The 57671-nt window shown below is 52.8% G+C and carries 52 protein-coding genes, 1 tRNA gene and 3 pseudogenes (2 of these 56 cut by a window edge); 31 read left to right on the forward strand and 25 right to left on the reverse strand.

Features of this window, described 5'->3' with window-relative positions; all coding sequences use genetic code 11:
• The 3 genes from FFT88_RS08610 to FFT88_RS08620 form a co-directional block, all read left to right on the forward strand.
• Positions 1 to 565, forward strand: partial view of a LysR family transcriptional regulator gene (locus FFT88_RS08610; protein ID WP_135404618.1) — the 3' portion only. It extends 338 nt beyond the left edge of the window; 565 of the gene's 903 nt are visible here — the last part of the coding sequence; its start codon lies off the left edge, out of view; it ends in the stop codon at positions 563 to 565.
• Between the two features lie 146 nt (positions 566 to 711).
• On the forward strand, positions 712 to 1932 hold the full coding sequence (locus tag FFT88_RS08615) for a phosphoadenosine phosphosulfate reductase (protein WP_135404619.1): 1221 nt from the start codon (positions 712 to 714) through the stop codon (positions 1930 to 1932).
• Entirely contained in the window at positions 1905 to 2534 is a 630-nt protein-coding gene (locus FFT88_RS08620) for a ParB/RepB/Spo0J family partition protein (RefSeq protein ID WP_130219409.1), read from the forward strand. The genes FFT88_RS08615 and FFT88_RS08620 overlap by 28 nt, the downstream gene beginning before the upstream one ends.
• On the opposite strand, the gene ybdL is transcribed toward FFT88_RS08620, so the two are convergent.
• On the reverse strand, positions 2535 to 3695 hold the full coding sequence (gene ybdL / locus FFT88_RS08625) for a methionine-oxo-acid transaminase (protein WP_135404620.1): 1161 nt from the start codon (positions 3693 to 3695) through the stop codon (positions 2535 to 2537).
• Positions 3696 to 3803: 108 nt separating this feature from the next.
• On the opposite strand from ybdL, the gene hcxA reads away from it, so the two are divergent.
• Positions 3804 to 4892, forward strand: coding sequence for a hydroxycarboxylate dehydrogenase HcxA (gene hcxA / locus FFT88_RS08630; protein WP_135404621.1), 1089 nt, complete (start codon positions 3804 to 3806; stop codon positions 4890 to 4892).
• Between the two features lie 9 nt (positions 4893 to 4901).
• Here the strand turns inward: hcxA and FFT88_RS08635 are convergent, their stop codons facing one another.
• The 7 genes from FFT88_RS08635 to entC all read right to left on the reverse strand — a co-directional run bounded on the left by FFT88_RS08635 (position 4902) and on the right by entC (position 12340).
• Positions 4902 to 5099: a YbdD/YjiX family protein gene (locus FFT88_RS08635; protein WP_000460431.1), complete on the reverse strand. Its 198-nt coding sequence runs from the start codon at positions 5097 to 5099 to the stop codon at positions 4902 to 4904.
• Positions 5100 to 5225: 126 nt separating this feature from the next.
• Positions 5226 to 7331 (reverse strand): pyruvate/proton symporter CstA, encoded by a 2106-nt coding sequence (gene cstA / locus FFT88_RS08640; RefSeq protein WP_001043146.1) that lies wholly within the window; start codon positions 7329 to 7331, stop codon positions 5226 to 5228.
• Between the two features lie 180 nt (positions 7332 to 7511).
• Positions 7512 to 7925, reverse strand: a complete 414-nt coding sequence (gene entH / locus FFT88_RS08645; protein ID WP_000637953.1) for a proofreading thioesterase EntH — start codon at positions 7923 to 7925, stop codon at positions 7512 to 7514.
• A 2-nt stretch (positions 7926 to 7927) separates the two neighbouring features.
• Positions 7928 to 8674, reverse strand: coding sequence for a 2,3-dihydro-2,3-dihydroxybenzoate dehydrogenase EntA (entA, locus tag FFT88_RS08650; RefSeq protein ID WP_130219403.1), 747 nt, complete (start codon positions 8672 to 8674; stop codon positions 7928 to 7930).
• Positions 8674 to 9531: an enterobactin biosynthesis bifunctional isochorismatase/aryl carrier protein EntB gene (gene entB, locus FFT88_RS08655; RefSeq protein ID WP_001007138.1), complete on the reverse strand. Its 858-nt coding sequence runs from the start codon at positions 9529 to 9531 to the stop codon at positions 8674 to 8676. The genes entA and entB overlap by 1 nt, the downstream gene beginning before the upstream one ends.
• 13 nt (positions 9532 to 9544) lie before the next feature.
• A complete protein-coding gene (gene entE, locus FFT88_RS08660) occupies positions 9545 to 11155 on the reverse strand; it encodes a (2,3-dihydroxybenzoyl)adenylate synthase EntE (RefSeq protein WP_135404622.1) in 1611 nt (536 codons plus the stop codon).
• A gap of 9 nt (positions 11156 to 11164) precedes the next feature.
• The gene (gene entC, locus FFT88_RS08665; RefSeq protein WP_000381303.1) at positions 11165 to 12340 is read right to left on the reverse strand and encodes an isochorismate synthase EntC; all 1176 of its coding nucleotides are present in this window, start codon (positions 12338 to 12340) and stop codon (positions 11165 to 11167) included.
• A 188-nt stretch (positions 12341 to 12528) separates the two neighbouring features.
• Between entC and fepB the strand changes: the two genes are divergently transcribed.
• Complete coding sequence (gene fepB, locus FFT88_RS08670) at positions 12529 to 13485, forward strand: Fe2+-enterobactin ABC transporter substrate-binding protein (protein WP_135404623.1); 957 nt, start codon at positions 12529 to 12531, stop codon at positions 13483 to 13485.
• A 3-nt stretch (positions 13486 to 13488) separates the two neighbouring features.
• On the opposite strand, the gene entS is transcribed toward fepB, so the two are convergent.
• Positions 13489 to 14739, reverse strand: coding sequence for an enterobactin transporter EntS (gene entS, locus FFT88_RS08675; RefSeq protein ID WP_135404624.1), 1251 nt, complete (start codon positions 14737 to 14739; stop codon positions 13489 to 13491).
• A 110-nt stretch (positions 14740 to 14849) separates the two neighbouring features.
• Here entS and fepD point away from each other — a divergent pair, with 110 nt between their 5' ends.
• Genes fepD through fepC form a run of 3 tightly spaced genes read left to right on the forward strand, consistent with a single transcriptional unit; the run spans position 14850 to position 17655 of the window.
• Entirely contained in the window at positions 14850 to 15854 is a 1005-nt protein-coding gene (gene fepD, locus FFT88_RS08680) for a Fe(3+)-siderophore ABC transporter permease (RefSeq protein ID WP_001298899.1), read from the forward strand.
• Positions 15851 to 16843 (forward strand): iron-enterobactin ABC transporter permease, encoded by a 993-nt coding sequence (gene fepG / locus FFT88_RS08685; RefSeq protein WP_135404625.1) that lies wholly within the window; start codon positions 15851 to 15853, stop codon positions 16841 to 16843. The genes fepD and fepG overlap by 4 nt, the downstream gene beginning before the upstream one ends.
• Entirely contained in the window at positions 16840 to 17655 is an 816-nt protein-coding gene (gene fepC / locus FFT88_RS08690; RefSeq protein WP_135404626.1) for an iron-enterobactin ABC transporter ATP-binding protein, read from the forward strand. Before fepG ends, fepC begins: the two co-directional genes overlap by 4 nt.
• Here fepC and wzz(fepE) read toward each other — a convergent pair.
• From wzz(fepE) to fes, 4 genes are all read right to left on the reverse strand, one after another.
• Entirely contained in the window at positions 17652 to 18785 is a 1134-nt protein-coding gene (gene wzz(fepE) / locus FFT88_RS08695) for an LPS O-antigen length regulator Wzz(fepE) (RefSeq protein ID WP_135404627.1), read from the reverse strand. The two genes, fepC and wzz(fepE), sit on opposite strands and share 4 nt — an antisense overlap.
• A 216-nt stretch (positions 18786 to 19001) precedes the next feature.
• Entirely contained in the window at positions 19002 to 22883 is a 3882-nt protein-coding gene (entF, locus tag FFT88_RS08700; RefSeq protein ID WP_135404628.1) for an enterobactin non-ribosomal peptide synthetase EntF, read from the reverse strand.
• Positions 22880 to 23098: an enterobactin biosynthesis protein YbdZ gene (gene ybdZ / locus FFT88_RS08705; protein ID WP_135404629.1), complete on the reverse strand. Its 219-nt coding sequence runs from the start codon at positions 23096 to 23098 to the stop codon at positions 22880 to 22882. Before ybdZ ends, entF begins: the two co-directional genes overlap by 4 nt.
• Before the next feature lie 2 nt (positions 23099 to 23100).
• Complete coding sequence (gene fes, locus FFT88_RS08710) at positions 23101 to 24303, reverse strand: enterochelin esterase (protein WP_135404630.1); 1203 nt, start codon at positions 24301 to 24303, stop codon at positions 23101 to 23103.
• Positions 24304 to 24545: 242 nt separating this feature from the next.
• Between fes and fepA the strand changes: the two genes are divergently transcribed.
• Positions 24546 to 26786, forward strand: coding sequence for a siderophore enterobactin receptor FepA (gene fepA / locus FFT88_RS08715; RefSeq protein ID WP_135404631.1), 2241 nt, complete (start codon positions 24546 to 24548; stop codon positions 26784 to 26786).
• A gap of 173 nt (positions 26787 to 26959) precedes the next feature.
• A complete protein-coding gene (gene entD, locus FFT88_RS08720; RefSeq protein ID WP_135404632.1) occupies positions 26960 to 27580 on the forward strand; it encodes an enterobactin synthase subunit EntD in 621 nt (206 codons plus the stop codon).
• Between the two features lie 121 nt (positions 27581 to 27701).
• On the opposite strand, the gene hokE (FFT88_RS08725) is transcribed toward entD, so the two are convergent.
• Positions 27702 to 27854 carry a type I toxin-antitoxin system toxin HokE gene (gene hokE, locus FFT88_RS08725; protein ID WP_000956465.1) on the reverse strand — a complete coding sequence of 51 codons (153 nt, stop codon included), beginning with the start codon at positions 27852 to 27854 and terminating at the stop codon, positions 27702 to 27704.
• Positions 27855 to 28204: 350 nt separating this feature from the next.
• On the reverse strand, positions 28205 to 28357 hold the full coding sequence (gene hokE, locus FFT88_RS25275; RefSeq protein ID WP_000956465.1) for a type I toxin-antitoxin system toxin HokE: 153 nt from the start codon (positions 28355 to 28357) through the stop codon (positions 28205 to 28207).
• Between hokE (FFT88_RS25275) and FFT88_RS25925 the strand changes: the two are divergent.
• Positions 28326 to 28575, forward strand: a pseudogene (locus FFT88_RS25925) (hypothetical protein); the annotation flags it as partial. The gene hokE (FFT88_RS25275) and the pseudogene FFT88_RS25925 overlap by 32 nt on opposite strands.
• Before the next feature lie 131 nt (positions 28576 to 28706).
• On the opposite strand, the gene hokE (FFT88_RS08735) reads toward FFT88_RS25925, so the two are convergent.
• On the reverse strand, positions 28707 to 28859 hold the full coding sequence (gene hokE / locus FFT88_RS08735; RefSeq protein WP_000956465.1) for a type I toxin-antitoxin system toxin HokE: 153 nt from the start codon (positions 28857 to 28859) through the stop codon (positions 28707 to 28709).
• On the opposite strand from hokE (FFT88_RS08735), the gene FFT88_RS25930 reads away from it, so the two are divergent.
• Positions 28828 to 29103: a hypothetical protein gene (locus tag FFT88_RS25930; protein WP_135404633.1), complete on the forward strand. Its 276-nt coding sequence runs from the start codon at positions 28828 to 28830 to the stop codon at positions 29101 to 29103. The two genes, hokE (FFT88_RS08735) and FFT88_RS25930, sit on opposite strands and share 32 nt — an antisense overlap.
• 21 nt (positions 29104 to 29124) lie before the next feature.
• On the opposite strand, the gene FFT88_RS25835 is transcribed toward FFT88_RS25930, so the two are convergent.
• Positions 29125 to 29253 carry a hypothetical protein gene (locus tag FFT88_RS25835; protein ID WP_276319954.1) on the reverse strand — a complete coding sequence of 43 codons (129 nt, stop codon included), beginning with the start codon at positions 29251 to 29253 and terminating at the stop codon, positions 29125 to 29127.
• Positions 29254 to 29311: 58 nt separating this feature from the next.
• Between FFT88_RS25835 and FFT88_RS08745 the strand changes: the two genes are divergently transcribed.
• The 5 genes from FFT88_RS08745 to ybdG all read left to right on the forward strand — a co-directional run bounded on the left by FFT88_RS08745 (position 29312) and on the right by ybdG (position 33431).
• Positions 29312 to 30430: a YbdK family carboxylate-amine ligase gene (locus FFT88_RS08745; protein ID WP_135404634.1), complete on the forward strand. Its 1119-nt coding sequence runs from the start codon at positions 29312 to 29314 to the stop codon at positions 30428 to 30430.
• A 65-nt stretch (positions 30431 to 30495) separates the two neighbouring features.
• Entirely contained in the window at positions 30496 to 30744 is a 249-nt protein-coding gene (locus FFT88_RS08750) for a DUF1158 domain-containing protein (RefSeq protein WP_000682524.1), read from the forward strand.
• Positions 30745 to 30808: 64 nt separating this feature from the next.
• Positions 30809 to 31177, forward strand: coding sequence for an MmcQ/YjbR family DNA-binding protein (locus FFT88_RS08755; RefSeq protein WP_135404635.1), 369 nt, complete (start codon positions 30809 to 30811; stop codon positions 31175 to 31177).
• 93 nt (positions 31178 to 31270) lie between these two features.
• Positions 31271 to 31924 (forward strand): oxygen-insensitive NAD(P)H nitroreductase, encoded by a 654-nt coding sequence (gene nfsB, locus FFT88_RS08760; protein WP_130223095.1) that lies wholly within the window; start codon positions 31271 to 31273, stop codon positions 31922 to 31924.
• A 259-nt stretch (positions 31925 to 32183) separates the two neighbouring features.
• A complete protein-coding gene (gene ybdG / locus FFT88_RS08765; protein ID WP_135404636.1) occupies positions 32184 to 33431 on the forward strand; it encodes a mechanosensitive ion channel YbdG in 1248 nt (415 codons plus the stop codon).
• Positions 33432 to 33527: 96 nt separating this feature from the next.
• Here the strand turns inward: ybdG and pheP are convergent, their stop codons facing one another.
• The 5 genes from pheP to cusC form a co-directional block, all read right to left on the reverse strand.
• A complete protein-coding gene (gene pheP / locus FFT88_RS08770; RefSeq protein WP_135404637.1) occupies positions 33528 to 34910 on the reverse strand; it encodes a phenylalanine transporter in 1383 nt (460 codons plus the stop codon).
• 101 nt (positions 34911 to 35011) lie between these two features.
• Positions 35012 to 38155 (reverse strand): Cu(+)/Ag(+) efflux RND transporter permease subunit CusA, encoded by a 3144-nt coding sequence (cusA, locus tag FFT88_RS08775; protein ID WP_135404638.1) that lies wholly within the window; start codon positions 38153 to 38155, stop codon positions 35012 to 35014.
• Positions 38156 to 38166: 11 nt separating this feature from the next.
• Positions 38167 to 39390, reverse strand: a complete 1224-nt coding sequence (gene cusB / locus FFT88_RS08780) for a Cu(+)/Ag(+) efflux RND transporter periplasmic adaptor subunit CusB (protein WP_135404639.1) — start codon at positions 39388 to 39390, stop codon at positions 38167 to 38169.
• 15 nt (positions 39391 to 39405) lie between these two features.
• The gene (gene cusF / locus FFT88_RS08785) at positions 39406 to 39738 is read right to left on the reverse strand and encodes a Cu(+)/Ag(+) efflux RND transporter periplasmic metallochaperone CusF (RefSeq protein ID WP_000709870.1); all 333 of its coding nucleotides are present in this window, start codon (positions 39736 to 39738) and stop codon (positions 39406 to 39408) included.
• A 23-nt stretch (positions 39739 to 39761) separates the two neighbouring features.
• Positions 39762 to 41144, reverse strand: a complete 1383-nt coding sequence (gene cusC, locus FFT88_RS08790) for a Cu(+)/Ag(+) efflux RND transporter outer membrane channel CusC (protein WP_135404640.1) — start codon at positions 41142 to 41144, stop codon at positions 39762 to 39764.
• A gap of 156 nt (positions 41145 to 41300) precedes the next feature.
• Here cusC and cusR point away from each other — a divergent pair, with 156 nt between their 5' ends.
• The 6 genes from cusR to FFT88_RS08820 all read left to right on the forward strand — a co-directional run bounded on the left by cusR (position 41301) and on the right by FFT88_RS08820 (position 50554).
• Entirely contained in the window at positions 41301 to 41984 is a 684-nt protein-coding gene (gene cusR, locus FFT88_RS08795) for a copper response regulator transcription factor CusR (RefSeq protein ID WP_000770953.1), read from the forward strand.
• Positions 41974 to 43416 carry a Cu(+)/Ag(+) sensor histidine kinase CusS gene (cusS, locus tag FFT88_RS08800; RefSeq protein ID WP_135404641.1) on the forward strand — a complete coding sequence of 481 codons (1443 nt, stop codon included), beginning with the start codon at positions 41974 to 41976 and terminating at the stop codon, positions 43414 to 43416. Before cusR ends, cusS begins: the two co-directional genes overlap by 11 nt.
• 149 nt (positions 43417 to 43565) lie before the next feature.
• On the forward strand, positions 43566 to 45803 hold the full coding sequence (gene nrfB / locus FFT88_RS08805) for a cyclic di-3',5'-guanylate-activated glycosyltransferase NrfB (RefSeq protein WP_135404642.1): 2238 nt from the start codon (positions 43566 to 43568) through the stop codon (positions 45801 to 45803).
• A complete protein-coding gene (gene nfrA / locus FFT88_RS08810; protein WP_135404643.1) occupies positions 45790 to 48762 on the forward strand; it encodes a bacteriophage adsorption protein NfrA in 2973 nt (990 codons plus the stop codon). Before nrfB ends, nfrA begins: the two co-directional genes overlap by 14 nt.
• A complete protein-coding gene (locus FFT88_RS08815; protein WP_130215581.1) occupies positions 48763 to 49653 on the forward strand; it encodes a DUF4434 family protein in 891 nt (296 codons plus the stop codon).
• A 223-nt stretch (positions 49654 to 49876) separates the two neighbouring features.
• Positions 49877 to 50554: a hypothetical protein gene (locus FFT88_RS08820; protein WP_135404644.1), complete on the forward strand. Its 678-nt coding sequence runs from the start codon at positions 49877 to 49879 to the stop codon at positions 50552 to 50554.
• Positions 50555 to 50654: 100 nt separating this feature from the next.
• Here FFT88_RS08820 and emrE read toward each other — a convergent pair whose 3' ends face one another.
• Positions 50655 to 50987, reverse strand: coding sequence for a multidrug efflux SMR transporter EmrE (emrE, locus tag FFT88_RS08825; RefSeq protein ID WP_001070440.1), 333 nt, complete (start codon positions 50985 to 50987; stop codon positions 50655 to 50657).
• 94 nt (positions 50988 to 51081) lie between these two features.
• Here emrE and FFT88_RS08830 point away from each other — a divergent pair.
• Positions 51082 to 51225: pseudogene (locus FFT88_RS08830) on the forward strand (integrase); the annotation flags it as partial.
• Between the two features lie 42 nt (positions 51226 to 51267).
• Here the strand turns inward: FFT88_RS08830 and FFT88_RS08835 are convergent.
• Positions 51268 to 51344: transfer RNA gene (locus tag FFT88_RS08835), tRNA-Arg, on the reverse strand.
• Between the two features lie 373 nt (positions 51345 to 51717).
• Here FFT88_RS08835 and folD point away from each other — a divergent pair.
• From folD to FFT88_RS08850, 3 genes and pseudogenes are all read left to right on the forward strand, one after another.
• Positions 51718 to 52583 (forward strand): annotated as a pseudogene (gene folD / locus FFT88_RS08840) (bifunctional methylenetetrahydrofolate dehydrogenase/methenyltetrahydrofolate cyclohydrolase FolD).
• A 1-nt stretch (position 52584) separates the two neighbouring features.
• The gene (ybcJ, locus tag FFT88_RS08845) at positions 52585 to 52797 is read left to right on the forward strand and encodes a ribosome-associated protein YbcJ (protein WP_000190288.1); all 213 of its coding nucleotides are present in this window, start codon (positions 52585 to 52587) and stop codon (positions 52795 to 52797) included.
• A 107-nt stretch (positions 52798 to 52904) separates the two neighbouring features.
• Complete coding sequence (locus FFT88_RS08850; protein ID WP_135404645.1) at positions 52905 to 53426, forward strand: metal-dependent hydrolase; 522 nt, start codon at positions 52905 to 52907, stop codon at positions 53424 to 53426.
• Between the two features lie 35 nt (positions 53427 to 53461).
• On the opposite strand, the gene cysS is transcribed toward FFT88_RS08850, so the two are convergent.
• Entirely contained in the window at positions 53462 to 54847 is a 1386-nt protein-coding gene (gene cysS, locus FFT88_RS08855) for a cysteine--tRNA ligase (protein WP_000912345.1), read from the reverse strand.
• A gap of 173 nt (positions 54848 to 55020) precedes the next feature.
• Between cysS and ppiB the strand changes: the two genes are divergently transcribed.
• The 4 genes from ppiB to purK form a co-directional block, all read left to right on the forward strand.
• Positions 55021 to 55515: a peptidylprolyl isomerase B gene (gene ppiB / locus FFT88_RS08860; RefSeq protein WP_059225529.1), complete on the forward strand. Its 495-nt coding sequence runs from the start codon at positions 55021 to 55023 to the stop codon at positions 55513 to 55515.
• Positions 55516 to 55517: 2 nt separating this feature from the next.
• A complete protein-coding gene (lpxH, locus tag FFT88_RS08865) occupies positions 55518 to 56240 on the forward strand; it encodes a UDP-2,3-diacylglucosamine diphosphatase (RefSeq protein ID WP_130258571.1) in 723 nt (240 codons plus the stop codon).
• A gap of 116 nt (positions 56241 to 56356) precedes the next feature.
• Complete coding sequence (gene purE / locus FFT88_RS08870; protein ID WP_001295318.1) at positions 56357 to 56866, forward strand: 5-(carboxyamino)imidazole ribonucleotide mutase; 510 nt, start codon at positions 56357 to 56359, stop codon at positions 56864 to 56866.
• A protein-coding gene (gene purK / locus FFT88_RS08875; protein ID WP_130215569.1) for a 5-(carboxyamino)imidazole ribonucleotide synthase crosses the window boundary here: on the forward strand, positions 56863 to 57671 show its 5' portion. 259 nt of this gene lie beyond the right edge of the window; only the first 809 of its 1068 coding nucleotides appear in the window; its start codon is at positions 56863 to 56865; the stop codon falls past the right edge of the window. The genes purE and purK overlap by 4 nt, the downstream gene beginning before the upstream one ends.

Below are 57671 nucleotides of genomic sequence, written 5' to 3' on the forward strand. Positions count from 1 at the left end.
CAGCCTTTTGATCAATAGTCTGCGCCAGGATGCGGTTATCGACATTGAACATCATGACATTATGATGGCCGCAGAAAGCGCCGAAGATTTACTGGCTTACCGCAAAGCGGATCTCGTAGTGACATTGGCACCAGTTATCAGTCGTTCTGTGAGCTGCATCCCTTTTCAGTCAATTCGTAATACACTCATCTGTAGTACTACCCATCCGAGAATAAATGAACGGAGCACCCATGCACAAATTCTTGATGAAGAATTTACCTTTCTGATATCTAAAATCCCTGGATTAGAAGATTTCCAGATGGAAATAGAAGCACTCATGGCAAACCGTAAAATATCGTTTCGTAGTTCCTCTCTGTTTACCATTATTAATACAATTGCAGTTACCGATTTAATTGGTATTGTGCCTTACGAATTATACCGCAGTTATCATAAAATACTTCAGCTAAAACAAATAAAACTTGAACACCCGTTGCCTTCAAACACACTTTATATGTCCTATAATAAATCATCATTAAATAACCTTGCGTTCTCACGATTCATTGATCGTTTGAATGACAATTTATAATAAACATCTATCCGTTGGCAAAATGTTTTTCAATGAAAAATTCACAATGTAAATACATAAAATAATATATCTTATTTGAATTTATTTACTTTATAATTAAAAAACTATCGCATTATCTACCTGTCAGGTTCAGAGAGCATCTTTAGATGTCTATTTATAAAATTCCTCTTCCGCTCAATATTCTGGAAGCTGCACAAGAGCGTATTACCTGGACACTCAACACCCTACCCCGCGTTTGTGTCTCATTTTCTGGCGGTAAAGATTCAGGCTTAATGCTTCATCTAACCGCGAATCTGGCCAGAAAAATGGGCAAAAAAATATACGTTCTGTTTATCGACTGGGAAGCACAGTTTTCTTTAACTATTCACTATATTCAGTCCCTACGAGAGCAGTATGCAGATGTCATTGAAGAGTTTTATTGGGTAGCGCTGCCTCTTACGACGCAAAACTCTCTTTCTCAGTATCAACCCGAATGGCAATGCTGGGAACCTGATGTTGAATGGGTACGCCAGCCTCCGGAAGATGCAATAACCGATCCTGCTTATTTCCCGTTTTACCAGTCAGGCATGACTTTTGAACATTTCGTGCGTGAATTTGCCGAATGGTTTTCGCAAAAACGTCCGGCGGCGATGATGATCGGCATCCGGGCTGACGAGTCCTATAACCGTTTCGTTGCTATCGCCAGTTCGAATAAACAGCGTTTTGCCGACGATAAACCCTGGACTACGGCTGCACCAGGCGGTCATAGCTGGTACATTTACCCCATCTACGACTGGAAAGTGGCTGATATCTGGACCTGGTATGCAAATCATCAAAGTCTCTGCAACCCTCTGTATAACCTAATGTATCAGGCAGGCGTCCCTCTGCGTCACATGCGAATTTGCGAACCTTTTGGCCCGGAGCAACGACAGGGATTATGGCTCTATCACGTTATCGAACCGGATCGCTGGGCTGCTATGTGCGCACGAGTCAGCGGTGTAAAAAGCGGCGGCATTTACGCCGGACATGACAATCATTTCTATGGGCATCGGAAAATCCTCAAGCCAGAGCATTTAGACTGGCAAGAGTATGCATTATTGCTGCTCGATAGCATGCCGAAGAAAACAGCTGAGCATTACCGCAATAAAATCGCCATTTATTTGCACTGGTATCAGAAAAAAGGCATCGAGGTTCCACAAACCCAGCAAGGGGACATTGGCACGAAAGATATCCCCTCCTGGCGGCGAATATGCAAAGTTTTACTCAATAACGATTACTGGTGCCGGGCATTATCATTTAGTCCTACGAAAGCGAAGAACTATCAGCGTTATAACGAACGGATAAAAGGAAAACGTCAGGAATGGGGGATACTATGCAACAACGATTAACGCAGGATTTAACCCAATTTCTCGCCAGCTTGCCGGAAGACGATCGCATCAAAGCGATTAATGAAATCCGCATGGCGATCCATCAGGTTAGCCCCTTTCGTGAAGAGCCCGTGGATTGCGTTCTGTGGGTTAAAAATAGCCAGCTCGTGCCGAATGATTACAACCCCAATAATGTGGCACCACCAGAGAAAAAACTGCTGCAAAAATCCATTGAAATAGATGGCTTTACGCAACCCATTGTGGTCACGCATACAGATAAAAATGCTCTGGAAATTGTTGATGGTTTTCACCGCCATGAAATAGGTAAAGGCTTATCATCGTTAAAATTACGCTTAAAAGGTTATTTACCGGTGACCTGTCTTGAAGGTACGCGTAATCAACGCATCGCTGCAACAATTCGCCACAACCGCGCTCGTGGACGCCATCAAATCACCGCCATGTCAGAAATCGTCCGTGAACTCAGCCAGTTGGGATGGGACGACAATAAAATCGGCAAAGAGCTGGGAATGGACAGCGACGAGGTGCTGCGCCTGAAACAAATTAACGGCCTGCAAGAACTGTTTGCCGACCGTCAATATTCCCGCGCCTGGACAGTTAAATAACTACAACTGGCGCAGGCGTTCAGCTGCTGCCAACAACGTCGATTCCTTCTTGGCAAAACAGAGACGAATCAGTTTATGTGGGAAGGGATCGGCGCAAAACACCGACAGCGGAATCGCCGCTACACCGTGCTCCCGCGTCAGCCACTGGCAAAACTCAACATCATCCAGGGCAGAAACCGCGCTGTAATCCACCAGCAAAAAGTATGTTCCTTCGCACGGTAAAATCTCCAGCCGGCTTTCATTTAAGGCATTCACCAGAATATCGCGCTTCTGGCGATAAAAGTCCGGTAACGCAAGATAATGCTCAGGTTCTGCACGTAGCATATCCGCAAGCGCCAGCTGTGCCGGGGTATTCACCGAAAAGGTCAGATACTGATGTACCTTGCGAATTTCGGCACTGATGGGCGCTGGCGCAACGCAATAACCCACTTTCCAGCCGGTCATATGATAGGTCTTGCCAAATGAAGAAACTGCCACCGCCCGCTCACGCAACTGCGGATGCGCCAGCACGCTGGCATGGCCCTGCTGTGAAAAGTTGATGTGCTCGTAGACTTCATCGCTAATGACAAAAATCTCGTGCCCGGCAATTGCCTGCCACAAAGCGGCGAAATCAGCCTGCTGCCAGACAGTAGCACTGGGGTTATGTGGGGTGTTGAGGATCACCAGTCGGGTGCGCTCGCTTAACAATGCGGCAAACTCCTGCCAGTTAACGCGAAAATGCGGTGGTTGCAGTGCCATACGCTTCACTATTCCCCCAGAAAGCGCGATGGCGGGGGCGTAACTGTCATAGCTGGGATCAAAACAAATCACTTCATCGCCATTGCGCACCAATGCGGTAATCGCCGCGTATAACGCCTCCGTCGCCCCTGCCGTTACGGTGATATCGCTATCGGCATCTGGTTGATAGCCATACAAACGTTCCGTTTTCTGAGCAATCGCCTCGCGCAATGCCTGCACGCCGGTCATGGGCGCGTATTGGTTTGCCCCCTGGGCAACGTGGTACGCCAGCCGCTCCTGTAAATAGCGCGGACCATCAAAATCAGGAAAGCCTTGCGACAGGTTAATCGCCTGATGTTGCTGCGCCAGCGTGCTCATCTGGGTGAAAATAGTGGTGCCAAGTTGTGGAAGTTTGCTTTGTGGAATCAGAGGGTTATTTGTCATTTTTATTGTACCTGACGAAGTTGCGTGTTGAAGGCACTATAACACGATGCTAGTATTTGGCAATCAAGACGTTTAGATGTCTAAATAAAACAATAAGGACAACACAACATGCCTCACAATCCTATCCGCGTGGTCGTCGGCCCGGCTAACTACTTTTCTCATCCTGGAAGTTTCAATCACCTGCACGATTTTTTCACTGATGAACAACTTTCTCGCGCGGTGTGGATCTACGGCGAACGCGCCATTGCTGCGGCGCAAACCAAACTTCCGCCAGCGTTTGAACTGCGGGGGGCAAAGCATATTTTGTTTCGCGGTCATTGCAGCGAAAGCGATGTACAGCAACTGGCGGCTGAGTCCGGTGACGATCGCAGCGTAGTGATTGGCGTCGGCGGCGGCGCACTGCTCGACACCGCGAAAGCCCTCGCCCGCCGTCTCGGTCTGCCGTTTGTTGCCGTTCCGACGATCGCCGCTACCTGCGCCGCCTGGACACCGCTCTCCGTCTGGTATAACGATGCCGGACAGGCGCTGCATTATGAGATTTTCGACGACGCCAATTTTATGGTGCTGGTGGAACCGGAGATTATCCTCAATGCGCCGCAACAATATCTGCTGGCGGGGATCGGTGACACGCTGGCGAAATGGTATGAAGCGGTAGTACTGGCCCCGCAACCAGAAACGTTGCCGCTAACCGTGCGTCTGGGGATTAATAACGCGCAGGCCATTCGCGACGTCTTGTTAAACAGTAGCGAGCAGGCGCTTGCCGATCAGCAAAATCAGCAGTTAACACAATCATTTTGCGATGTGGTGGATGCCATTATTGCCGGAGGCGGAATGGTCGGTGGTCTGGGCGATCGTTTTACGCGTGTGGCGGCGGCTCATGCCGTGCATAACGGTCTGACTGTCCTGCCGCAAACCGAGAAGTTTCTCCACGGCACCAAAGTCGCCTACGGAATTCTGGTGCAAAGCGCCTTGCTGGGTCAGGATGATGTGCTCGCGCAATTAACTGGAGCGTATCAGCGTTTTCATCTGCCGACTACGCTGGCGGAGCTGGAAGTGGATATCAATAATCAGGCGGAGATCGACAAAGTGATTGCCCACACCTTACGTCCGGTGGAATCCATTCATTATCTGCCAGTCACGCTGACACCAGATACGTTGCGTGCAGCGTTCAAAAAAGTGGAATCGTTTAAAGCCTGACGTACAAATTTAGCAGCAGCGCGCGCCGCCTTTTCCACCGTAGCGCGCGTCCTGCCGCTCGCGGAAAAACTCCTCGTAGGTCATCGGCGTTTGATCGGGATGGTTAACCCGCATATGTTCGACATAGTTGTCGTAATCAGGCATACCAATCATCAGCTTCGCCGCCTGACCTAAATATTTTCCGGCTTTTGCCAGTGAATCAAACATCAATACCTCCGGTAATCAGGTTGCTGAAATATTGCCGGATACGGCGCGAACGCCTTATCCGGACTGGAATTGCTGAGAGTAAGGGGAACGCTCGGCACTATACCAACATCCCCCCTCACTCTGACTTTAGTGTGCGCCTTTCGCCTGCGCCACGATCTCTTCGACATTTTCCGGCATTGGCTCATACGGCGTTTCTTTCGCCGTCGGCTTCGGCTCTTTCAACGCCGCCAGTGCTGTCTTAATCGAGAACAGCGCCAGCACCACCACAACCACCATAAAGAAGATGGTCAACCCGGCATCCAGACGGTTGTTGAACACCAGTTGCGCCAGCTGTGACTCAGTATACTGCGACGGAATATTGCCGCTGTCGATCATTGCCTGGAACTTGTTAGCAATGGCCAGGAAGCCGACTTTCGCATCCGGGCTAAACGCTTTCTGCCAGCCTGCGGTCAGGGTACAAATCAGCAGCCAGGCCGTTGGTACCAGCGCCACCCAGGCGTAACGTTGACGTTTCATTTTGAACAACACTACGGCACAGAGCATCAGCGCCATCCCTGCCAGCATCTGGTTGGCAATACCAAACAGCGGCCACAGAGTGTTAATACCGCCCAGCGGATCGACCACGCCCTGATGCAAGAAGTAGCCCCACGCCAGCACGCACAGCGCCGTTGCCAGCAGGTTAGCAGGCAGTGAATCGGTCCGTTTCAGGCCCGGAGAAACCACGCCCAGCAGATCCTGCAACATAAAGCGCGCAGCACGCGTACCTGCATCTACTGCGGTCAGAATAAACAGTGCTTCAAACAGAATGGCGAAGTGATACCAGAACGCCACATCCATCATGCCGCCCAGCGCGCCGTGCAGAATGTAGGCCATCCCCACCGCCAACGTCGGCGCACCGCCCGCACGGGAAATGATCGACTGTTCACCCACTTCGCTGGCAATCTGGTTTAGCGTATCCGGGGTAATCGCAAAGCCCCAGCTACTCACCACCTGCGCGGCAGAAGCAACCACATCCGCCGTCCCTGCCGGAGCCAGCACCGCCATCGGGCTGTTCATGGCGAAGTACACACCCGGATCGATGATACAGGCGGAAACCAGCGCCATAATCGCCACGAAGGATTCCATCAACATCCCACCGTAGCCGATAAAGCACGCCTGCCCTTCGTTCGCCAGCATCTTCGGTGTAGTGCCGGAAGAGATCAGTGCATGGAAGCCAGACACCGCGCCACAGGCGATGGTGATAAACAGGAACGGGAACAGGTTCCCGGTCCATACCGGGCCAGTGCCATCGACAAATTTAGTTAGCGCAGGCATGGTCAGCGTCGGGCGCATAATCAAAATGCCTACCGCCAGACCGACGATAGTCCCGATTTTCAGGAAGGTAGAGAGATAGTCACGCGGGGCCAGCAGCAGCCACACCGGCAGCACCGCCGCCACGAAACCGTAACCCACCAGCATCCAGGTCAGCTGCACGCCGGTAAAGTCAAAGTACGGTGCCCAGGTCGGGCTTTCTGCCACCCAGCCGCCAGAGATAATGGCAAAAATCAGGAACACCAGGCCAATCACTGACACTTCGCCAATACGCCCTGGACGCAGATAGCGCAGGTAGATCCCCATAAACAGCGCCAGCGGAATGGTGAACGCAACGGTATACGTTCCCCACGGGCTATGAGTCAGGGCTTTCACCACGATCATCGCCAGCACGGCAAGGATAATGACCATGATCATAAAGCAGGCTACCAGCGCAATCACCCCGGCGGTTGGCCCCATCTCTTCTTTGACCAGCTCACCCAGCGAGCGACCGTCACGGCGCGTAGAAACAAACAGCACCATGAAATCCTGCACCGCACCGGCAAGAACCACCCCGGCGAGCAGCCAGATCATCCCTGGCAGGTAACCCATTTGCGCCGCCAGTACCGGCCCCACCAACGGGCCTGCTCCGGCAATGGCCGCAAAATGGTGACCGAACAGCACTTTCTTGTCCGTCGGCACATAGTCCAGCCCGTCGTTATGGCGCACCGCTGGCGTCATACGCGTCGGGTCAACCGCCAGCACATTTTTGGCGATATACAGACCATAAAAACGGTAAGCGATCAGATAGATACAGACCGACGCCACCACAATCCACAGCGCGTTGATCTGTTCCCCACGATTTAAAGCAATGTATCCCAGAGCAAATGCTCCCATTACAGAGAGCACTGTCCAGACGAGGTATTTCCCTGATTTGTTCATAGTTGTTATCCGTGTGCGTGTCCATAGAGATGTTACATTTTGTTTCTATAACATCTTTGTACAATTTAACAACACAGCAACCATGTAAATCGGAGTTGAAACCAATATTTAACTTCACAATGTTAACTCGATCACTCCGTTAACCGAGTTTTCCAACAATCTCATTTAATTCTGTCGGGCTCATCCCAAAACTGCCGTACCCAGCCGACAAGTGCAGCAACGCCGCCCCTGTTCATCGAAAACGACGATTTCCCAACTCTGATTTTGCCGCCCAAGATGCAACGGCTGGCAGACGCCGCGTACCTTGCCTTCAGACACCGGGCGATGATGGGTGGCGTTAAGTTCCGTGCCCACCACACACTGTCCGTCGCGGGTCATCATAAATCCGGCCATCGATCCCAGCGTTTCCGCCAGCGCCGCCGACGCGCCGCCATGCAGCAGGCCAAACGGCTGATGAGTACGGGTATCAACCGGCATTTCGGCTTCGAGTACATCATCGCCCAGACGGGTATACACAATTCCCAGATGCGCCACCATTGTGTTATCGCTGGTGGCGTTCAGCTCGTCGAGTGTTAAATGGCGTTTCCAGATCATGCTTATGCCCCCAGCGTTGAGCCGCCATCTACCACAATATCCTGTAGCGTGATATGGCTGGCGAGGTCAGAGGCGAGGAACAAAATCGTGTTGGCGATCTCTTGTGGACGGGCGATTTTCCCCAGCGGAATGCCAAGTTTAAACTGCTCGCCAAAGCCACGAATACGCTGCTCTTCGGCGTCATCGCTCACCCACAGCGTGCGTTGCATATCGGTGTCGGTGGAGCCCGGCGAAACCACATTACAGCGCACGCCACTACCCGCAAGTTCCAGCCCGACGCTCAACGCCAGGCTTTTCAGCGCCGCTTTCGACGCACCGTAAGCACTCATGCCAATACGCGGCGTGTGTGCGGCGTCGGACGCAACAGTAACAATCGCCCCGCCCCGCTGACGGCGAAACTGGTTCATGGTCTGTTGGAACAGGTTAAACGCACCGCCGACGTTAACCGCAAAAGTCTGCTGCCAGTCCTCCTTACTGAGCTGATCGGTCGCGCCCATGCGCAAAATTCCCGCCGCATTGACCAGCACGTCCAGTCGCTCCGTTTCAGCTAACAGTCGCTGACATACCTGCGCCACCTGCGCAGCATCGGCAACATCCATCACTTCGGTCGCAAAGGGATATTGCTCCTGAGCGAACACTTGATCAAAACCTGTGACTTTCGCTCCCGCTTCAACAAACGCCAGCGCCGTAGCGTAGCCGATACCTTTCCCCGCGCCAGTTACCCAGACATTTTTACCGCTGAAATCCATTATTTCACCTCGCGGGAGAGTAGCTTCCACCAGGCGTCGATGGTCGGGTTTTTCGCCAGCATGACAAAGTCGATATCGCCATGCACTTTGCGCCAGCGCGCCGCCAGCGCCATCATCCGCACCGAATCCAGACCGTAGTCGATCAGGTTGTCGTCATCGAACGGCTCATCGGACTCGTCCAGCAACGGCAGGATCACCTCACGCAGCGCCGCTTTGCTGGCGGGGATCGGTGCTGGCAGTAATTCTTCGGTCATCACCACCCGGCCAGAACGTCCGGCCACATATTTCAGCGACATCAAATGCTCGTCACGGCTGAAATCGGCCAGCGCATCCGCCACCATAAACGGTTTAATATCGCGCATAAATGCATCGGTTGCGGTGGTCATACAGCCAATGTGGGCATATACCCCGGTAATAATCAGCTGGTTACGTCCACTCTCTTTGAGCATTTGCTCCAGCGGAGAACGATGAAACGCGCTGTAGCGCCACTTCACCAGCACCGTGTCGTCGGCATCTGGCGTCAGGCGATCCACCACCTTTTGCTGTTCCGGTGAACGGGTCAGGCCCGGCCCCCACATATCATTCAACAGCGCCCGATCTTCATCGCTCTGCTCTTTCGGCTGGGCGGTGTAATAAACCGGAATATTGTGCTGTTTGCAGTAGTCGCGCAGCGCAGCAATATTCGCGATCACCTGCTCCATCATCGGGCAGTTCTCACCCCAGAAGCTGACAAAATAGTCCTGCATATCATGGATTAACAACGCGGCACGTTGCGGTTCAAAGGCCCAGTCGACTTTATTCTGGGGAATATCGTGAGACTCCGGCAGTGCGTAAGCCTGTAATTTTGGAATAGCCATCGTGTTCTCTCCTTCAGGCTGATGCGCGTGACGCCAGCCACTGACGTAATTGTTTTTTATCGACTTTCCCGACCGCCGTCAGCGGAAGTGAATCCACACACTCCACGCGATCCGGTAATTTAAATTCGGCAATACCCTGTTCACGCAGGAAACGACGCACCTGCACCGCGCGCAGCGGCTCTTTTATCACCAGATAAGCACAGCTTTTTTCGCCCATCAGCTCATCTTCCATGCTCACCAGTGCGGCGTAGATCACCGCCGGATGGCGCAGCAGCAGGTTTTCGATCTCTTCGGCAGCGATCTTCTCGCCGCCACGGTTGATCTGATCTTTCTCGCGCCCCTGCACGGTGATGTAACCCTCTGGATCAATAGAGATCAGATCGCCGGAACAGTAAAAACCGTTGGCATCAAAGGCGCTGGCATTGTGCTGTGGGCTTTTGTAATAGCCGCGGAAGGTGTACGGACCGCGCGTCATCAGGCGTCCAACTTCCCCTTGCGGCAGTGGATTTCCTTCAGCATCAGCAACCCATACTTCATCGTCCGGACACATTGGGTAACCCTGGGTATGGATAATTTTCTCCGCGCTATCATCTAGACGGGTGTAGTTCACCAGCCCTTCCGCCATGCCAAACACCTGCTGCAACTGGCAGCCAATCTCAGCGGGAATACGCGCCGCAAGTGTGGCAGAAAGACGTGCGCCGCCGACCTGTAACAGTTTCAGCGAGGCAAGCTGCGCCCGGCTTTCGCCTTCGGCCAGTGCCTGCAACCACAGGCTGACTGCTGGCGGCACCAGCGCGGTGACGTTCACCTGATGTTTTTCAATCAATGGGAAGCAAAGCGTGGCGCTGGGATCGGCCGCCAGAACCACAGTGCCGCCAGCGAGAAATACCCCCAGCGATCCAGGCGAACTCATGGCGTAGTTATGAGCCGCCGGGATCGCGCACAGGTAGCGCGTCTGTTGTGTAAACTGACAAATCTCGACGCTACGACGCACGCTGTAGTAGTAGTCGTTATGAGTGCGCGGGATCAGTTTCGGTGTGCCGGTGGTACCGCCGGAAAGCTGGAAATAGGCCACTTCATCAGCAGGTGATGGCGTGGCAGTAAAATCCTCAGCCGGATGGTTAATCGCATCCTGCAAGTTATGCTCACCGCTGTCGTTGTGCAGTTGCACCACGCGAATTGAGGAATGTTCTGTGACGAAAGTATTGAGGAAATCATCTCCGCTAAACAGCGCATGTTGGCGATCGGCAATCAGCAATGCGGGTTCAATCTGGCTGGCATAGGCGTTCAGTTCACTACGCTGATGGCTGAACAGCGCCAGCACCGGCGCAACGCCCAGTTTCAGCAGCGCGAAAAAGGTAATGTAAAGTTCAGCGATGTTACCCAGTTGTACCAGCGCGGTTTCACCAGGTTTAATGCCCTGACGGCGCAAACTACACGCGAGGTTATCCGCCGCCTGATTCAGCTCCCGATAACTCAACTGCCGCTCGCCGTCGATAACCGCGATGCTGTCACTCGCAGCATGTCGTGTCAGAATGTCGGTCAGCGGCAAATCCTGCCAGTAGCCTTTTTCCCGATAGCGACGGGCAAACTCTTCCGGCCAGCGGGTAAATGGAATGCTCATCCTCGCTCCTTAATGCAATCCAAAAACGTTCAACATGGTAGAAAGTTTGACGCCTGTTTCGCGCCACTCACCCAACGGTGACGACGCAGGCACAATCCCCGCTCCGGCAAACAGACGCACCTGATTTTCCCGCAGCTTCGCGCAGCGGATGGTCACCACCCACTCGCCGTTACCTTCGCTGTCACACCAACCCACAATGCCGCCAAACAGTTCGCGGTCGAACGGCTCCAGTTCAGCAATAACCTGGGTCGCGGCCTGATGCGGGAAACCGCTCAGCGCGGGGGTCGGATGCAGCAGACAGGCCAGCGTCAGTGCGTTTTCTTGCGAATTCGCTTTACCTTCAAAGGGAGTTGCGAGATGCCACAGCGTCGGCGTGGTGATCAGCTGTGGAGAGGAGGGAACGTGTAACTCACTACTGCGTTCGCGCAGTACCTCTTTCATCGCCTGAGTCACCAGTTCATGTTCATGGCGATCTTTTTCTGACGCCAGCAGACGATTACCCGCTTCGCGATCGAGCACTTCATCCGGCTGACGACGCGCGGAACCGGCTAACGGAATGGAGCTAAAACGCTCGCCGTCTTTACGTAGCAGCAGTTCCGGGCTGGCCCCCAGCAGGACGCCACCATCAGCCAGCGGGACATGGAAGTTGTAACTAACCGGGTTTTGCGCAATCAACCGTTCCAGCAATACGCCACTATCAATGGCGGCGTCAGTGGTGATATCAATCAACCGTGACAACACCACTTTGTCGACCTGCGGCGTGGCGGTAAGTGCGGCAGCGCGAGCAACCATCTGTTCAAACGTGGTTTGTTCCGGAATTGCCTGACGTTCCACCACGTTCAGCGACTGGCTGCGGGTGAAACGGCGTGCGGAAGCTTGTTTTTCCTGACGGGAGAACGACTGCCAGGATTCAGGAATATACAGCGATGAAGGCTGACGTGGATCGAAGGGAATCGCCCCGACCATCACCGGATTTTTGATGCCCTGCGCTTTGGCATCGGCAAACAGCGCGGCGAGTTTTTGCTGGAAGGGACTGTCGGGCGAATCCCCGTTCACAGCCGGTTCATCGAAGCGGGCGAAACATCCTGACGTCGTAAAACTGCGGTACGGCGACATAAAGAAAAAGCGATTGGGCGCAAGTGTTGCCATGGTCTGCTGTACTTCCTCAGCCAGTGACGTATCCATATCATCCTCCACAAAATGATAAAGGCTTTAATAATGATTATCATTTATATTTTCGGTCGCTAACCTAAAAGCAAACGCGCACTATGTCAACTCTTGAGGTAACGCAATCTGCAACTCGGGGTTGCATCTGGTTGTGGTTACAATGAAAATGAGAAGCATTAACTTCATTAATAACAGGAAGCTGATTTGTGAGAATCGCCCCGCTCTACCGCAACGCCCTTCTATTAACAGGACTTTTGCTTTCAGGAATAGCCGCAGTTCAGGCCGCCGACTGGCCGCGTCAGATTACGGACAGCCGGGGCACTCATACCCTGGAAAGCCAGCCGCAGCGTATTGTTTCTACCAGCGTCACCCTGACTGGCTCACTGCTGGCGATTGATGCTCCGGTGATCGCCAGCGGCGCGACCACGCCAAATAACCGCGTCGCGGACGACCAAGGATTCTTGCGCCAGTGGAGCGATGTGGCGAAAGAACGCAAACTGCAACGACTCTATATCGGCGAACCGAGTGCAGAAGCCGTTGCCGCGCAAATGCCGGATCTGATTTTAATTAGCGCAACTGGCGGGGATTCGGCGCTGGCGCTGTATGATCAGCTTTCTACCATCGCCCCGACATTAATCATCAATTACGACGACAAAAGCTGGCAGTCGCTGCTAACGCAGCTTGGCGAAATTACCGGGCATGAGAAACAAGCGGCAGAGCGGATTGCACAGTTTGATAAGCAACTGGCAGCGGCGAAAGAGCAAATCAAATTACCGCCGCAGCCGGTCACTGCCATTGTCTATACCGCCGCTGCACACAGTGCCAATCTCTGGACGCCGGAATCAGCACAAGGGCAGATGCTGGAACAACTCGGCTTTACGTTGGCGAAGTTGCCCGCAGGCTTAAACGCCAGCCAAAGCCAGGGCAAACGCCATGACATCATTCAGCTTGGTGGAGAAAATCTGGCTGCAGGGTTAAATGGCGAGTCACTATTCCTGTTCGCCGGTGATCATAAAGACGCCGATGCTATTTATGCTAATCCGCTGCTCGCGCACCTGCCCGCAGTACAAAACAAGCAGGTTTATGCGCTGGGAACCGAGACGTTCCGCCTGGATTACTACAGCGCCATGCAAGTGCTGGAACGACTTAAGGCGCTGTTTTAAGCATTAACTGTCGGACGCTGTCACCTGCGGCGGCGTCTGGCGAAAACGCCGCAACTCCACCAGCACCAGCAACAACAACACGCCGATAATCAACAAACCAAAACCGCTCGCGCTTGCGGAAGCAACCGGTGTCATTATCGCTCCCAAACCGCCCAGCAGCGCCGCGCCTATGGCATCGCCGGTCACGTTTTGCGCCGTCCACAAACCGTTAATCCGCCCTAACATCGCTTCCGGGGTTTGCGTTTGCAGCATTGTATATTGCAGCAACGAACTAACCGCGCTCAGCCAGCCGAACAGCGCCAGACAAACCACGCCTAAAATCCACATCGGCATCAGGCCAAACAGACCAATGGCGAGGAACGATCCCAGCGTGGAGAGCAGCATCAATAACCCTGGTCGCGCGCTATGTGCCAGCTTCCCACTGGTTAACGCGCCAATAGCCGCGCCGAGCGGGATCGCCGCATAGAGAAAACCAATCTGTGCCGCCGACATCTGCCAGTTGGTAGCCAGCGCCGGATACAGTACCCGCACCGCGCTCGCCATCGTCAATAAACCACCCAGCAGCGCAATCCCTCCCACCAGCGGGCTGGCGAGCAGAAAACGAAATCCTGCCAGTAATGATTTCAACGGATGCTCACGCGGCTGCGGTGGCGGTGGCAACGCCGGAAGGCTTAACAACGGTAGCAAGGTAATAAACGTGCCCGCCGCCGCCAGCCCGTAGTTCCAGGCTACGCCTCCGGTCGCCAGCAATAAACCGCCAATCATGGGCGAAATCACCGACCCCAGACGCACGGTCAACATGGTGATCGCCCCGGCCTGCATTAAGTTTTCACGCCCTACCAGTGCAGGTGTCGCCGCCAGTAGCGCCGTAACGCCAAGCGATGCGAAAAAACCATCCCATAAACCAAGTAAATAGATTGCCAATAGAGATGGCTCCGGCAGCAGCGCGTTCAGGCACAGTCCAATGAAGCCAATGCCACAGGTGCCGCGCGCCAGCAAAATCACTTTTTTGCGCTCATAGCGATCCGCCAGCACACCGCCGACCATCAGGCCAATAAACATCGCGCCGCCGGTCAGCGTCACCGAAAGCCCCACCTGCCAGGTAGAATGCGTCATCATCTGGATCTGCACCGGCACCGCGACGCCGAGCAAACCCAGAGACACAATTGAGATAAAACGAGCGAGGAATACTGCGCGAAACGCCGGGTGCGTTTTCAACAGGCTGAGGTTAAGCAGCCAGGATTGTTTATTCATTACAATGCCTTGCCATCAAATATTTTAAATACCTATTCTTAGGCTGCACATGCTAACATATCCAAATAAGATCGATAACGATAATTAATTTCATTATCATGGAAGTTCGTATGTCTGGTTCTGTTGCCGTGACACGCGCCATTGCCGTGCCCGGATTGCTGTTATTACTGATTATCGCGACGGCATTAAGCCTGCTCATTGGGGCAAAATCACTCCCCGCTTCCGTAGTGCTGGAGGCCTTCTCCGGCACCTGTCAGAGCGCCGACTGCACCATCGTGCTCGACGCGCGACTGCCGCGCACCCTTGCCGGTTTACTGGCCGGCGGTGCGCTTGGGCTTGCCGGGGCGTTAATGCAAACCCTCACCCGAAACCCACTTGCCGACCCCGGCTTGCTTGGCGTGAACGCCGGAGCCAGCTTTGCCATTGTGCTGGGAGCTGCGCTGTTTGGTTACTCATCCGCGCAGGAACAACTGGCGATGGCCTTCGCCGGGGCGCTGGTGGCCTCGTTGATTGTTGCCTTTACCGGCAGCCAGGGCGGCGGGCAGTTAAGTCCGGTGCGTTTAACCCTGGCGGGCGTGGCGCTGGCGGCGGTGCTGGAAGGGCTGACCAGCGGCATCGCCCTGCTTAATCCTGACGTCTACGATCAACTGCGTTTCTGGCAAGCCGGTTCGCTGGATATTCGCAATCTACATACCTTAAAAGTGGTGCTGATCCCGGTGCTGATCGCCGGAGCAACTGCGCTATTACTGAGTCGCGCGCTGAACAGTTTGAGCCTCGGCAGTGACACCGCGACGGCGCTGGGCAGTCGCGTGGCGCGCACACAGTTGATTGGTCTGCTGGCGATTACCGTGCTTTGTGGTAGTGCGACGGCGGTAGTTGGCCCGATTGCCTTTATTGGCCTGATGATGCCGCATATGGCGCGTTGGCTGGTAGGTGCCGATCATCGCTGGTCGCTGCCCGTCACGCTACTCGCTACCCCTGCCCTGCTGCTGTTTGCCGATATCATCGGGCGGGTGATTGTGCCCGGCGAACTGCGCGTTTCCGTGGTCAGTGCCTTTATTGGTGCTCCGGTGCTGATCTTCCTCGTGCGACGTAAAACACGAGGTGGCGCATGATTTACGTCTCTCGCCGATTAATCATCACCTGCTTACTGCTGATTACCGCCTGCGTGGTGGCGAGTGTCTGGGGATTACGCAGCGGTGCCGTGACGCTGGAAACCTCGCAGGTATTCGCCGCGTTGATGGGCGATGCGCCGCGCAGTATGACGATGGTGGTCACCGAATGGCGTTTACCACGCGTGCTGATGGCGCTGTTGATTGGCGCGGCACTGGGCGTCAGCGGCGCGATTTTTCAGTCGCTGATGCGTAACCCGCTCGGCAGCCCTGACGTAATGGGCTTTAACACCGGGGCGTGGAGCGGCGTGCTGGTGGCGATGGTGCTGTTTGGTCAGGACCTGACGGCTATCGCGCTGGCAGCAATGATGGGCGGCATTGTCACTTCGCTGTTGGTCTGGCTGCTCGCCTGGCGTAACGGTATCGATACCTTTCGGTTGATTATCATCGGTATCGGTGTTCGTGCCATGCTGGTGGCCTTTAATACCTGGCTGTTGCTGAAAGCGTCTTTAGAAACGGCGCTAACAGCGGGTTTGTGGAATGCCGGATCGCTCAACGGCCTGACGTGGGCAAAAACCTCGCCTTCCGCACCCATCATTATATTGATGCTCATTGCCGCCGCCTTACTGGTGCGGCGAATGCGCTTGCTGGAAATGGGCGATGATACCGCGTGTGCGCTGGGCGTCAGCGTCGAACGCTCGCGTCTGTTAATGATGCTGGTGGCGGTGGTGCTTACCGCTGCGGCAACAGCGCTTGCCGGGCCGATTTCCTTTATTGCTTTAGTCGCGCCGCACATTGCCCGACGCATTAGCGGCACCGCTCGCTGGGGGCTGACCCAGGCGGCGCTGTGCGGGGCGCTGTTACTGCTGGCAGCCGATCTCTGCGCTCAGCAACTGTTTATGCCGTATCAACTTCCGGTTGGCGTCGTTACCGTCAGCCTCGGCGGTATTTACCTTATCGTCTTGTTAATTCAGGAGTCTCGCAAAAAATGACCGAATCAGTAGCCCGTTTGCGCGGCGAACAGTTAACCCTCGGATATGGCAAATATACCGTTGCGGAAAATCTGACTGTAGAAATACCTGATGGTCACTTCACGGCGATTATCGGGCCAAATGGCTGCGGTAAATCCACGTTACTGCGTACCTTAAGCCGCCTGATAACGCCTGCTCACGGGCATGTCTGGCTGGATGGCGAGCACATTCAACATTACGCCAGTAAAGAGGTTGCACGCCGGATTGGTCTGTTGGCGCAAAATGCTACCACACCGGGAGATATCACCGTGCAGGAGCTGGTAGCGCGTGGGCGTTACCCGCATCAACCGCTGTTTACCCGCTGGCGCAAAGAAGATGAAGAAGCGGTAACGAAAGCGATGCAAGCCACGGGAATAACTCATCTGGCGGATCAAAGCGTGGATACCCTTTCTGGCGGACAACGCCAGCGGGCGTGGATCGCGATGGTGCTGGCCCAGGAAACGGCAATTATGCTGCTCGACGAACCCACGACCTGGCTGGATATCAGTCATCAGATTGATTTGCTGGAGTTGTTAAGCGAGCTGAACCGCGAGAAAGGCTATACCCTGGCGGCGGTGCTGCACGATCTTAATCAGGCCTGTCGTTACGCCAGCCATTTGATTGCATTGCGGGAAGGGAAAATTGTTGCTCAGGGAGCGCCGAAGGAGATTGTCACTGCTGAATTGATCGAGCGCATTTATGGTCTGCGCTGCATGATTATTGACGATCCAGTTGCCGGAACGCCGCTCGTGGTGCCGCTCGGACGAACGGCACCTTCAACCGCGAAGATTTAAACTAAGTGGTCTGCCATCATGGCATCCTGTTTTCTGGATGCCATCGCATGGCGCAACAGCACGCCACCACAAGCCACCATACCGCCGATCAACGCGGAAAGGATCACAATAATCGCTTTGCCCGGACCGTCTTTTTTCACCGGCAAAGTCGGACGCAACTGATATTTAAACGGCGTAAAATCAACATCGTTGACATTTGCTTTTGTTAATTGCTCGACAAGATACTGACGATTACGTAATTCACCATTCAGTTCCGCAACATCGGTGACCGCTTTTTCAATTTCCAGTTTGCGTTCAATACCGTCTGCGCCGAGAGAAATAGAAAAATCAGGGTCATCTTTTACTGCCTGACCATTACTGTAAACAGGTTTTTTAATGCCTGCTGCATTAGCAATATCGAGTGAATAATTGAGACGCTGAATGTTTGCATCAAGTTGGTTTTTCGTTTTAATGCGATCCTGCGCCAGCTTTTCTTTTTCAAACTGGGTTTTGATTTCCAGTTTATTACGGACGTTTTCTATCGACTCTTTCACCACCAACGCAGAGATATAATCGATATACCCGGCCAACACTTTCTGTGCCTCTTCACTGGTGGGTGCGGTGAAACTTAGCGTCCAGGAAGTATATAACGCGGACGGCTCATTTTTCTTACTGGCGTTGTCATCAACCGCTTTCATCTTCTCGCTCAATGTGACAATAGCCCGATGCAACTCCTGTTCATCAATTTTCGCCTCTTTCAATTGGTTCATAACATACGGGGATGAACGAAGATAATCTTCCAACAAACTAATGGACTGAAACTTCTTGATAAACAGGTTAAATGCTTCTGTACGATCAATTTTGATATCCAGATCCAGTACCCGAAGGTTAGTAAATGTTTTCTCCAGATCTTGCCATTGAACAGGTTCTGCCGGCGTTACAACCGCCGCACTGGTCCATTTTTGCGGTAGGATAAATGACACCAGCAACCCGATACAGGCAAAGGCAAAAACGACAGCCATGATCTGTTTTTTTGCGTGCCATAAAACTTCGATAAGATTAAGTAAATCAATTTCATTATTACTGGCTGGCGCCAGATGATAATCGGGAAAATGCGAGTCGCTTTCCTGCTTAATATTCAGTGTTGACATACGGTATAACCTGAAAATGAGTCCAATGAGGGTAAATTTCCACGGCGCACACTTTACCAGTTGGTGAGAATTATCCGAAGCTGAACTTTGTAAATTCCACGCAGCAAACGCAATGTTTGGCGCATTTTCAGACAAACCACTCAGCAAATATTAATACAACAAATAACAAAATCCATAATTATTTATCGTAATTATGGATTTGCATTTAAGATAAAGTTATTTATTTAGAGCAGCACGAATAATTGGTCCAATTTTTTCAAATGCTATTGGAGAAATAATATCCACATGCGCGCAATCCTGGCGATAAATATCCAGCTCAGCTATCCACGGCGACCAGGCGCGTTCGGGGCTCATACTTTCCTGAAGTGTACACTCCGCAACAAACAGCGTCGCTTTGCCATCAAACGGTACGCTATGGGCGGTGGTTAACAAGCGCACAGCATCAGCGTAGTTGCCTTCAATGGTGGTAAACAACTCCGTTGAAGTACTTCCCTGCTGTGCCGCCAGGAAGGCCTCGCGTTCGCGGTTAATCTCCGCCAGCACTTCCGGATCCAGACCATTAGCTTCTTTTTCCTGCCAGTTTTGCGTTTCTGGCGGCCAGGTATCCAGCAAACCTAGAAATGCCACTTGTTCGCCACGGGTACGCAGTCGCGCCGCAATGCCCTGCGCCAGCGTCCCCCCCAGCGAATACCCCAGTAGGTAATAAGGACCGTGCGGTTGTTGTGCCAGCAACGTTGCCAGATGCGCTTCGCAGACTTCATTCAGGTTCGTCGCTGTCTGCATGGGGCCATAAGGGCGCGGCGACTGAATGCCGATAATCGACCATTGTGGATCGAGATAACGCGAGAGCACGCTAAACTGCCAGGCAAAACCGGATGCCGGATGGAAACAAAACAGCGTCGGGCCATTACCTTCACGCAACGGCAGAATGGTTTCGAATCCCATGCGCCGGGAGCTGTCTTCTTCACCATCAATAATCGTTGCCAGTTTGGCGACGGTTGACGCGACCATCACCTGCCCCGGCGTCACCTGACGAGCAAACTGTCGACTTAACTGCGCTGCCAGTTTCATTGCCAGTAGCGAATGACCGCCAAGCGCAAAGAAATCAGCATCGGCATCCTGCACGTCACAACCCAGTAACGACGAGAATGCCGCGGCGATAATCGTTTCACTGCCCGCTTTCGGCGCACGCCCAGGCGCTTGAGCCTTCAGTTCAGGCAATGGTAAGGCTTTGCGATCCAGCTTGCCGTTGGCGCTAAGTGGTAACTGTGGAAGTTGCAGCAGAACCACCGGTACCATATGTGGTGGCAATGTTTCACGAAGCTGCGCCTGTAATGCGCTGGTATCCAACGGCAGACCTGATTGCGACACCAGATAGCCCACCAACTGACGCGCATCACCACCAGTGGCTGCCGCCTGGTTAATCACACAGGCGTGGGTAACGGCTTGTTCGACATCCGGCAGCGCCTGCATCACGCGATCAATTTCGCCCAGTTCGATACGCTGCCCGCGAATTTTTAGCTGATCGTCACTGCGCCCGAGGTACTCCACTGCGCCGTTATCCAGCCAGCGGGCCACATCGCCGGTACGGTACATCCGTTCACCTGGGGCAAAAGGATCGGCAATAAAGCGGCTGGCGGTCAGATCGGGTCGTCCAAGATACCCCTGCGCCAGTTGAATACCGGTGAGATAGAGATCTCCCGCCACACCCGGCGGCACCGGATGCATCATCGCATCAAGAATACGCAGACCCGTATTCCATACCGGATAACCAATCGGCACACTGCTGCCGCGCACCTCTGCCAGTTCCTCGCCAAAAGCCGGATACCAGCTGACATCTACCGCCGCTTCCGTCGGGCCATATAGATTATGCAACGGCACGCTGGTTAACTGTTGCCATTCGCGGCATAAATCGGCCGGTAAGGCTTCACCACTACAGAAAACCTGTTTCAACGTCGCGCAACTCTGGCGAGCGGTTTGCGGCGTCAGCGAGGCAACAAATGCCGCCAGCATCGACGGCACAAAGTGCGTGGTCGTTACGCCATATTCGGCAAAGAATTGCTGCATAGCGAGCGGGTCGCGGTGCGCTTCCGGTTCAGCCATCACTAGTTTAGCCCCGGCAATAAACGGCCAGAAAAACTCCCACACCGAGACATCAAAACTGCACGGCGTTTTTTGGGCAACGACATCTTCGCCTGTAAGCGGATAATGATTTTGCATCCAAAGCAGGCGGTTGACGATAGCCGTCTGCCCGACCATTACCCCTTTCGGCCTGCCGGTGGAGCCAGAGGTAAAGATGATATAAGCCGTGTGATGCGGTTGTGAAAGTTGCAGCGGCGCACTGCCCTGTGCGGTAAGCGGGGCGTTATAGCAAAGGCTGGTTAAATCAGGAACATCGGCAAAGCGCGGCAGTTGATCGTCGGTGGTGATTAACAGTGACGGACGCGCATCTTCCAGCATCATCTTCAGGCGATCGTCCGGATAGCCGGTATCCAGCGGTAACCAGGCCGCACCTGCTTCAACAATCGCATGTAGCGCCAGGGTCAAAAAGACCGAGCGCGGTAGTGCCACCGCCACGCTGTCGCCCGGTTTAACGCCGCGCTCACGCAGCAGATTCGCCAGCGCTACCACCTGCTCGCGCATTTCCCGATAGCTGAACTGGTAACGCGCATCTGCCAGCGCCGGAGAATCCGGTGTTTTTGCCGCTTGTTCTGCCACCAGCGCGCTAAGCGTGGTTTCTGGAATCTCAACCTGAGTGGCGTTGATCTGCGCCAGCTGCGCATACTCACCTGCCAGCATAATATCGACATCGCCGCACAACAGCGCCGGATCCGCGGCGAACTGGGCAATCAGCATTTTCAGGCGTTCAGCATGCTGGATTAACGTTGGCTCATCGTAACGCTGTTTATTGGCGAGGATCTCAATACTCAAATCACCGTGTTCATCCGGGAACAGGGCCAGTTCAAGGTCATTAACCGGACCGGTTGCCAGGGTATGGGTTTGCGCCTGAACACCAGGAATATCCAGTTGGTAATCAAATACCTTGATATTGAGTACCGGACCAAACAGCGGTTCATCACCTGCCGCTCGCCCGCTGTCACGGACAATTTGTTCGGCATCGTAACGTTGATGACGACGCATTTTTTTCAGTTGTGCTGCCAGTCGGGTTGCCAGTTTCGGCAGCGTTTCTTGCGCCGCAATGTGAATACCCAACGGCAAAACGTTGAGCACGGGTCCGGTAGCCGTCAGCGCCGCCGAGCCCAGTCGACGCATAAAGATAAATCCGGCGGCGTAGTCCATACGATTGCACAATCGCCCCAGCCACAAGGCTGCCAGCGCAAGGGCTAAATCGGTACGCTGCACACCTGAAAGTTGCGTAGCCAACTGGCGGAATTCCCCGTCGGTAAATTCCAGCTTCAGGCGCAGAATATCTGCCGAGGCGCTGCGCCCCGGTAAAGGTGCCGGAGAAAGTGACGCGGGCGGCGGCAGTTGACGACGCTGTTCTGCCCAGAATGCCGCATCACGCTGCCAGGCTTCGCTTTCGCGGTATTGCTGGTACTCTTCCACTACATCAGCGAAAGGCGTAAACGGCGAAGCAGGCGTTGGTTCGCCACGCAGCCATGCGCAGTAAATATTGGCGATCTGGCGGGTAATGGCCGGGAAACTGAAGCCATCGACCAGCAAATGGTGGTAACGCTGATACCAGTACCAGCGGTTATCTGCCACCTGTATCAGCTGATGAAAGACCAGTGGTTTACCGCTATCGACGCGCAGATCTTGTTGCAAATCCGCCTGCATTAATGCCTGCGCAGTACCGTGCGGATCAATGTTGGTTCGCAGGTCGATAATTTCTGGCAGTTCGAACGTCAGCGCATCATCGACCCACTGCCAGACTTCGCCGTTATCTTCCGTAAAACGCATCCGCAACGTATCTGCTTGCGCTAGTCCGGCAACCACCGCGCGGGCCAGTAATGGCGCATCAACATCTCCAGTTAACTCAACGTAATGCGCCACGCTCCAGGCGGAGGGTAAATCCGACAGTTTTTCTGCCATCCAGATGCCGGGCTGTGCAGCGACCAAAGGTAAATGCTGGCTCATTGCGCCTCCTGCAACTGGGTGAAATTCGCCGGTGTCAGAGTACGCCAGTGGGCTTCCAACCACTGCTGGCAGGACTCTTGTGACTGCGGCTGACACACAATGGCCCAGCCTGCCGGTAAGGCGCATTGTTGCGGCCACAGACTGAATTGCCCCTGCGCATTGCGCAAAATGTAAAACGCTCCCTGTGGATCATCGAAGGGATTACTGAATGCCATATTCAACTCCTGTCATGGAAAAGTGGTTGCCAGAGGTCGATTAGCCCCTGCATCAAGCCACCGCGCCAACAAAGCGCATCATGTCCGCCGTCAACCTGACGCCAGAAAATGGATTCTTTTATGGGGTGTAATTGCGCATACAGCGCCTGATTGGCCCGCATAATCATCGGCTCGCGAATACCCGCTTCCAGCACAATGCGCAGACCTTCGGCGCTAACTTCACCAGCTTTAAGCTTTTCAAGTAACACGCCCTCTTGCTGCCCGCCCCGATGCGGCCACCAGTACGATCCTGACTGGCTTAATACACAGCCAAAGCGTTCAGGCCAGTGCAGTCCGGCATACAGCGCGGAAAGCCCACCAAAACTCTGCCCGGCGACCACGGTGCGATCGGCGCGATCGCTAAAAGGGGCAATAGCTTTCACCAGGGGTAATAACTCTTGCTGTACTGCCAGCCAGAAATCGGCATTACACGGCAGTTCGTGGGCGCGGTGCGTGGTGTCGATAGCGTCGATCAACACATACACGGCGGGAGGAAGTTGCTGACGATGGGTCAGCGAAGTCAGCACAGGCCAGACGGGCATACTCTGCGCCCAAAATTCGCCATCGAGCAAAACTGCCAGCGGGCGTTCTTCTGCTGGTACATCACCGGTGGTAAAAATCCATACACGCCGTGAATTTTTCAACCGTTCACTTTTCCAGATAATTTCTTTGGCAGGCGTTTCTGGCGCTTGCGGACAATCCCAACCAGGTTGCACGGGCGCTTGCGGCATTTCGAGTGCAGAAACAGCGTGCCCTCGCCCGCCTTTCCAGCTTTGTGGATTCAGCGGATCGGCTATCGCCTGGGGGAGTAATTTTTGCCATCCCTCGCGTAACTCGAGGCGATCAGGGGATGGTGCAGAAAAAATGTCATCGCGTTCGGTGGGAATAAAGCAGTAGCTGCCGCGCCATTCGGCATTGAGTTGTGTCGTCCACTGCCAGACGTTGGTACCTGCAATTCGCTGCATCGACTGGGGCTGGCTGTTCTGATGGTGATCGGTCACACCCGTGATGTAGACCCATACGCGCTTTATCGTCGAGTATTCTTCAGAACCTTGGGGATCACGCCACCGGAAAGTGACCTCAAACATTTCGTCATTCAGACGCTGCCATTCCGGGCCATGTTTCGACTGCCACCAGCTCTCACTTCCTACTTTTAACGCCGTCACACCATAACCCCATGTTTCCTGTGCAATTTTTCATTGATTGCAGAAATATATTGATAATATTATTGATAACTATTTGCATTTGCAATAGCGTAATGGCGCGCCGTGGGAAGCGCGGACATTAATTAACCAACTGCACTGCGTGTCTTTCAGGATCAAAGGTTTTCGCGGTAGCGGGATGCGTCGTGTTGATGACGACCATGCCCGACAGTTGCAATTCGTGGCAAAAATGCAGGAATAAAACAATGAACAAGAAGATTCATTCCCTGGCCTTGTTGGTCAATCTGGGGATTTATGGGGTAGCGCAGGCACAAGAGCCGACCGATACTCCTGTTTCACATGACGATACCATTGTCGTTACCGCCGCCGAGCAGAACTTGCAGGCGCCTGGCGTTTCGACCATCACCGCAGATGAAATCCGCAAAAACCCCGTCGCCCGCGATGTGTCGGAGATTATCCGTACCATGCCAGGCGTTAACCTGACCGGTAACTCCACCAGTGGTCAGCGTGGTAATAACCGCCAGATTGATATTCGCGGCATGGGGCCGGAAAACACGCTGATTTTGATTGACGGCAAGCCAGTCAGCAGCCGTAACTCGGTGCGTCAGGGCTGGCGTGGCGAGCGCGATACCCGTGGTGATACTTCCTGGGTGCCGCCTGAAATGATTGAACGTATTGAAGTTCTGCGTGGTCCGGCAGCTGCGCGTTATGGCAACGGCGCGGCGGGCGGCGTGGTTAACATCATTACCAAAAAAGGCAGCGGCGAATGGCACGGCTCCTGGGATGCTTATTTCAATGCACCAGAACATAAAGAGGAAGGTGCCACCAAACGTACCAACTTCAGCCTGACCGGTCCGCTGGGCGATGAATTCAGCTTCCGTTTATATGGCAACCTCGACAAAACTCAAGCTGACGCGTGGGATATTAACCGGGGGCATCAGTCCGCGCGTGCCGGTACATATGCGGATACGCTGCCCGCCGGGCGCGAAGGGGTGATCAACAAGGATATTAATGGCGTAGTTCGCTGGGACTTCGCGCCTCTGCAATCACTTGAACTGGAAGCAGGCTACAGCCGCCAGGGCAACCTGTATGCGGGCGACACACAGAACACCAACTCCGATTCCTATACCCGCTCAAAATATGGTGATGAAACTAACCGCTTGTATCGCCAGAACTACTCGCTGACCTGGAACGGCGGCTGGGATAACGGTGTGACCACCAGCAACTGGGTACAGTACGAACACACGCGTAACTCGCGTATTCCGGAAGGTCTGGCGGGCGGCACCGAAGGGAAATTTAACGAAAAAGCGACACAGGATTTCGTCGATATCGATCTTGATGACGTGATGTTGCACAGCGAAGTTAACCTGCCGATTGATTTCCTCGTTAACCAAACGCTGACGCTGGGTACGGAGTGGAATCAGCAGCGGATGAAGGACTTGAGTTCCAACACCCAGGCGCTGACCGGAACGAATACCGGTGGTGCTATTGATGGCGTGAGCGCCACCGACCGTAGCCCATATTCAAAAGCAGAAATTTTCTCGTTGTTTGCCGAAAACAACATGGAGCTGACTGACAGCACCATCGTAACGCCGGGGCTGCGTTTCGATCATCACAGCGTTGTTGGCGATAACTGGAGTCCGGCGCTGAACATATCGCAAGGTTTAGGCGATGACTTCACGCTGAAAATGGGCATTGCCCGCGCCTATAAAGCGCCGAGCCTGTACCAGACTAACCCGAACTACATTCTCTACAGTAAAGGTCAGGGCTGTTACGCCAGCGCGGGCGGCTGCTATCTGCAGGGGAACGATGACCTGAAAGCGGAAACCAGTATCAACAAAGAGATTGGCCTGGAGTTCAAACGCAACGGCTGGCTGGCGGGCGTCACCTGGTTCCGTAACGATTATCGCAATAAGATTGAAGCGGGCTATGTGGCTGTAGGGCAAAACGCAGCCGGCACCGATCTCTATCAGTGGGATAACGTGCCGAAAGCGGTGGTTGAAGGTCTGGAAGGATCGTTAAACGTACCGGTTAGCGAAACGGTGATGTGGACCAATAACATCACTTATATGCTGAAGAGTGAAAACAAAACCACGGGCGACCGTTTGTCGATCATCCCGGAGTATACGTTGAACTCAACGCTGAGCTGGCAGGCACGGGAAGATTTGTCGATGCAAACGACCTTCACCTGGTACGGCAAGCAGCAGCCGAAGAAGTACAACTATAAAGGTCAGCCAGCGGTTGGCCCGGAAACCAAAGAAATCAGTCCTTACAGCATTGTGGGTCTGAGCGCGACCTGGGATGTGACGAAGAATGTCAGTCTGACCGGCGGCGTGGACAACCTGTTCGACAAACGTTTGTGGCGTGCGGGTAATGCCCAGACCACAGGCGATCTGGCAGGAGCCAACTATATTGCCGGTGCCGGGGCGTATACCTATAACGAGCCGGGACGTACGTGGTACATGAGCGTTAATACTCACTTCTGATGCTAACGTCAGCTTGTTGACAAAGTGCGCGTCGTTCATGCCGGATGCGGCGTGAACGCCTTATCCGGCCTACAAAATCTTGCCAATTCAATATATTGCAGGATCACGTAGGCCTGATAAGCGTAGCGCATCAGGCCGTTTTGCGTTTGTCATCAGTCTCTAATATGGTCGACATGAAAACTACGCATACCCCCCTCCCCTTTGCCGGACATACGCTGCATTTTGTTGAGTTTGATCCGGCGAGTTTTCGCGAGCAGGATTTACTCTGGCTGCCGCACTACGCGCAACTGCAAAACGCTGGGCGGAAACGCAAAGCCGAACATTTGGCCGGGCGGATCGCTGCTGTTTATGCCTTGCGGGAATATGGCTATAAATGTGTGCCCGCAATCGGCGAGCTACGCCAACCGGTGTGGCCTGCGGAGGTATACGGCAGTATTAGCCACTGCGGGACTACGGCATTAGCCGTGGTATCCCGTCAACCGATTGGCATTGATATTGAAGAAATTTTTTCTGCGCAAACAGCGGCAGAATTGACAGACAACATTATTACCCACACTGAACACGAGATTATTACAGGCTGCGATTTACCTTTCCCTATGGCGCTTACACTGGCATTTTCAGCAAAAGAAAGTGCATTTAAGGCAAGCAAGTTACAGACAGAACAAGGTTTTCTGAATTATCAAATAATTAACTGGAATAAACAGCCGATCATCATTCGTCGAGATGGTGAGAAGTTTGCTGTGCACTGGCAGCTTAAACAAAAGATAGTCATAACGCTGTGCCAACACGATTAATTGACAACATCTGGTACGGTTCGCCCGCAGCCATCACTGACCGCGGGCGAAAGTGTAAAGCAGGTGCCTTACCATCCTGACCTGACAACCGGATATGCGGGGATTACTCCCCGCACAACGGCTACTTCTTCGGTTCGTAAGCGAGAACAGCCTTAAACTCAATATTACGTTCCTTTACGGTGAACTCACACAGTGAGTCTCCGACCAGAAGCGTAAATCCCAGCACCGTTAAACACAGCACTATGACTGCCACAAGGGCATATTTCGTCAGCATGTTTATATTGCCTCCATGCGAAGAAGGGACTACCATCCGAGTTGTTGAGGTTCGGAGTGGCAGCCCCAGGGTTGATAGAAATATCTCCTGGGGCTTCATCTTTCCAGACCTCAGGGTAAACCTGAAACCGGAAAGCTTCAGGCACCCGCCGTTATCTTACCCTTCCTTAGCAAAATAGCTGTTTATTTATACAGTTAATCCTGTTTCGGACTTCTGTCGGCAAAACTGATCATTGCCCTTAATACGAAATCGCCCGCAGCCATCACTGACCGCGGGCGAAAGTGTAAAGCAGGTGCCTTACCACCCTGACCTGACAACCGGATGTGCGGGGATTACTCCCCGCACAACGGCTACTTCTTCGGTTCGTAAGCGAGAACAGCCTTAAACTCAATATTACGTTCCTTCACGGTGAACTCACACAGTGAGTCTCCGACCAGAAGCGTAAATCCCAGCACCGTTAAACACAGCACTATGACTGCCACAAGGGCATATTTCGTCAGCATGTTTATATTGCCTCCATGCGAAGAAGGGACTACCATCCAAATTGTCTGGTTTGGAGTGGCAGCCCCAGGGTTGATAGAAATATCTCCTGGGGCTTCATCTTTCCAGACCTCAGAGTAAACCTGAAACCGGAAAGCTTCAGGCACCCGCCGTTATCTTACCCTTCCTTAGCAAAATAGCTGTTTATTTATACAGTAAATCCTGTTTCGGACTTCTGTCGGCAAAACTGATCATTGCCCTTAAAACGAAATCGCCCGCAGCCATCACTGACCGCGGGCGAAAGTGTAAAGCAGGTGCCTTACCCCCCTGACCTGACAACCGGATATGCGGGGATTACTCCCCGCACAACGGCTACTTCTTCGGTTCGTAAGCGAGAACAGCCTTAAACTCAATATTACGTTCCTTTACAGTGAACTCACACAGTGAGTCTCCGACCAGAAGCGTAAATCCCAGCACTGTTAAACACAGCACTATGACTGCCACAAGGGCATATTTCGTCAGCATGTTTATATTGCCTCCATGCGAAGAAGGGACTACCATCCAAATTGTTCAGGTTTGGGTAGGTAGCCCCAGGGTTGATAGAAATATCGTCCTGGGGCTTCATCTTTCCAGACCTCAAAGTAAACCTGAAACCGGAAAGCTTCAGGCACCCGCCGTTATCTTACCCTTCCTTAGCAAAATGGCTGTTTATTTATACAGTAAATCCTGTTTCGGACTTCTCACTCCCCATTTGATCAACCGAAGCTGAACCCGTTTTTTTCTGCATGCCTCAATCGTCAAAATTCTTCGCCGCCAGCCAGCTATGACGCAACTGGTCACATTGCAAAAGTAGCCAAATTGCTTCAGTCACAATCAGTTCACCATCACCAAAGAAAGAAACATTCCAGAACTTCCGCATCTCGCCCAGCCGCTCCGACTTCTATACTGAATAGAAAACGCCAACATAAGAGAAACCTATGCCATTACCCGATTTTCATGTTTCTGAACCTTTTACCCTCGGTATTGAACTGGAAATGCAGGTGGTTAATCCGCCGGGCTATGACTTAAGCCAGGACTCTTCAACACTGATTGACGCGGTTAAAAATGAGATCACGGCCGGAGAGGTAAAGCACGATATCACCGAAAGTATGCTGGAGCTGGCGACGGATGTTTGCCGTGATATCAACCAGGCTGCCGGGCAATTTTCAGCGATGCAGAAAGTCGTATTGCAGGCAGCCGCAGACCATCATCTGGAAATTTGCGGCGGTGGCACGCACCCGTTTCAGAAATGGCAGCGTCAGGAGGTATGCGACAACGAACGCTATCAACGAACGCTGGAAAACTTTGGCTATCTCATTCAGCAGGCGACCGTTTTTGGTCAGCATGTCCATGTTGGCTGCGCCAGTGGCGATGACGCCATTTATTTGCTGCACGGCCTGTCACGGTTTGTGCCACACTTCATCGCCCTTTCCGCCGCGTCGCCATATATGCAGGGAACGGATACGCGTTTTGCCTCCTCACGACCGAATATTTTTTCCGCCTTTCCCGATAATGGCCCGATGCCGTGGGTCAGTAACTGGCAACAATTTGAAGCCCTGTTTCGCTGCCTGAGTTACACCATGATGATCGACAGCATTAAAGATTTGCACTGGGATATTCGCCCCAGTCCTCATTTTGGCACGGTGGAGGTTCGGGTGATGGATACTCCGTTAACCCTTAGCCATGCGGTAAATATGGCGGGATTAATTCAGGCTACCGCCCACTGGTTACTGACGGAACGCCCGTTCAAACATCAGGAGAAAGATTACCTGCTGTATAAATTCAACCGTTTCCAGGCCTGCCGTTATGGTCTGGAAGGCGTCATCACCGATCCGCACACTGGCGATCGTAGGCCACTAGCGAAAGACACCTTGCGTTTACTGGAAAAAATCGCCCCTTCCGCACATAAAATTGGCGCATCGAGTGCGATTGAGGCCCTGCATCGCCAGGTCGTCAGCGGTCTGAATGAAGCGCAGCTGATGCGTGATTTCGTCGCCGATGGCGGCTCGCTGATTGGGTTGGTGAAAAAGCATTGTGAGATCTGGGCCGGTGACTAAGCCGGGAATTGCCTTACAGCAGAATATCCCTGACAATGGTGTTTTAACTTACATTTAACAATGTTATGAAACACCCTTTAGAAACCTTGACCACCGCAGCAGGCATTTTGCTGATGGCTTTCCTCTCTTGCCTGCTGCTGCCCGCCCCCGCACTGGGGCTGACGCTGGCACAAAAACTGGTGACCACGTTCCATCTGATGGATCTTAGCCAGCTTTACACTTTATTGTTTTGCCTGTGGTTTTTAGTGCTGGGCGCTATTGAGTATTTTGTTCTGCGCTTTATCTGGCGACGCTGGTTCTCGCTGGCGGATTAAACGTCGATTATCGCCGTACTTCGCGGCATACTTTGCTTATTCTCCTTCGCCTAAAGGAACGTTTATGGATAAGCAATCACTGCACGAAACGGCGAAACGCCTGGCCCTTGAGTTACCCTTTGTCGAGCTTTGCTGGCCTTTTGGCCCGGAGTTCGATGTGTTTAAAATTGGCGGCAAGATTTTTATGTTGTCGTCAGAACTGCGCGGCGTCCCCTTTATCAATCTGAAGTCCGATCCACAAAAATCCCTGTTAAATCAGCAAATATACCCAAGCATTAAGCCAGGGTATCACATGAATAAAAAGCACTGGATTTCGGTGTATCCCGGCGAGGAAATCTCCGAAGCGTTACTTTGCGATCTGATCAACGATTCGTGGAATCTGGTGGTTGATGGTCTGGCTAAACGCGATCAAAAAAGGCTGCGCCCTGGCTAAAGTGGAAATCTATAGCGCATTTTTCTCGCTTACCATTTTACTGCGATCCTTGTAATCTGCTGGCACGCAAAATTACTTACACATGGAGTCTTTATGGATATCATTTCTGTCGCCTTAAAGCGTCATTCCACTAAGGCATTTGATGCCAGCAAAAAACTTACCCCGGAACAGGCCGAGCAGATCAAAACTCTGCTGCAATACAGCCCATCCAGCACCAACTCCCAGCCGTGGCATTTTATTGTTGCCAGCACGGAAGAAGGTAAAGCGCGTGTTGCCAAATCCGCTGCCGGTAATTACGTGTTCAACGAGCGTAAAATGCTTGATGCCTCGCACGTCGTGGTGTTCTGCGCGAAAACTGCGATGGACGATGCCTGGCTGAAGCTGGTTGTTGACCAGGAAGATGCCGATGGCCGCTTTGCCACGCCGGAAGCGAAAGCCGCGAACGATAAAGGTCGCAAGTTCTTCGCCGATATGCACCGTAAAGATCTACATGATGATGCAGAGTGGATGGCAAAACAGGTTTATCTCAACGTCGGTAATTTCCTGCTCGGCGTGGCGGCGCTGGGTCTGGACGCGGTACCCATCGAAGGTTTTGACGCCGCCATCCTCGATGCAGAATTTGGTTTGAAAGAGAAAGGCTACACCAGTCTGGTGGTTGTTCCGGTAGGTCATCACAGCGTTGAAGATTTTAACGCGACGCTGCCGAAATCTCGTCTGCCGCAAAGTATCACCTTAACCGAAGTGTAATTATCCTGACAGCCGGGACCCTATCCCGGCTCAGATTGCTGACAAAGTGCGCTTTGTTTATGCCGGATGCGGCGTGACCGCCTTATCCTGCCTACAAGTTCGTGCCAATTCATTCAAGGTAGGCATGATAAGCGTAGCGCATCAGGCAATTTTATATTTGCCATCAGCCCTCGCAGGAAATTCTCCCATCAGATTCTCCTGATTTGCATAACCCTGTTTCAGCCGTCATCATAGGCCGCTGTTGTATATAGGAGACGTTATGCAGGATTTAATATCCCAGGTTGAAGATTTAGCGGGTATTGAGTTTGATCACACCACCTCGATGGTGATGATTTTCGGTATTATTATTCTGACCGCCGTTGTAGTGCATATTATTTTGCACTGGGTGGTACTGCGTACCTTCGAAAAACGCGCCATTGCCAGTTCACGGCTGTGGCTGCAAATCATTACCCAGAATAAACTCTTCCACCGTTTAGCTTTTACCCTCCAGGGGATTATCGTCAATATTCAGGCGGTATTCTGGCTGCAAAAAGGCACCGAAGCGGCAGATATTCTGACTACCTGCGCGCAGTTGTGGATCATGATGTATGCGCTGCTTTCTGTCTTCTCTCTGCTGGATGTTATTTTGAATCTGGCACAGAAATTCCCGGCGGCAAAACAGTTGCCGTTAAAAGGGATATTTCAGGGGATTAAACTGATCGGCGCGATTCTGGTCGGAATTTTGATGATCTCACTGCTGATTGGTCAGTCACCGGCAATTCTGATCAGTGGTCTTGGCGCGATGGCCGCCGTGCTGATGTTGGTATTTAAAGATCCGATTCTTGGTCTGGTTGCAGGCATTCAGCTTTCCGCGAACGATATGCTGAAACTGGGCGACTGGCTGGAAATGCCAAAATACGGCGCGGATGGCGCGGTGATCGATATCGGCTTAACCACCGTCAAAGTGCGCAACTGGGACAATACTATTACCACTATTCCCACCTGGTCGCTGGTATCTGACTCCTTTAAAAACTGGAGCGGGATGTCAGCCTCTGGCGGGCGGCGTATTAAGCGCAGTATCAGTATTGATGTCACCAGTATTCGTTTTCTTGATGAAACTGAAATGCAGCGGCTGAATAAAGCGCATCTGTTAAAGCCTTATTTAACCAGTCGCCATCAGGAAATTAATGAGTGGAACCGCCTGCAAGGGTCTACGGAGTCAGTATTAAACCTGCGCCGAATGACCAATGTTGGAACCTTTCGTGCCTATCTGAATGAATATCTGCGCAATCATCCGCGGATTCGTAAAGATATGACCTTAATGGTACGCCAGTTAGCTCCGGGCGATAACGGTTTACCGCTTGAGATCTACGCGTTTACTAATACCGTGGTGTGGCTGGAATATGAAAGCATTCAGGCTGATATATTCGACCACATATTTGCGATCGTCGAAGAGTTTGGTCTGCGACTTCATCAGTCGCCAACCAGCAATGATATTCGCTCCCTGGCAGAAGCATTTAAGCAGTAATTAAAAAACCGCTCTCATCGAATGGATGAGAGCGGCTTCAGATTGTTGTCATCGTGTTGTCGGATGCAGCGTGAATGCCTTATCCAACCTGCACTATTATTTCGCTTTCCGACGCAGCGTTTTAAACGCCACAAACAGGAATACAATCCATACCGGCAGCAGAATCGCTGACAAGCGCATATCATCCATCGTGCACATCAGCAGCAAAATCATGCCGAGGAAGGCGATGCAAAGATAGTTGCCGAACGGATAGAGCAGCGCCTTAAACTGTGTTTCACGCCCCTGACGTCGCATCGCTGCACGAAAACGCAGATGCGCCAGACAGATCATAATCCAGTTCAACAGCAGCGTTGCTACCACCAGCGCCATCAGCAGACCAAACGCTTTTTGCGGCAGCAGATAGTTAATCAGCACCACCAGCGAAGTGATCGCTCCGGAAAGCATCAGCGAGTTGATCGGCACGCCGCGATGGCTAACACGGGTAAGAAACTTCGGCGCATTCCCCTGCACAGAAAGACCAAACAGCATCCGGCTGTTAGAGTAAACCCCGCTGTTGTACACCGATAATGATGCCACCAGAATGACGAAGTTCAGCGCAGAAGCTACCACGTTGCTGTCTAGATTATGGAAAATCATCACAAACGGGCTACTGTTGGATTTCACTTCCACCCACGGATAGAGTGCCAGTAAAACCACCAGTGAACCGATATAAAACAGCAAGATGCGATACACCACCTGATTCACTGCTTTAGGGATGCTTTTTTCCGGATCGCGCGCTTCAGCGGCAGTAATACCAATCAGTTCCAGCCCGCCGAAAGAGAACATAATCACCGCCAGCGATAAAATAAGCCCCTTCCAACCCGTGGCAAAGAAACCACCGTAGCGCCAGAGGTTGTCGATACTGGCTTTCTCGCCGCCGTGACCAGAAAACAGCAGCCACAGGCCAAATCCGATCATGCCGATAATCGCCAGCACTTTAATCAGCGCAAACCAGAACTCGGTTTCGCCATATAAGCGCACGTTCACCAGGTTAACGGCGTTGATGATAATAAAGAAGGCGGCAGCCCAAATCCACGTTGGAACATCCGGGAACCAGTACTGCATATAGATGCCCGCAGCGGTCAGCTCTGCCATTCCCACCAGCACGAACATCACCCAGTAGTTCCAGCCAGAGAGGAAGCCCGCAAACGGTCCCCAGTATTTATAGGCAAAGTGGGCAAATGAACCGGATACCGGCTCTTCGACCACCATCTCGCCGAGCTGGCGCATAATCAGGAAAGCGATGATCCCGGCGACGCCGTAGCCCAGCAATACAGCCGGACCCGCCATCTGAATCGCCGGGCCAATGCCAAGAAACAGACCAGTACCAATTGCGCCACCCAGCGCAATCAGTTGAATATGACGGTTATGTAATCCGCGATGAAGCGTCGGCTCTTGATTCGACGCAGTATCTTCCGATACGGTTGACGCGTTTTTCACGCCTTTCCCCTGTGTGTCTTTTTTGTTGAGGGGCACCTTTTAACATTTAGTGCCCATCGTCGCAAGACACAATCCACACGGTTAAATGGGGTATCCTGCTTTTATTTCCGTACCCGATGTCGGTGCAGCCACATCAGCTTATACGCCGCCGGAATAATAAACAGCGACAGCAAAGGTGCGGTGATCATGCCGCCAATCATCGGCGCGGCGATGCGACTCATCACCTCTGAACCTGCTCCCGTTCCCCACAGAATCGGCAGCAGACCAGCGATAATCACCGCCACCGTCATCGCTTTCGGGCGCACGCGCAGTACCGCGCCGTGATACAACGCCTCATCCAGCTTCTGCTCGCTGAATGTTTGTGGATCATCCAGCGACGGCTCGACCTCTATGGCGTGACGTAAATACATCAGCATCACCACGCCAAATTCGGCGGCGACCCCGGCAAGGGCGATAAAGCCAGTGCCCGTTGCCACAGAAAGATGAAAGCCCATCCACCACAGCAACCAGATGCCGCCCACCAGCGCAAACGGTACGCTGCTGATAATCAGTAACGCTTCGCCCACGCGACGGAACGCCAGATACAACAGCACGAAGATGATCATCAGCGTCATCGGCACCATGAGTTTCAGCTTATGGTTGGCGCGCTCCAGCAACTCGAACTGCCCGGAAAACGCCACGCTGGTGCCTGGTTTCAACTGCACTTTCTCAGCAATCGCTTTTTGCAGATCGTGAACCACCGACACCATGTCACGATCGCGGGCATCGATATAAATCCAGCTCGTCGGGCGCGCATTCTCGGTTTTCAGCATCGACGGTCCGGTAGAGACTTTAACGTCGGCTACGTCTGCCAGGGTAATTTGCTGCTTCATCGGCGTCAGGATCGGTAGCTGGCGCAGCGCCTGCGGACTATCGCGCCAGCTTTGCGGATAACGCAGATTAATTGGATAACGGGCAATCCCTTCCACCGTTTCGCCAACCATCGCCCCGCCCACCGCAGAGGTCACAAACAACTGCACATCCGCCACCGTCATACCGTAACGCGCGGCTTTTTCACGGTTAATCTCAACGTTGATATAGCGCCCACCTTCCAGACGCTCGGCAAGAGCAGAAGCCACGCCTGGCACCGTTCGCGCCACGTCTTCAATTTGCTCCGCCATCGCGTCGATATCCGCCAGCACAGTGCCGGAAACTTTAATGCCGATGGGGCTTTTAATGCCGGTTGAGAGCATATCGATACGGTTACGAATTGGCGGCACCCACAGATTCGCCAGCCCCGGCAGACGCACGGTGTTATCCAGCTCTTCGATGATTTTGTCCATCGTCATGCCAGGCCGCCACTGATCCTGCGGCTTAAGCTGGATGGTCGTTTCTACCATCTCCAGCGGAGCAGAATCGGTGGCGGTTTCCGCTTTCCCGGTTTTGCCAAATACCCGCGCCACTTCAGGTACGCTCATAATCAGCTTGTCGGTTTTTTGCAGCATGCTCGCCGCCTCCGCTGCGGAAATCCCCGGCAGCGTCGATGGCATATACAACAAGTCGCCTTCATTGATCTGCGGTAAAAATTCCCCGCCAACTTTATTGAGCGGCCAGAGAACCGTCAGCACCGAAAGCGCTGCCACCAGCAGCGTGGTTTTCGGCCTGTGCAGTACTTTCAGCAACAGCGGATGATAAACACGAATCAAAAAGCGATTGAGCGGGTTACTGCTTTCTGGCGGAATTTTGCCACGGATCCAGTAACCCATCAGGATCGGGATCACTACGATCGCCAGCAGCGCCGCGCCCGCCATCGCATACGTTTTGGTGAACGCCAGCGGGCCAAACAGACGCCCTTCCTGCCCTTCCAGGGTGAAGATCGGGATAAACGACAGCGTGATAATCAGCAGGCTGATAAACAGCGCCGGACCCACTTCAACAGATGCATCGGTGATCACCTGCCAGCGCGTTTTATTATCCAGCGTGGCGTCAGGATGCTGGTGCTGCCACTCTTCCAGCCGTTTATGCGCATTCTCGATCATGACGATAGCGGCATCGACCATCGCCCCGACGGCAATCGCAATACCGCCCAGCGACATAATATTGGCATTCAGTCCCTGGAAGTGCATGACAATAAAAGCAATACACAACCCCAGCGGCAACGAAATAATCGCCACCAGCGCCGAGCGCACATGCCAGAGAAACAGCGCGCAGACTACCGCCACCACAATAAACTCTTCCAGCAACTTGCCGCTGAGGTTGTCGATGGCCCGGTCAATGAGCTGGCTGCGATCGTATGTTGTCACTATCTCCACGCCTTCCGGCAGACTGCTTTTCAGCGTTTCCAGTTTGTCCTTCACGGCGGCGATCACTTCACGGGCGTTTTTGCCGGAGCGCAGGATCACCACCCCGCCAGCCACTTCGCCTTCGCCGTTCAGTTCGGCAATGCCCCGGCGCATTTCCGGTCCAATCTGGACCTTTGCAACATCACGCAGATAAACAGGCACGCCATTTTCACTGGCTTTTAAAACGATGTGATTAAAGTCGTCGAGCGTTTGCAGATAGCCGCTGGCGCGCACCATATATTCCGCTTCCGCCAGTTCGATCGACGAACCGCCCGCTTCCTGGTTTGAAGCATCCAGCGCGCTTTTTACTTCGGCGAGACTGATACCATATTGCGCCAGGCGCTGGGGATCGATAACCACCTGATACTCTTTCACCACGCCGCCCACCGACGCCACTTCCGCAACGTCAGGGATGGTTTTTAGCTCATATTTGAGAAACCAGTCCTGCAATGAGCGTAAATCGGCCAGATCGTGCTTACCGCTGCGATCCACCAGTGCATATTCATAGATCCAGCCAACACCCGTGGCATCTGGTCCCAGCTCGGCGCTGACTCCCGCAGGCAGCTTACCCTGTACCTGGTTGAGGTACTCCAGCACCCGCGAGCGCGCCCAGTATGGATCAGTGCCATCTTCGAAAATGACATACACATAAGAATCACCAAACTGCGAGAAACCGCGCACGGTCTTCGCGCCCGGCACCGACAACATGGTGGTGGTCAGCGGATAAGTGACCTGATTTTCAACGATTTGCGGAGCCTGACCGGGATAGCTGGTTTTAATAATCACCTGCACATCCGAGAGATCCGGCAGTGCATCCACTGGCGTGTTAATGATGGTCCAGGTGCCCCAGATACTCAGAAACAACGCGCCCATCAGCACCAGAAAACGGTTCGCCACCGAGCGACGAATAATCCATTCAATCATTGGCTATTCCCTCAATGCGCATGGGTAGCACTTTCAGAGCGCATCCGCTCCAGTGCGCCAGAAATATTGGCTTCAGAATCAATCAGGAACAGGCCGCTGGAAACCACCTTTTCACCTTCCGCCAGACCAGAGCGTAACGCGGTGACACCTTGCGATGCCTGGAAAACAGCAACGCGTTTCGGTACAAAGCGTCCGTCGGCATCAACGGTAATCACCCGCTGTTCGTTGCCGGTATCAATCAGCGCTTGTGACGGAATGAGCAGCATCGGTTCGCTGGCAGTATTGAGTTGCAACCAGGCGTTCATTCCCGGTTTTAGCGCCTCGTCGGCGTTGTCGACTTCCAGACGCAGTTGCAGCGTGCGGGTCGCAGCATCCACGCCAGGTAGCAGCGTCCATTTGCGGATGGTGAGTGTTTTATCAGGTCGTGCCGGAACGGTGAGCGTAAACTGCGAGGCATCTTTCACCAGCCAGGCGATGGACTCCGGGATCGCAGCAGTGACCCACACCGGGTCCATACCCTGAATTTTCGCGACCACGTTATCTTTGGCGATATTCATTCCCGCGCGCAGATCAAACGCGGTGATCACGCCATCAATGGGCGCTTTGAGCGTAAAGCGAGTCTGGATTTTTTGCGTGGCGATCAGGCGGCGAATATCAGCCTCCGGCATTCCCGCCAGTCGCAGTCGCTCAAGAATGCCTTCAGTCTGGGTCGCCGTACCGCCGGTTTCGCGCAGCAGTAAATACTCACTCTGCGCTTCCACCCAGTCGGGAATGGTCAGGTCGAGAAGCGGCGCGCCCTTTTGCACTTTATCGCCCACGGTAAGCGGATACACCTTGTCGATAAACCCGGCAGCGCGAGCCTGCACAATGGCATACTGATACTCGTTGTAACTGACATTCGCCGGAAAACTCTGGGCAAAAGTCAGCGGCCCGCGCGTGACGGTAGCCGTTTTCACCCCCAGATTCTGCGTCTGAGTCGGGTCAATGCGCACACCAGACGCAGAACTCTCTTCATCGGCATATTTCGGCACCAGATCCATATCCATAAACGGCGATTTACCTGGTTTATCGAACCGCGTATTGGGATACATCGGGTCGTACCAGAATAAGACTTTACGTTCTGCGGTCGACGTTTTTTCTGCGGGCGGTTCAGCCTTTGCAAACCAGGTAAAACCTGCCGCAGAAATAATACCGCCCGCGATCATGCTGCCGATAATAAGCGCGATTTTTTTCATCTCATTAAACCTGGGTTACTGGCTGACTTTAATATCCTGTAATAAAGAAAGGTTGCCCTGCTGGACAAAATTAAACGCCACTTTGTCGCCGGTTTTAATTTCACTCATTTTCGTCTGCGGGGTGATGGTAAAGCGCATGGTCATCTCCGGCCAGTTCACGGCAGCAATCGGATCGTGATGGATGGTGATTTTTTTGCTTTCCAGATCAATACCTTTTACCACGCCAGTGGCGCTAATAACCTGTGGTTGTGCTTCGCTCATGGTTTCATGATGATGTTCGTTAGCCTGGGCATTAAAGCCAATAACGGTAAACAGACTGAACATTGCGACTTGCAGTGCTTTTTTCATTTATTCTCTCCTGGAGTTAAAAATTACTGCTGCCAACCGCCCCCTAAGGCGGTATATAAAGAAATTTCGTTAACCTGACGGGCATAATTCAGGTCAAGTAAAGTTTGTCGGGTTGCAAATAAAGAACGCTCGGCATCCAGCACTTCCAGATAACTTACCGCGCCGTGCTGATATAATGCCCGCGCCCGTTGCAAAGTAATTTGCAGCGACGCCAGATAACGCTGCTGGGCGCTGATTTGATCGTTCAGGCTTTGACGTAATGCCAGCGCATCTGCCACTTCTTTAAAGGCGTTCTGGATTTTCTGTTCATAATTCACCACCGACTGCTGCTGGCGAATTTCGGCGATATCCAGATTGGCCTGGTTGCGTCCGGCATTAAAAATGGGGATCTCTATTTTGGGAATAAAATTCCACATCCCGCTGCTGGCGTTAAATAATGACGACAGTTCGCTACTAGCGGTCGATATTCCGCTGGTCAGGCTTATAGACGGGAAAAATGCCGCGCGTGCAGCGCCAATATTGGCATTAGCCGCCATTAACGCGTGTTCAGCTTCCATAATATCCGGGCGCTGCAATAAGATTTGCGACGACAAGCCCGCCGGTAATTTAACGCTTTGCAGGCTGTCGCTGTTTACTGTCTGCGCTTGCGGCAGCTTGCCGTAGCTTCCCAGCAACAGTTGCAATGCATTATTCGCCTGCGCCAGTTCCCCCTGACGTTTAGCGATGTCGCTGCGGGTACTTTCTATCACCCCGCGAGCCTGTTCCAGCGCCAGAACATTGCTGCTACCGGTCAACAGTTGTTTTTCGACAAACGCATATGACTGCTGATAATTACGCAGCGTTTCTTCGGCTATTTGCAATTGCGCATACGCCAGTTGCTGATTGAAATAGCTTTGCGCGACATTAGAAACCAGCAGAATATGCACCGCGCGCTGAGCTTCCTCAGTGGCTAAATAATTTTGGCGCTCGGCTTCGCTCATGTTCTTTAAGCGACCGAAAAAATCGAGATCAAAGCTGGCGTTAAGGCCAGTCGAGAACTCCCGCGTCGTGGCTGAATCGCCTTTAAGATTGCCGCTCCAGCTGCCGCTGCCCTCGCCATTGAGCTGTGGGTAGCGGTCGGCATCGGTCAGACGATATTGCGCCCGCGCTTCCTGCACTTTCAGCGCCGCCATGCGCAAATCCCGGTTATTCACCAACGCCTCGCTAATCAGCGTCTTCACCTGATTATCAACAAAAAAGGTGCGCCAGCCCGCGTTCTGGTAGTTATCTGCTGCGTTAACCAGGCCGTTCTGGCTGAGTGAGAACTGCTGCGGCACGGGCATTGCCGGACGCTGATAATCCGGTGCCAGTGAACAACCAGTTAGCGCAAGGGCCACACAAAATGGCAGAAGTTTACAAGGAGACATAGGCTCATAATTTCTGGTGATTTTATGCCGCCAACTTTACTCGCCAGGCTCTGATTTTCCGGTGACAGGAAAATGACAAAATTGTCATTTTGCCAATAAGCGATTGCCATCTGATCCCGCTACTCTAGAATTGCCCGGGCAACATGCGGAGGAAATATGAAACTGTTGATTGTCGAAGATGAAAAGAAAACCGGAGAATACTTGACCAAAGGGTTAACCGAAGCCGGTTTTGTGGTCGATTTAGCCGACAACGGACTGAATGGCTACCATCTGGCGATGACCGGTGATTATGACCTGATAATCCTCGATATTATGCTGCCGGACGTGAACGGCTGGGATATCGTGCGCATGTTGCGTTCCGCCAATAAGGGGATGCCGATTCTGTTGCTTACCGCGCTTGGCACCATTGAACATCGCGTCAAGGGGCTGGAGTTGGGGGCGGATGACTATCTGGTGAAGCCGTTCGCGTTTGCTGAACTGCTGGCGCGGGTGCGCACTCTACTGCGGCGCGGGGCGGCGGTAATTATCGAAAGTCAGTTTCAGGTTGCCGACCTGATGGTCGATCTCGTCAGCCGCAAAGTCACCCGCAGCGGCACGCGCATCACTTTGACCAGTAAAGAGTTTACTCTGCTGGAGTTTTTCCTTCGCCATCAGGGCGAAGTGCTGCCCCGTTCGCTTATCGCCTCGCAGGTGTGGGACATGAATTTTGACAGCGATACCAACGCCATTGATGTGGCGGTGAAGCGGCTGCGCGGCAAAATCGACAACGACTTTGAGCCAAAGCTGATTCAGACCGTGCGCGGCGTGGGTTACATGCTAGAGGTGCCGGATGGTCAGTAAGCCATTTCAGCGCCCGTTTTCGCTGGCAACACGCCTGACCTTTTTTATCAGCCTGGCCACCATCGCGGCGTTTTTCGCCTTTGCCTGGATCATGATCCACTCGGTAAAAGTGCATTTTGCCGAGCAGGATATTAATGATTTAAAAGAGATTAGCGCCACGCTCAAGCGCGTTCTTAATCACCCTGACGAAACGCAAGCCCGACGCTTAATGACGCTGGAAGATATCGTCAGTGGTTATTCCAATGTGTTGATTTCCCTGGCAGATAGCCACGGCAAAACGGTGTATCACTCCCCCGGTGCGCCGGATATCCGCGAGTTTACGCGTGACGCCATACCCGATAAAGACGCGCAGGGCGGCGAGGTGTATCTCCTTTCCGGCCCGACGATGATGATGCCAGGGCACGGTCACGGGCATATGGAACACAGCAACTGGCGGATGATTAACTTGCCGGTTGGCCCGCTGGTTGACGGCAAACCGATTTATACGCTCTACATCGCGCTTTCGATCGATTTTCATCTTCATTACATAAATGATTTGATGAATAAACTTATTATGACCGCATCGGTAATCAGCATCCTGATCGTCTTTATCGTGCTGTTGGCGGTACATAAAGGTCACGCGCCGATCCGCAGCGTCAGCCGTCAAATCCAGAATATCACCTCGAAAGATCTCGACGTTCGCCTTGACCCGCAGACCGTGCCGATTGAGCTGGAACAGTTGGTATTGTCGTTCAACCATATGATTGAGCGCATTGAGGATGTCTTTACCCGCCAGTCCAATTTCTCAGCGGATATCGCTCACGAAATTCGCACGCCGATTACTAATCTCATTACGCAAACGGAAATCGCCCTCAGCCAGTCGCGCAGCCAGAAAGAGCTGGAAGATGTGCTCTACTCTAATCTCGAAGAGCTGACGCGAATGGCGAAAATGGTCAGCGATATGCTGTTTCTCGCCCAGGCCGATAACAACCAGCTAATCCCCGAAAAGAAAATGCTCAACCTGGCGGATGAAGTCGGCAAAGTGTTCGATTTTTTCGAGGCGTTAGCAGAAGATCGCGGCGTGGAGCTGCGGTTTGTTGGCGACAAGTGTCAGGTTGCGGGCGATCCGCTGATGCTGCGTCGGGCGTTAAGCAACCTGCTTTCTAACGCCCTGCGTTATACGCCGCCCGGAGAGACAATTGTAGTGCGCTGCCAGACGGTCGATCACCTGGTGCAAGTTACCGTCGAAAACCCCGGTACGCCCATTGCGCCCGAACACTTACCGAGATTGTTTGACCGTTTCTACCGCGTTGACCCCTCCCGCCAGCGAAAAGGCGAAGGTAGCGGCATTGGGCTGGCGATAGTGAAATCGATTGTTGTCGCGCATAAAGGCACGGTTGCGGTAACGTCGGATGCGCGGGGGACAAGGTTTGTTATCACATTACCCGCTTAATCATTCAGCAAATGGCAGCTTTTATAACCAGTGTAAAAATAACGTGCCGCAATAATCCTACCTATTAATGATAAAAAGCTGTCACGATTCATAAAAAACCTTAATATACGCCACCCTAAACATAACCAGCGTTAATGTAAGGTTTTTGTGTGGACTGGCTTCTTGATGTTTTTGCTACCTGGCTATATGGCTTAAAAGTAATCGCGATAACGTTAGCGGTCATTATGTTCATCAGCGGGCTGGACGATTTTTTCATTGATGTCGTCTACTGGGTACGCCGCATTAAGCGCAAGTTGAGTGTTTATCGCCGCTACCCGCGAATGAGTTACCGCGAACTGTATAAACCAGATGAAAAACCGTTAGCGATTATGGTTCCGGCGTGGAATGAGACTGGCGTCATCGGCAATATGGCCGAACTGGCGGCAACCACGCTCGACTACGAAAACTATCATATCTTTGTTGGCACTTACCCCAACGACCCTGACACCCAGCGTGATGTTGACGAAGTGTGCGCTCGCTTCCCGAATGTGCACAAGGTGGTCTGCGCGCGTCCTGGCCCCACCAGTAAAGCAGACTGTCTGAACAATGTGCTGGATGCCATTACCCAGTTTGAACGTAGCGCCAATTTCGCCTTTGCTGGTTTTATCCTGCATGATGCTGAAGACGTGATTTCGCCAATGGAATTGCGTCTGTTCAACTATCTGGTCGAGCGTAAAGATCTGATTCAGATCCCGGTGTATCCGTTCGAACGCGAATGGACGCACTTCACCAGCATGACCTACATTGATGAGTTTTCAGAACTGCATGGCAAAGATGTTCCGGTGCGTGAAGCCCTCGCCGGACAGGTGCCCAGCGCAGGCGTCGGCACCTGCTTTAGCCGCCGCGCCGTGACCGCACTATTGGCCGACGGTGACGGTATCGCTTTCGACGTGCAGAGTCTTACCGAAGATTACGATATTGGTTTCCGCCTGAAAGAAAAAGGCATGACGGAAATTTTTGTCCGTTTTCCAGTGGTCGACGAAGCCAAAGAACGCGAGCAGCGTAAATTTTTACAGCAGGCGCGGACGTCAAACATGATCTGCGTGCGCGAATATTTCCCCGATACCTTTTCGACCGCGGTTCGACAAAAATCTCGCTGGATCATCGGCATTGTTTTCCAGGGCTTTAAAACCCATAAATGGACCTCCAGCCTGACGTTGAACTACTTTCTGTGGCGCGATCGCAAAGGGGCAATCAGTAACTTTGTCAGCTTCCTCGCGATGCTGGTGATGATCCAGCTTTTGCTGTTGATGGCGTATGAAAGCTTGTGGCCCGATGCCTGGCATTTTCTTTCTATTTTCAGCGGCAGCGCATGGTTAATGACCCTGCTGTGGCTAAACTTTGGCCTGATGGTTAACCGCATTGTGCAGCGGGTGATTTTTGTCACCGGTTACTACGGTTTGACACAGGGCCTGCTTTCCGTCCTGCGTCTGTTCTGGGGCAACCTGATTAACTTTATGGCTAACTGGCGCGCGCTGAAACAGGTTCTTCAGCACGGCGATCCGCGTCGCGTCGCGTGGGATAAAACGACGCACGATTTCCCCAGCGTGACTGGCGATACCCGTTCGTTGCGCCCATTAGGTCAAATTCTGCTGGAAAATCAGGTCATCACCGAAGAACAACTCGATACGGCACTGCGTAATCGCGTCGAAGGTCTACGCCTGGGCGGTTCAATGCTGATGCAGGGGCTGATTAGCGCCGAGCAGCTGGCACAGGCGCTGGCAGAGCAAAACGGCGTGGCGTGGGAATCCATCGATGCCTGGCAGATCCCTTCCTCGCTGATTGCCGAAATGCCGGCCTCCGTGGCGCTGCATTATGCGGTACTGCCGCTGCGTCTGGAAAATGATGAGTTAATTGTCGGCAGTGAAGATGGTATTGACCCCGTTTCGCTGGCGGCGCTGGCGCGTAAGGTCGGGCGAAAAGTACGTTACGTCATTGTTCTGCGTGGACAAATTGTCACCGGATTACGTCACTGGTATGCACGTCGGCGCGGCCATGACCCGCGGGCAATGTTGTACAATGCGGTTCAGCATCAGTGGCTCACGGAACAGCAGGCCGGTGAAATCTGGCGGCAATATGTGCCGCATCAGTTCCTGTTCGCCGAAATACTGACCACGCTCGGTCATATTAATCGTTCAGCCATTAACGTGTTGTTATTGCGCCATGAGCGCAGCTCTCTGCCGCTCGGCAAATTTTTGGTCACCGAAGGCGTTATCAGCCAGGAAACGCTGGATCGCGTACTGTCAATTCAGCGCGAATTACAAGTTTCGATGCAATCACTATTACTAAAAGCAGGTTTAACCACCGAACAGGTTGCACAACTGGAGTCCGAAAATGAAGGAGAATAACCTTAATCGCATCATCGGATGGTCTGGTTTGCTGCTGACGTCCTTATTGAGTACCAGCGCACTCGCAGACACTATCGGCACCAGCGCAGAAGAGCTGGGGCTGAGCGATTATCGCCATTTTGTTATTTATCCCCGTCTCGATAAGGCGCTGAAGGCACAGAAAAATAACGACGAAGCAACCGCCATCCGCGAATTTGAATATATACACCAGCAGGTGCCGGATAATATTCCGCTGACGTTATATCTGGCGGAAGCCTATCGCCATTTTGGTCATGATGACCGCGCGCGATTATTGCTTGAGGATCAACTGAAACGTCACCCTGGAGATGCCCGACTTGAGCGCAGTCTGGCGGCAATTCCAGTGGAAGTGAAAAGCGTTACGACTGTTGAAGAGTTGCTCGCCCAGCAAAAAGCGTGCGAGGCTGCGCCGACCCTGCGTTGTCGCAGCGAAGTCGGGCAGAATGCGCTGCGGCTGGCGCAGTTGCCTGTCGCCAGAGCGCAACTGGACGATGCAAAGTTTGCTGCATCGCCGGAAGGAAAAACGTTGCGAACCGATCTGCTGCAACGCGCAATCTACCTGAAACAATGGTCGCAGGCAGATACGCTATACAATGAAGCACGCCAGCAGAACACATTAAGCGCGGCAGAACGCCGTCAGTGGTTTGACGTGCTTCTTGCCGGGCAGCTGGACGATCGGATCCTGGCGCTGCAATCACAGGGGATCTTCACCGATCCACAGTCGTACATTACTTACGCGACCGCGCTGGCTTATCGTGGCGAAAAAGCACGCCTCCAGCGTTATCTCGCTGAAAATACGCCGCTATTTACCACGGACGCACAAGAGAAAAGCTGGCTCTATCTGTTATCGAAATACAGCGCCAACCCCGTGCAGGCATTGGCGAATCATCAGGTACAGTTTGCCGATAACCGCCAGTATGTTGTTGGCGCAACGCTACCGGTGCTGTTAAAAGAAGGTCAGTACGACGCGGCGCAAAGACTGCTCGCTACCCTCCCCGCCGATGAAATGCTTGAAGAGCGTTATGCCGTTAGCGTAGCGACCCGTAACAAGGCTGAAGCCCTGCGTCTGGCACGATTGCTGTATCAGCAAGAACCGGCAAATCTTACCCGCCTGGATCAACTCACCTGGCAACTGATGCAGGCCGGGCAGTCACGCGAAGCTGCCGATTTATTGCTGCAACGCTATCCCTTCCAGGGTGATGCGACCGTCAGCCATACTTTAATGGCGCGACTGGCGTCTCTGCTGGAAAGTCATCCTTACCTGGCGACGCCTGCAAAAGTGGCGATTTTATCGAAACCCTTGCCGCTGGCGGCGCAACGTCAGTGGCAAAGCCAGTTACCAGGTATTGCAGATAATTGCCCAGCAATCGTTCGTTTGCTTGGGGATATGTCACCTTCTTACGATGCTGCCGCCTGGAACCGCCTGGCGAAGTGTTATCGGGAAACACTCCCCGGCGTGGCGTTATATGCATGGCTTCAGGCGGAAAAAAGGCAACCGAACGCCTGGCAACATCGCGCCGTGGCTTATCAGGCTTACCAGGTGGAAGATTACAGCACCGCCCTGGCAGCCTGGGAGAAAATCAGCCTTCACGAAATGAGCAATGAGGATCTGCTCGCCGCCGCCAACACCGCTCAGGCAGCGGGAAATGGCGCGGCTCGCGATCGCTGGCTTCAACAGGCAGAACAACGTGGGCTGGGAAACAATGCCCAATACTGGTGGCTGCATGCGCAACGTTATATCCCAGCTCAGCCAGAACTCGCACTGAACGATCTCACGCGCTCAATCAATATTGCGCCTTCTGCCAACGCTTACGTCGCGCGGGCAACGATTTATCGGCAACGTCATAATGTCTCAGCGGCGGTGAGTGATTTGCGCGCCGCGCTTGAACTGGAGCCCAATAACAGCAACACCCAGGCGGCGCTCGGCTACGCCCTGTGGGATAGCGGTGATATCGCGCAGTCGCGGGAAATGCTGGAACAGGCGCATAAAGGGCTACCGGACGATCCGGCACTGATCCGACAACTGGCCTACGTGAACCAGCGTCTGGATGACATGCCTGCGACGCAGCACTACGCCCGGCTGGTGATTGATGACATTGATAATCAGGCGCTGATAACCCCATTGACGCCAGAACAAAATCAACAACGCTTCAATTTCCGCCGTTTGCATGAGGAGGTCGGTCGCCGCTGGACGTTCAGTTTCGATTCTTCTATCGGCTTGCGTTCCGGCGCAATGAGTACCGCTAACAATAATGTCGGCGGCGCAGCGCCTGGGAAAAGCTATCGTAGCTACGGACAACTGGAAGCCGAGTACCGCATCGGACGCAATATGCTGCTGGAAGGCGACCTGCTCTCAGTTTATAGCCGCGTCTTTGCCGAAACCGGAGAAAACGGAGTGATGATGCCGGTGAAAAATCCGATGTCCGGCACCGGATTGCGCTGGAAGCCGCTGCGCGATCAGATCTTTTTCCTCGCCGTTGAACAGCAGTTCCCACTAAACGGGCAAAATGGCGCCTCCGACACCATGCTACGTGCCAGCGCCTCGTTCTTTAACGGCGGAAAATACAGCGATGAGTGGCACCCGAACGGTCCTGGCTGGTTTGCGCAAAATCTGTATCTCGATGCGGCGCAATATTTTCGTCAGGATATTCAGGCGTGGACGGCAGATTATCGAGTTAGCTGGCACCAGAAGGTAGCGAACGGGCAGACTATTGAACCTTACGCTCACGTACAAGGTAACGGCTATCGGGATAAAGGTACTCAGGGCGCGCAGGTGGGCGGCGTCGGCGTTCGCTGGAACATCTGGACCGGCGAGACGCACTACGACGCCTGGCCGCACAAAGTCAGTCTCGGCGTCGAATATCAACATACCTTTAAGGCGATTAATCAACGTACAGGGGAGCGCAACAACGCGTTTCTCACCATTGGAGTGCACTGGTAAATGCGCAAGTTAATTTTCGTATTGCTGACACTTTTGTTGGTCAGTCCTTTTTCCTTTGCGATGAAAGGTATTATCTGGCAGCCACAAAATCGCGATAGTCAGGTCACCGACGCCCAGTGGCGTGGGCTGATGAGTCAGTTGCATTTGCAAGGATTCGACACCCTGATTATGCAATGGACCCGTTACGGCGATGCGTTCACCCAGCCAGAACAGCGGGCATTATTGTTTAAGCGTGCCGCAGCTGCGCAACAAGCTGGCCTGAAGCTGATTGTTGGTTTGAATGCCGATCCGGAATTTTTTCTGCATCAGAAGCAGTCATCTGCGGCGCTGGAGAGCTATCTTAATCGCCTGCTGGTCGCCGATCTCCAGCAGGCCAGATTATGGAGCGCCGCACCCGGCGTTACGCCGGATGGCTGGTATATCAGCGCAGAAATTGACGACCTGAACTGGCGCAGCGAAGCCGCTCGCCAGCCATTGCTGAAGTGGTTAAACAACTCACAACGGCTGATCAGTGATGTTTCGGCAAAACCGGTTTATATCAGTAGCTTTTTCGCCGGAAACATGTCGCCCGATGGCTATCGGCAACTGCTGGAACAAGTGAAATCTACTGGCATCCACGTCTGGGTTCAGGATGGTAGCGGCGTCGATAAACTTACTGCCGAACAGCGTGAGCGTTATCTGCAGGCCAGTGCCGATTGCCAAACATTCTCCCCCGCCAGCGGCGTTGTTTATGAACTGTTTGTCGCCGGTAAAGGTAAAACCTTCGAAGCAAAACCAAAACCGGATGCAGAAATTGCTTCGCTGTTAGCGAAACGTTCCTCCTGCGGCAAAGACGTGCTCTATTTCTCCCTGCGCTATTTGCCTGTCGCTCACGGCATTCTTGAGTATTAATGATTTAAGGGAGCAACTTTGCTTGCTCCTTTCCTTTTCACTTTCCTGGTCAAATATTAATTGGACACAAATAATCTGTGTAGCCCCTACTCAGAGGCATTATATAATCATATTCATGCCACCATATAACTTTTAAATAAGACCAATTATTCATCAGTTGCATTAGTATCAGTATATTCCTTTACACGGAAATATACTTTTATCTAATACACAAAGAGAGTCAATGATGAGTAAAATTACAGGTGTTTTAGTTGATAACCATATCTATGATATTAAAAATGATATGAAGGGTGGTTACAATTTTCCTAATAGCCTGTTCCCAGGCGCCACCTTCAAGATGGTCATTGATAATGACCCTGTTAATAATGATAAGGTAACATGGAGCTGTAGCACTGATGCAGACAATAATGCTCTGGCAGTGAGTCAGGATGGCACAGTGACTTTTCCGAATGTAGATGAAAGGTGCGTTTGGAAGATTTTTGCTATTTTCGCCACTGATAAAATAACGAATAAATCCGCCGGCGCTTATACTTTTCTCGTGAAGCGTTTTTTCAAATACAGCATTGAAAATTATAAATCAGTTAAAAATATTTTACCGTGGATTGAAAACATGAACGGAGAATTTCCTGACGCGCAGGATATCGACAGTTACGATTATAATGATCATAATTCAGGACATATTATCAAGCGAGAAGTTAACGCAGGACTTTACCAGGAATGGGGCAATGTAGCTAATAGCGGATGGAACACAAATAGTGAGGGTGCAGGTATTTGTAGCATTTACGCTTTTAATAAAGAAAATAATACTTATTATTGGCTGAAAAATGATGGGGTCAGACAGGAATTGAGCGGGGGTTTCCCCGCTCAGGCAGTTGCATCCTACAGTGACCCCATCGACTGATTACGTTTTTTGTCCACTATCATTTGAATTATTGCAGCGTAAAAAAGCAGCCCATATAAACATACGGGCTGCTTTTTATTAAACTCGAACGAAACTATTTTTAATGTGGTGCGCTTCGTGACAATAAGTTAATTACCAACACTCCGGCACAAATCAACATCATGCCGATAATGGCCGGCAGATCCAACCGTTGGCCGAAAAATCCCCAGGAAAGTAAACTAATCAGGACGATACCGACGCCTGACCAGATAGCATAAGCAATCCCTGTAGGAATATAAGCCAGCGTCTGAGCTAATAACCAGAATGATGCACAGTAACAAATAATTGTACCAACAGAGGGCCATAACCGTGTAAACCCCTCTGAAAACTTCATTAAGGTTGTACCAATGACCTCTGCAAGTATTGCACCACCAAGATAAATATAAGGGTTCATAGCCTATTCTTTCCTGTTAATACCGAAGAGAATTGTACTACAGTTTGAACCTAACTCATCAGTTTCCTCCTGGTGCATTCATTGATGTTCTTCATCAGTGCTTCAGGAAATGGGCGGATGAGAATCCATAGAAATGGTGCGTAGATATGCTCACCTTGCGCCTAATCATTTGACGGAGCACGCGAGGAAAACTGACGACATTTTTGGTGATGATGTCCCAAAGATGTTCCATTTCTGAAATTATGGGGAAATAAAGAAGGCGTAACTGATTGAATTGTAATGGCGCGCCCTGCAGGATTCGAACCTGCGGCCCACGACTTAGAAGGTCGTTGCTCTATCCAACTGAGCTAAGGGCGCATTACACCGCGAGATGCTGTAATCGCGTGAATTATACGGTCAACCCTTGCTGAGTCAATGGCTTTTGAACCGGTTGCTGAACAAGTGTACGGCGGTGTCTATTTATCTCACCATGAAAGCAAGGAAACACATATCCGCCCTCTGTCTGGAACAGGTAAACCTGTTTTTCATTTATAAAGAGTACTATTTTCTTACGTTACAGAAAATTGTGCGTTTATATGAGCCGGGTAACTATCAAACCAGCAACGCGCTGTTGCCCAAAAAAACAGCGGATTACGGATAGTCCAGAAAACGAAACCTGACAGCGCGCCCCGCTTCTGACAAAATAGGCGCATCCCCTTCGACCTACGTAACAGATGGAATCCTCTCTCTGATGGCAGCAAAGATTATAGATGGTAAAACGATTGCGCAGCAGGTGCGCTCTGAGGTTGCTCAAAAAGTTCAGGCGCGTATTGCAGCCGGACTGCGGGCGCCAGGGCTGGCCGTTGTGCTGGTGGGTAGCAACCCTGCATCGCAAATTTATGTCGCAAGCAAACGCAAAGCTTGCGAAGAGGTGGGATTCATCTCCCGCTCATACGACCTTCCGGAAACCACCAGCGAAGCAGAGCTGCTGGAGCTTATCGATGTACTGAATGCCGACAACACCATCGATGGCATTCTGGTACAACTGCCATTACCGGCAGGTATTGATAACGTCAAAGTGCTGGAACGTATTCACCCGGACAAAGACGTGGACGGTTTCCATCCTTACAACGTCGGTCGTCTGTGCCAGCGCGCGCCGCGTCTACGTCCCTGCACTCCGCGCGGTATCGTCACGCTGCTTGAGCGTTACAACATTGATACTTTCGGCCTCAACGCGTGGTGATTGGCGCATCGAATATCGTTGGCCGCCCGATGAGCATGGAACTGCTGTTGGCAGGTTGCACCACCACCGTGACTCACCGCTTCACTAAAAATCTGCGTCATCATGTAGAAAATGCCGATCTGTTGATCGTTGCCGTCGGTAAGCCGGGCTTTATTCCTGGTGACTGGATCAAAGAAGGCGCAATTGTGATTGATGTCGGCATCAACCGTCTGGAAAATGGCAAAGTTGTGGGCGACGTCGTGTTTGAAGACGCGGCTAAACGCGCCTCATACATTACGCCTGTTCCGGGCGGCGTTGGCCCGATGACGGTTGCCACGCTGATTGAAAACACGCTACAGGCGTGCGTTGAATATCATGATCCACAGGGTGAGTAACATGGCGACATTTTCTTTAGGTAAACATCCGCACGTTGAGCTGTGCGACTTGCTGAAACTGGAAGGCTGGAGCGAAAGCGGCGCGCAGGCGAAAATCGCGATAGCCGAAGGCCAGGTGAAAGTCGACGGTGCGGTTGAAACGCGCAAACGCTGCAAAATCGTCGCCGGTCAGACAGTGAGTTTTGCAGGTCACAGCGTACAGGTTGTTGCCTGATCCCTTTCCCGGCCTGTATCAACAGGCCGGTTCTCTTTTCAGACTTTTACCCTCTACGCCCCGTTCAGCCATGCTGATAGCATCGACATTTTGCCGAAGCGACCATCATGCCAACCGTTATTACGCACGCCGCCGTTCCCCTATGCATTGGTTTGGGGTTGGGTTCGAAAATCATCCCGCCGCGTCTGTTATTTGCCGGAATCGTCCTGGCGATGCTGCCCGATGCCGACGTATTGTCGTTTAAATTTGGCGTTGCTTACGGCAATGTTTTTGGTCATCGCGGGTTTACCCATTCGCTGGTGTTTGCGTTTGTTGTCCCGCTGTTATGCGTGCTAATTGGACATCGATGGTTCAGGGCTGGGCTGATTCGCTGCTGGCTGTTTTTAACCGTCTCGTTGTTATCGCACAGTTTGCTGGATTCGGTAACCACTGGCGGTAAGGGCGTTGGCTGGCTGTGGCCGTGGTCAGATGAACGCTTTTTCGCTCCCTGGCAGGTGATTAAAGTCGCGCCGTTTGCGTTGTCTCGTTACACCACGCCGAACGGGCATCAGGTGATAATTTCTGAATTGATGTGGGTATGGTTGCCGGGGATGGTGCTGATGGGAATGTTGTGGTGGCGCAGGCGATAACCGGATGCGAAAACTCGCATCCGGCAATAGCGCAATTACTTACGACGCCAGGTGGTCCCTTGCGGGCCATCTTCCAGCACGATCCCCATCTCGTTAAGACGGTCACGCGCCGCATCTGCCGCCGCCCAGTCTTTCGCTTTGCGGGCATCCAGACGTTGTTGAATTAACGCTTCAATCTCAGCCACTTCACTGTCGTCTGCCTGCGCGCCGCTTTGCAGGAACGCTTCCGGTTCTTGCTCCAGCAGGCCCAATACAGCGGAAAGTTTACGCAGGTGAGACGCCATTGCATTCGCCGCTGCCATATCTTCTGCTTTCAGACGGTTTACTTCACGCGCCATATCAAACAGTACGGAATAGGCTTCCGGGGTGTTGAAATCATCGTCCATCGCTTCAATAAAGCGCGCTTCAAACGCTTCGCCACCGGCAGGCGCAACGGTTTTATCTGTGCCGCGCAGCGCAGTGTAGAGACGCTCCAGCGCCGCACGCGCCTGCTTCAGGTTCTCTTCGCTGTAGTTCAACTGGCTGCGATAGTGGCCCGACATCAGGAAGTAACGCACGGTTTCCGCGTCGTAGTATTTCAGCACATCGCGCACGGTGAAGAAGTTACCCAGCGATTTGGACATCTTCTCGCGGTCAACCATCACCATTCCGGAGTGCATCCAGTAGTTCACATACTGACCATCATGCGCACAGGTGGACTGAGCGATTTCGTTCTCGTGGTGTGGAAACATCAGGTCAGAACCGCCGCCGTGGATATCAAAGTGGTTACCCAGCTGTTTGCAGTTCATTGCTGAACACTCAATGTGCCAGCCTGGACGGCCCGCGCCCCACGGAGACGGCCAGCTCGGTTCGCCCTCTTTCGACATCTTCCACAGAACGAAGTCCATCGGGTTGCGTTTGTCGTCGACCACGTCAACGCGCGCGCCTGCCTGCAGCTGGTCAAGATCCTGACGCGACAGCACGCCATAAGTCGGATCGGTCGGGACGTCGAACATCACGTCGCCGTTGTCCGCCACATAAGCATGACCTTTGGCGATCAGTTGTTCAGTGAGTTCAATAATTTCTGCGATATGGTGCGTCGCGCGCGGCTCCATATCCGGGCGTAGAATGTTCAAAGCATCAAAATCTTTGTGCATTTCGGCGATCATGCGATCCACCAGCGCTACAAAGCTTTCGCCATTTTCATTGGCGCGTTTGATGATTTTGTCGTCGATATCGGTAATGTTGCGCACATACTTCAGCTTATAGCCGAGGAAACGCAGATAGCGCGCAACCACGTCAAAGGCAACAAAGGTACGCCCGTGACCGATATGACAGAGATCGTAAACGGTGATTCCACACACGTACATGCCGACTTCCCCGGCGTGAATAGGCTTAAATTCCTCTTTTTGGCGTGTCAGAGTATTGAAGATTTTTAGCATCGAAGATTCCGTTTAGACATGTGTGGGTAATTGAGTTGCGTATAATACCCATATTTCCCGCGCGAATCAGCATACATTGCGAGATGATCCAATCGTGCGGTTATGCTATAACACCACCCTATATATGACCCGAACAGGGTTGAAGCACCAATCAAACGGAACAGGATGCAAAAATGGTTACTTTCCACACCAATCACGGCGATATTGTCATCAAAACTTTTGACGATAAAGCACCTGAAACAGTTAAAAACTTCCTGGACTACTGCCGCGAAGGTTTTTACAACAACACCATTTTCCACCGTGTTATCAACGGTTTTATGATTCAGGGCGGCGGTTTTGAGCCGGGCATGAAACAAAAAACCACCAAAGAGCCGATCAAAAACGAAGCCAACAACGGTCTGAAAAACACTCGTGGTACGCTGGCAATGGCCCGTACTCAGGCTCCGCACTCTGCAACTGCCCAGTTCTTCATCAACGTGGTTGATAACGACTTCCTGAACTTCTCTGGCGAAAGCCTGCAAGGTTGGGGCTACTGCGTGTTTGCTGAAGTGGTTGAAGGCATGGACGTGGTAGACAAAATCAAAGGTGTGGCAACTGGTCGTAGCGGTATGCACCAGGACGTGCCAAAAGAAGACGTTATCATTGAAAGCGTGACCGTTAGCGAGTAATCGTGGCGACACTCTTTATTGCAGATCTTCATCTCTGCGTGGAAGAACCGGCGATCACCGCCGGTTTTCTGCGTTTTTTAGCGGGAGAAGCCCGCAACGCCGACGCGCTGTATATTCTTGGCGATCTGTTTGAAGCCTGGATTGGCGACGACGATCCCAGCCCGTTCCATCGCCAGATGGCCGCAGCGATCAAAGCGGTGTCCGATTCCGGCGTTCCCTGTTATTTCATTCATGGCAACCGTGATTTTCTGCTCGGCAAACGCTTTGCCCGTGAAAGCGGCATGACGTTATTGCCGGAAGAAAAGGTGCTCGAACTTTATGGTCGTCGGGTGTTGATTATGCATGGCGACACGCTGTGCACCGATGATGCGGGTTATCAGGCTTTTCGCGCCAAAGTCCACAAACCCTGGCTGCAAACGCTATTCCTCGCCCTGCCGTTGTTTGTGCGCAAACGTATTGCCGCGCGAATGCGCGCGAACAGTAAAGAAGCCAACAGCAGTAAATCGCTGGCGATCATGGACGTTAACCAAAACGCGGTGGTCAGTGCGATGGAAAAGCATCAGGTGCAATGGCTGATCCACGGGCATACCCATCGCCCGGCGGTCCATGAACTTATCGCCAATCAGCAACCGGCTTTTCGCGTGGTACTGGGTGCCTGGCATACCGAAGGTTCGATGGTGAAAGTCACGGCGGATGACGTGGAGCTGATCCATTTTCCGTTTTAAATACCCGCGACTTTGCTGACTCCACAGCTACGCAACCGTTTTCCTTGCTCTCTTTCCGTGCTATTCTCTGTGCCCTCTAAAGCCGAGAGTTGTGCACCACAGGAGTTTTAAGACGCATGTCTTCCCGCAATAATCCGGCGCGTGTCGCCATCGTGATGGGGTCCAAAAGCGACTGGGCTACCATGCAGTTCGCCGCCGAAATCTTCGAAATCCTGAATGTCCCGCACCACGTTGAAGTGGTTTCTGCTCACCGCACCCCCGATAAACTGTTCAGCTTCGCCGAAAGCGCCGAAGAGAACGGTTATCAGGTGATTATTGCGGGCGCAGGCGGCGCAGCGCACCTGCCAGGCATGATTGCCGCCAAAACGCTGGTGCCGGTGCTGGGCGTGCCAGTACAGAGCGCCGCACTGAGCGGTGTCGATAGCCTCTACTCCATCGTACAAATGCCGCGCGGCATTCCGGTGGGTACGCTGGCGATTGGTAAAGCTGGCGCGGCAAACGCGGCATTACTGGCAGCACAAATTCTTGCAACTCACGATAAAGAACTGCACCAGCGTCTGAATGACTGGCGCAAAGCACAAACTGATGAAGTGCTGGAAAACCCGGACCCGCGAGGTGCGGCATGAAACAGGTTTGCGTCCTCGGTAACGGGCAGTTAGGCCGAATGCTGCGCCAGGCGGGCGAACCGTTAGGCATTGCTGTCTGGCCGGTCGGGCTGGACGCTGAACCGGCGGCGGTGCCTTTTCAACAAAGCGTGATTACCGCTGAGATCGAACGCTGGCCGGAAACCGCATTAACCCGCGAGCTGGCGCGCCATCCGGCCTTTGTGAACCGCGATGTGTTCCCGATTATTGCCGACCGTCTGACCCAGAAGCAGCTTTTCGACAAGCTCCACCTGCCGACCGCGCCGTGGCAGTTACTTGCCGATCGCAGCGAGTGGCCTGCGGTGTTTGAGCGTTTAGGTGAACTGGCGATTGTTAAGCGTCGCACTGGTGGCTATGACGGTCGCGGTCAATGGCGTTTACGCGCCGATGAAACCGAACAGTTACCGGCTGAATGTTACGGTGAATGTATTGTCGAGCAAGGCATTAACTTCTCTGGCGAAGTATCGCTGGTTGGCGCGCGCGGCTTTGATGGCAGCACCGTGTTTTATCCGCTGACGCATAACCTGCATCAGGACGGTATTTTGCGCACAAGCGTCGCTTTCCCGCAGGCCAACGCACAGCTGCAGGCGCAAGCCGAAGAGATGCTGTCGGCGATTATGCAGGAGCTGGGCTATGTGGGCGTGATGGCGATGGAGTGTTTTGTCACCCCGCAAGGTCTGCTGATCAACGAACTGGCTCCGCGTGTGCATAACAGCGGTCACTGGACACAAAACGGTGCCAGCATCAGCCAGTTTGAGCTGCATCTGCGGGCGATTACCGATCTGCC

The organism is Escherichia sp. E4930 (genome assembly GCF_005845405.1).
In the GTDB taxonomy this organism is placed as follows: domain Bacteria; phylum Pseudomonadota; class Gammaproteobacteria; order Enterobacterales; family Enterobacteriaceae; genus Escherichia.

Coding starts and splice junctions, on each gene's coding strand:
- FFT88_RS08615 (WP_135404619.1), top strand. CDS start 712: ATGTCTATTTATAAAATTCCTCTTCCGCTCAATATTCTGGAAGCTGCA.
- FFT88_RS08620 (WP_130219409.1), top strand. CDS start 1,905: ATGGGGGATACTATGCAACAACGATTAACGCAGGATTTAACCCAATTT.
- ybdL (WP_135404620.1), bottom strand. CDS start 3,695: ATGACAAATAACCCTCTGATTCCACAAAGCAAACTTCCACAACTTGGC.
- hcxA (WP_135404621.1), top strand. CDS start 3,804: ATGCCTCACAATCCTATCCGCGTGGTCGTCGGCCCGGCTAACTACTTT.
- FFT88_RS08635 (WP_000460431.1), bottom strand. CDS start 5,099: ATGTTTGATTCACTGGCAAAAGCCGGAAAATATTTAGGTCAGGCGGCG.
- cstA (WP_001043146.1), bottom strand. CDS start 7,331: ATGAACAAATCAGGGAAATACCTCGTCTGGACAGTGCTCTCTGTAATG.
- entH (WP_000637953.1), bottom strand. CDS start 7,925: ATGATCTGGAAACGCCATTTAACACTCGACGAGCTGAACGCCACCAGC.
- entA (WP_130219403.1), bottom strand. CDS start 8,674: ATGGATTTCAGCGGTAAAAATGTCTGGGTAACTGGCGCGGGGAAAGGT.
- entB (WP_001007138.1), bottom strand. CDS start 9,531: ATGGCTATTCCAAAATTACAGGCTTACGCACTGCCGGAGTCTCACGAT.
- entE (WP_135404622.1), bottom strand. CDS start 11,155: ATGAGCATTCCATTTACCCGCTGGCCGGAAGAGTTTGCCCGTCGCTAT.
- entC (WP_000381303.1), bottom strand. CDS start 12,340: ATGGATACGTCACTGGCTGAGGAAGTACAGCAGACCATGGCAACACTT.
- entS (WP_135404624.1), bottom strand. CDS start 14,739: ATGAATAAACAATCCTGGCTGCTTAACCTCAGCCTGTTGAAAACGCAC.
- fepD (WP_001298899.1), top strand. CDS start 14,850: ATGTCTGGTTCTGTTGCCGTGACACGCGCCATTGCCGTGCCCGGATTG.
- fepG (WP_135404625.1), top strand. CDS start 15,851: ATGATTTACGTCTCTCGCCGATTAATCATCACCTGCTTACTGCTGATT.
- fepC (WP_135404626.1), top strand. CDS start 16,840: ATGACCGAATCAGTAGCCCGTTTGCGCGGCGAACAGTTAACCCTCGGA.
- entF (WP_135404628.1), bottom strand. CDS start 22,883: ATGAGCCAGCATTTACCTTTGGTCGCTGCACAGCCCGGCATCTGGATG.
- ybdZ (WP_135404629.1), bottom strand. CDS start 23,098: ATGGCATTCAGTAATCCCTTCGATGATCCACAGGGAGCGTTTTACATT.
- fepA (WP_135404631.1), top strand. CDS start 24,546: ATGAACAAGAAGATTCATTCCCTGGCCTTGTTGGTCAATCTGGGGATT.
- entD (WP_135404632.1), top strand. CDS start 26,960: ATGAAAACTACGCATACCCCCCTCCCCTTTGCCGGACATACGCTGCAT.
- hokE (WP_000956465.1), bottom strand. CDS start 27,854: ATGCTGACGAAATATGCCCTTGTGGCAGTCATAGTGCTGTGTTTAACG.
- hokE (WP_000956465.1), bottom strand. CDS start 28,357: ATGCTGACGAAATATGCCCTTGTGGCAGTCATAGTGCTGTGTTTAACG.
- FFT88_RS25930 (WP_135404633.1), top strand. CDS start 28,828: ATGACTGCCACAAGGGCATATTTCGTCAGCATGTTTATATTGCCTCCA.
- hokE (WP_000956465.1), bottom strand. CDS start 28,859: ATGCTGACGAAATATGCCCTTGTGGCAGTCATAGTGCTGTGTTTAACA.
- FFT88_RS25835 (WP_276319954.1), bottom strand. CDS start 29,253: ATGCGGAAGTTCTGGAATGTTTCTTTCTTTGGTGATGGTGAACTGATT.
- FFT88_RS08745 (WP_135404634.1), top strand. CDS start 29,312: ATGCCATTACCCGATTTTCATGTTTCTGAACCTTTTACCCTCGGTATT.
- FFT88_RS08750 (WP_000682524.1), top strand. CDS start 30,496: ATGAAACACCCTTTAGAAACCTTGACCACCGCAGCAGGCATTTTGCTG.
- FFT88_RS08755 (WP_135404635.1), top strand. CDS start 30,809: ATGGATAAGCAATCACTGCACGAAACGGCGAAACGCCTGGCCCTTGAG.
- nfsB (WP_130223095.1), top strand. CDS start 31,271: ATGGATATCATTTCTGTCGCCTTAAAGCGTCATTCCACTAAGGCATTT.
- ybdG (WP_135404636.1), top strand. CDS start 32,184: ATGCAGGATTTAATATCCCAGGTTGAAGATTTAGCGGGTATTGAGTTT.
- cusA (WP_135404638.1), bottom strand. CDS start 38,155: ATGATTGAATGGATTATTCGTCGCTCGGTGGCGAACCGTTTTCTGGTG.
- cusB (WP_135404639.1), bottom strand. CDS start 39,390: ATGAAAAAAATCGCGCTTATTATCGGCAGCATGATCGCGGGCGGTATT.
- cusF (WP_000709870.1), bottom strand. CDS start 39,738: ATGAAAAAAGCACTGCAAGTCGCAATGTTCAGTCTGTTTACCGTTATT.
- cusC (WP_135404640.1), bottom strand. CDS start 41,144: ATGTCTCCTTGTAAACTTCTGCCATTTTGTGTGGCCCTTGCGCTAACT.
- cusR (WP_000770953.1), top strand. CDS start 41,301: ATGAAACTGTTGATTGTCGAAGATGAAAAGAAAACCGGAGAATACTTG.
- cusS (WP_135404641.1), top strand. CDS start 41,974: ATGGTCAGTAAGCCATTTCAGCGCCCGTTTTCGCTGGCAACACGCCTG.
- nfrA (WP_135404643.1), top strand. CDS start 45,790: ATGAAGGAGAATAACCTTAATCGCATCATCGGATGGTCTGGTTTGCTG.
- FFT88_RS08815 (WP_130215581.1), top strand. CDS start 48,763: ATGCGCAAGTTAATTTTCGTATTGCTGACACTTTTGTTGGTCAGTCCT.
- FFT88_RS08820 (WP_135404644.1), top strand. CDS start 49,877: ATGATGAGTAAAATTACAGGTGTTTTAGTTGATAACCATATCTATGAT.
- emrE (WP_001070440.1), bottom strand. CDS start 50,987: ATGAACCCTTATATTTATCTTGGTGGTGCAATACTTGCAGAGGTCATT.
- ybcJ (WP_000190288.1), top strand. CDS start 52,585: ATGGCGACATTTTCTTTAGGTAAACATCCGCACGTTGAGCTGTGCGAC.
- FFT88_RS08850 (WP_135404645.1), top strand. CDS start 52,905: ATGCCAACCGTTATTACGCACGCCGCCGTTCCCCTATGCATTGGTTTG.
- cysS (WP_000912345.1), bottom strand. CDS start 54,847: ATGCTAAAAATCTTCAATACTCTGACACGCCAAAAAGAGGAATTTAAG.
- ppiB (WP_059225529.1), top strand. CDS start 55,021: ATGGTTACTTTCCACACCAATCACGGCGATATTGTCATCAAAACTTTT.
- purE (WP_001295318.1), top strand. CDS start 56,357: ATGTCTTCCCGCAATAATCCGGCGCGTGTCGCCATCGTGATGGGGTCC.